The organism is Streptomyces barkulensis (genome assembly GCF_002843305.1).
GTDB lineage: Bacteria > Actinomycetota > Actinomycetes > Streptomycetales > Streptomycetaceae > Streptomyces > Streptomyces barkulensis.
Genome location: NZ_PGSG01000028.1, coordinates 56,524 through 106,077, shown reverse-complemented (window position 1 = coordinate 106,077; position 49,554 = coordinate 56,524). Strand labels below are relative to the sequence as shown.

At 74.7% G+C, this 49,554-nt stretch carries 16 protein-coding genes (1 of these 16 only partly in view); 2 read left to right on the top strand and 14 right to left on the bottom strand.

Features of this window, described 5'->3' with window-relative positions; translation table 11 throughout:
* The 6 genes from CUT83_RS06735 to CUT83_RS06710 form a co-directional block, all read right to left on the bottom strand.
* A partial coding sequence (locus CUT83_RS06735) for a non-ribosomal peptide synthetase (RefSeq protein WP_143688503.1) occupies positions 1-7,679 on the bottom strand: 7,679 nt, incomplete at its 3' end.
* A complete protein-coding gene (locus tag CUT83_RS06730) occupies positions 7,679-14,119 on the bottom strand; it encodes a non-ribosomal peptide synthetase (protein ID WP_101254959.1) in 6,441 nt (2,146 codons plus the stop codon). The genes CUT83_RS06730 and CUT83_RS06735, both read right to left, overlap by 1 nt.
* Positions 14,116-33,117: a non-ribosomal peptide synthetase gene (locus CUT83_RS06725; protein WP_101254958.1), complete on the bottom strand. Its 19,002-nt coding sequence runs from the start codon at positions 33,115-33,117 to the stop codon at positions 14,116-14,118. Before CUT83_RS06725 ends, CUT83_RS06730 begins: the two co-directional genes overlap by 4 nt.
* A 110-nt stretch (positions 33,118-33,227) precedes the next feature.
* Entirely contained in the window at positions 33,228-33,488 is a 261-nt protein-coding gene (locus CUT83_RS06720; protein ID WP_101254957.1) for an acyl carrier protein, read from the bottom strand.
* A gap of 164 nt (positions 33,489-33,652) precedes the next feature.
* Positions 33,653-35,455, bottom strand: coding sequence for a fatty acyl-AMP ligase (locus CUT83_RS06715; RefSeq protein WP_158238976.1), 1,803 nt, complete (start codon positions 35,453-35,455; stop codon positions 33,653-33,655).
* Between the two features lie 1,124 nt (positions 35,456-36,579).
* Positions 36,580-37,224 (bottom strand): dihydrofolate reductase family protein, encoded by a 645-nt coding sequence (locus CUT83_RS06710; protein WP_101254955.1) that lies wholly within the window; start codon positions 37,222-37,224, stop codon positions 36,580-36,582.
* Positions 37,225-37,465: 241 nt separating this feature from the next.
* Between CUT83_RS06710 and CUT83_RS06705 the strand changes: the two genes are divergently transcribed.
* A complete protein-coding gene (locus CUT83_RS06705; protein ID WP_101254954.1) occupies positions 37,466-37,996 on the top strand; it encodes a pyridoxamine 5'-phosphate oxidase family protein in 531 nt (176 codons plus the stop codon).
* A 105-nt stretch (positions 37,997-38,101) separates the two neighbouring features.
* Here the strand turns inward: CUT83_RS06705 and CUT83_RS06700 are convergent, their stop codons facing one another.
* The 8 genes from CUT83_RS06700 to CUT83_RS06665 all read right to left on the bottom strand — a co-directional run bounded on the left by CUT83_RS06700 (position 38,102) and on the right by CUT83_RS06665 (position 49,380).
* Positions 38,102-39,325 carry an NAD(P)/FAD-dependent oxidoreductase gene (locus CUT83_RS06700; protein ID WP_101254953.1) on the bottom strand — a complete coding sequence of 408 codons (1,224 nt, stop codon included), beginning with the start codon at positions 39,323-39,325 and terminating at the stop codon, positions 38,102-38,104.
* A 153-nt stretch (positions 39,326-39,478) separates the two neighbouring features.
* Complete coding sequence (locus CUT83_RS06695; RefSeq protein ID WP_101254952.1) at positions 39,479-40,423, bottom strand: RNA polymerase sigma-70 factor; 945 nt, start codon at positions 40,421-40,423, stop codon at positions 39,479-39,481.
* Positions 40,424-40,495: 72 nt separating this feature from the next.
* Positions 40,496-41,869, bottom strand: a complete 1,374-nt coding sequence (locus CUT83_RS06690; RefSeq protein WP_101254951.1) for an LAETG motif-containing sortase-dependent surface protein — start codon at positions 41,867-41,869, stop codon at positions 40,496-40,498.
* Positions 41,870-41,995: 126 nt separating this feature from the next.
* Positions 41,996-43,717 carry a sigma-70 family RNA polymerase sigma factor gene (locus tag CUT83_RS06685; protein ID WP_158238975.1) on the bottom strand — a complete coding sequence of 574 codons (1,722 nt, stop codon included), beginning with the start codon at positions 43,715-43,717 and terminating at the stop codon, positions 41,996-41,998.
* A gap of 73 nt (positions 43,718-43,790) precedes the next feature.
* A complete protein-coding gene (locus tag CUT83_RS06680; protein ID WP_101254949.1) occupies positions 43,791-44,825 on the bottom strand; it encodes an oligopeptide/dipeptide ABC transporter ATP-binding protein in 1,035 nt (344 codons plus the stop codon).
* On the bottom strand, positions 44,822-46,798 hold the full coding sequence (locus tag CUT83_RS06675; protein ID WP_101254948.1) for a dipeptide/oligopeptide/nickel ABC transporter permease/ATP-binding protein: 1,977 nt from the start codon (positions 46,796-46,798) through the stop codon (positions 44,822-44,824). The genes CUT83_RS06680 and CUT83_RS06675 overlap by 4 nt, the downstream gene beginning before the upstream one ends.
* Entirely contained in the window at positions 46,798-47,748 is a 951-nt protein-coding gene (locus CUT83_RS06670; protein WP_101254947.1) for an ABC transporter permease, read from the bottom strand. The genes CUT83_RS06675 and CUT83_RS06670 overlap by 1 nt, the downstream gene beginning before the upstream one ends.
* A 78-nt stretch (positions 47,749-47,826) precedes the next feature.
* Positions 47,827-49,380, bottom strand: coding sequence for an ABC transporter substrate-binding protein (locus CUT83_RS06665; RefSeq protein ID WP_101254965.1), 1,554 nt, complete (start codon positions 49,378-49,380; stop codon positions 47,827-47,829).
* A gap of 164 nt (positions 49,381-49,544) precedes the next feature.
* Between CUT83_RS06665 and CUT83_RS06660 the strand changes: the two genes are divergently transcribed.
* On the top strand, positions 49,545-49,554 hold the 5' portion of the coding sequence (locus CUT83_RS06660; protein WP_420882387.1) for a FadR/GntR family transcriptional regulator. 761 nt of this gene lie beyond the right edge of the window; only the first 10 of its 771 coding nucleotides appear in the window; the start codon lies at positions 49,545-49,547; the stop codon falls past the right edge of the window.

The window sequence follows — 49,554 nt, the reverse complement described above, 5'->3', positions numbered from 1 at the left end:
GCCAGCAGGGAGTGTCCGCCCAGGGCGAAGAAGTCGTCGTCCACACCGACCTCGGGCACCCCGAGCACCTCGGCGAACAGCCCGCACAGAATCTCCTCGCGCGGCCCCCGCGGCGCCCGCCCCGGCCCCCGCCCCACCGTGAACTCCGGCACCGGCAGCGCCGCCCGGTCCAGCTTGCCGTTGGCCGTCAACGGCAAGCCCTCCAGCACCACCAGGGCGGAAGGCACCATGTACTCCGGCAGCACCCCCGCCACCGCCGCCGACACCGCACCCCGGTCCAGCTCCCCCACCCCGGCCGCCGGCACCACATAACCGACCAGACGCTGGTCACCCGGCTGGTCCTCGCGCAGCACCACCGCGGCCCTGGCGACCGCGGGGTGGCCCTCCAGGGCTCGGGCGACCTCCGCGGTCTCGATGCGGAAGCCGCGCAGCTTGACCTGGTCGTCGGTCCGGCCGACGTACTCCAGGTTTCCGTCGGGCCGCCAGCGGGCCAGGTCGCCGGTGCGGTACATCCGCTCCCCCGGCCCCCCGAACGGACAGGCCACGAACCGCTCCGCGGTCAGGCCGTACTGCCCCAGATAGCCGCGGGCCACGCCCGCGCCCGACACGTACAGTTCGCCGACGGTCCCGGCGGGGACCGGGAGCAGGCCGGAGCCGAGCACGTAGGCGCGCACACCGGCGAACGGACGTCCGATGGGCACCGGTCCGTCGCCGACCGGCTCCCCCTGCGGCAGCGGGTACTCGGTGCAGTTGACCGTGAGTTCCGTCGGTCCGTAGGCGTTGACGACCCGCGCGGCGGGGTGCCGTTCGAGCCACGGGCGCAGTTGCCCGCCGGTCAGCGCCTCGCCACCGAGGATCAGGGTGCCCCCCTCCGGCAGGATCCCGGGCAGTTCCCGCAGCATGGGCAGGTGCGAGGGCGTCGCCTTGACCAGGGTGGCCCCGGCCTCCTGGGCGGATTCGTCCAGCTCGCCCAGCCGTACGGCGCCCCCCGCGGCGAGCGGGGTGAGCAGGGTGGTGACGGTGAGGTCGAAGGCGAGCGACGTGTGGGCCAGCGAGGTCCCGGCCGCGTCGAGGTGGCGTACGCGGGCACCGGCGACGTACGCGCCCAGGGCGCCGTGGTCGATCACCACGCCCTTGGGCCGGCCGGTGGAGCCGGAGGTGTAGATGGCGTACGCGGCGCCGCGGGGCGTCAGGGGACGCACCCGCTCGGCGTCGGTCGGTGCGGCCGCCCCACGGGAGGCGAGGGCGGCCGGGTCCACGGTGAGCACCTCTGCCCCGGCCTTTCCCGCTCCGTCGGTCCGGCTGCCGGCGGGGGCCACCACGAACGCGGGGCGGCAGTCCTCCAGTACCCCGCGGGTGCGTTCGGCCGGCCAGGCCTCGTCCAGCGGGACGTAGGCGGCGCCCGACTTCAGAACACCGAGCAGGACGGCGAGTACCTCCGGCCGGCGCGGGGCCAGCACGCCCACGTAGACCTCGGCGCCGCCGGCGTCCGCGGTGCGTTCGGCCAGCCACCGGGCGACGCCGTTCGCCTGCCGGTCCAGTTCGGCGTAGGTCAGCGTGCCGGCGGACGAGGTGACCGCCGTGGCGTGCGGGGTCCGGGCGGCCTGCTCCTCGAACATCTCCACGTAGCCGCGCCGGGCGGCCTGCGGCCCCGCACCGGTACCCCAGTCGTCCAGCAGCCGGGTCCGCTCCTCGGCGCCGAGCAGGTCCAGGGTGCCGACCGGGGCGGCGGGGCGGTGGGCGGCCTCGGCCAGCGCGGTGACGACCCTCAGGCCCAGGGAGCGGGCCCAGTCCTCGCCGAAGAGGTCGGGGCGGTAGTCGATGCGGACGGTCAGCTCGGTCCCGCGCATCGAGCCGACCAGGGTGGCCGGGTAGTGGTTGCGGCTGTAGCTGGCCGTGCCCGAGGCGCGGAAGGGCGTCTCCCGCGCGGTGATCTCCGCCGGGTAGTTCTCGAACACCATGGTGGTGTCGAAGAGTTCGGGCAGCCCGCTCCAGCGGTGCAGGGTGGTCAGCGGGACGTGCTGGTGCTCCAGCAGTTCGAGCTGTTCCTTCTCCAGCCGCCGGACCAGTTCCAGCAGTGGTTCGGCGGGGCGGAGCCGGACGCGCAGCGGGATCTTGTTGACCAGCATGCCGACCAGGTTCTCGGCGCCCGGGAGTTCGGCGGGGCGGCCGGAGACGGTGATGCCGAAGGTGACGTCGTCGCGGCCGGTCTCCTGTGCGACGACGATCGCCCAGACGGCCTGCACGACGGAGTTGAGGGTGACGCCGGCTTCCCGGGCCCGCGTCCGCAGCAGTGCGGAGACGTCCTCGGGGAGGTTCAGCCGCACCGACTCGGGGATCTCCCCGATTCGTGGGGCGCCGGGAGCGACCAGGGTGGGCCCGTCCACGCCGTCCAGCGCGCGTGTCCACGCCTCCTCGGCCGCCCGGAGGTCGCGGTCGGCGAGCCAGTCGGCGTACACGCGGTGGCCGGGGGCGTCCGGCAGCGGGGTGCCGCCGTAGAGCGCGAGCAGTTCGCGCAGCAGGATGGGAACGGACCAGCCGTCCACGACCGTGTGGTGGGTGGTGATCACGAACTGGTACCGCTCGGAGGCGGTGCGGACCAGGAGGAAGCGGATGAGCGGCGGGCGGCCGAGGTCGAACCGCTCCGTGCGCTCGGCCGCGATCAGCTCCTCCAGCCGCCTCCCGGACCCGGCGTCCCCGGGTGTGTCCCGCGGGGTGCGCAGGTCGTACGAGCGCCACGGCAGCTCCACCGCGGCGGCCACGGTCTGCACCCACTGGCCCGACTCCCGCTGGTGGAAGCCCGTCCGCAGGCTGGTGTGGCGGGCGATCAGCTCCGCCGCGGCCGCCCGCAGCGCGCGTTCGTCGACCTCGCCGTCCAGGCGGAAGGCGAGCTGTCCGACGTAGACGTCCAGCGAGCGCCGGTCGTACACGCTGTGGAAGAGCAGGCCCTCCTGGAGCGGGGCCACCGGCAGCACGTCCTCCAGCCCGGTGCCGCAGCGCCGCTCGAGCTGCTCGATCTCGGCCTGGCCGAGACCGGGGGCGGCCACGTCGGAGGGGGTCAGGCCGCCGGCTCCGGCGCCGGTGGCGTGGCCGGCGATCGCGTGCAGCGCCAGCGTCCAGGAGTCCGCGAGCCGGCGCGTCTCCTCCTCGGTCAGCAGGCCGGTGGCGTAGGTCCACCGGGTGACCAGCCGCGGCCCGTCCGGGCCCTCCACCGCGACGGCGTTCACCTCGACCTCGTGGCCGAGCGGGGTGTCCGGGTGCTGTCCCGCCGGACCGCTGCCGAGCAGCCGCCAGCCGTCCTCGCCGCCGCTCTGCTCGGCGGCGAACCGGCCGAGGTAGTTGAAGCCGAAGCGTGCCCGGGCGCGGTCCGCCAGGCGGCGGGACGTCCGGGGGTTCAGGTGGCGCAGCAGGCCGTATCCCAGCCCTTCGTCGGGGACCGCCCGCAGCTGCTCCTTGACCCGCTTGATCGCGTCGCCGACGGCCGGGGTGTGCCCGGTGAGGTCGGCGGCCGTGACCGGTCCGGCGGCCAGCCGCACCGGGTACACGCTGGTGAACCAGCCGACCGTACGGGACAGGTCGGCTCCCTCGACCGCCTCCTCCGTCCGGCCGTGGCTCTCCAGGTCCACCAGGACCGGCGCGCCCTCCCCGCCCCGCCAGTGGTCGACGGCCAGGGCGAAGGCGGTCAGCAGCAGGTCGTTGACCCCGGCATGGAAGGCGGCCGGGGCCGGACCGAGCAGTGCGGCGGTGACGGACTCCGGCAGTTCGCCGCTGAGGACGGCGGAGGTGGCCACGGTGTCCCGGGTGCGGTCCAGCGGGCGGCGGCCCGCCTCGGGCCCGGCGTCGGCGAGTGTGGCCGTCCAGTGGTCGAGTTGGCCGGTGAGGGCCGGGTCGGCGGCCAGAGCGGTGAGCTGTGCGGCCCAGGCGCGCAGCGAGGTGCCCGTACGGGGCAGCTCCGGGCGGCGGCCCTCTTGCAGTGCCCGCCACGCCTCGCGGAGGTCGCCCAGCAGAATGCGCCAGGAGACGCCGTCGACGGCGAGGTGGTGGATCACCAGCACCAGCCGGCCCGGCTGCCCGCCCCGGTCGAGCCAGACGGCCCTGACGAGCGTCCCGGCGAGGGGGTCGAGGGCCTCCCGGGCCGCGACGGCCTCGGCGGCCACCGCCCGCGCCAGTTCCTCCTCGGTCATGCCGGCCGCGTCGACCCGGCGCAGGCACCGTTCCGCCGTGACCGTGCCCGCCTCCTCCACCCTCAGGTGCCAGGGGCGGCCGGGGTCCGTCGCCGGGGACGCGTGGATCCGCAGCGCGTCGTGCCGGTCCAGCAGCGCCTGGAGCGCGTCGCGCAGGTCGCCGGGTGCGGCGTCCGGCGGTGAGGCGAGGACGACCGACTGGTTGTACCCGCCGACCGGCCCGCCGGCCTCCAGGGTCTCGGCGACCACGGGCAGCGGCGGAAGCGGCCCGACGGCGGCGCCGGGGTCCTCCCGGCGGTCCGCCCCGGCCCGGCGTGCCACGGTGGCCAGACCCGCGGGGGTCCGCAGTTCGAAGACCTGCCGGACCCTGAACTCCAGGCCTGCCCGGCGGGCACTGCCGACCAGCTGGATGGAGAGGATGCTGTCGCCGCCCCGGACGAAGAAGTCGTCGTCGATGCCGACGCTCCCGGTGCCCAGGACGTCCGCGAACAGCGCGCACAGGTCCCGTTCCAGGTCGTTGCGCGGCTGCCGGCCGGCGGGGAAGGCCGCGGGGTCGGGCGCCGGCAGCGCGCCGCGGTCCAGTTTGCCGTTGGCGTTGACGGGCAGCTCGTCGAGGCGTACGAGCGCGGACGGCACCAGATGGCCGGGCAGCCGGTCACGCAGGCGGGCCAGCGCCTCGGCGGGGCGGAGCGGTTCGGGGTCGGCGCCGTCGGCTCCGACGACGTACCCCACCAGCCTGCGCGTCCCCGGGGTGTCCTCGCGGACGGCCACGGCGGCCTGTGCGACGCCATCCAGTGCCCGCAGGGCGGCCTCCACCTCGCCGGGCTCGATCCGGAAGCCGCGGATCTTGACCTGCTCGTCCCCGCGCCCGGCGTAGACCAGGTTGCCGTCGTCGAGCCACCGCGCCAGATCGCCGGTGCGGTACATCCGCTCCCCCGGCTCCCCGAACGGGCAGGCCACGAACCGCTCGGCGGTCAGGCCGTGCTGCCCCAGGTAGCCGCGGGCCACTCCGGGCCCGGCCAGGTACAGCTCGCCCAGCACGCCGGGCGGGACCGGTCGCAGCCCGGCGTCGAGCACGTAGGCCCGCCACCGCGGTACGGGCCGCCCGATGGTGTCCCGCGGCAGGTCCCCCAGTTCGGTCACCACCGCGTCGACGGCCGTCTCGGTGGGGCCGTAGGTGTTCATGGCCCTCACTCGGGGGGCTGCGGCACGCAGCCGTTCCCACAGATCGCCGTCCATCGCCTCGCCGCCCAGGGCGATCAGCGACGGGCGGTGGCCGGGTTCCTGGAGCAGTCCGGCGTCGAGCAGCCTGCGGAAGTAGGTGGGGGTGAGGTCGACGTAGTCGATGCGGTGGTCCCGGAAGTAGGCGACCACGCCCGGCGGGTCGAACCGCAGGTCCTCGTCGATCATGTGCAGTTCGTGTCCGGCCGCCATCGCGAGCAGCGGGTCCCAGGAGGCGTCGAAGGAGAAGGACGAGACGTGGGCGGCGCGGGCGGGCCCCGGCCCGGAGGGGCGGACGCGGGAGAAGGTGACCCGGCGGTGCGCGTCGAGCAGACCCGCCAGGGCGCGGTGGTCGACCACGACTCCCTTGGGCCGGCCGGTGGAGCCCGAGGTGTGGATGACGTACGCCGCGTTGCCGGGCCGAAGGGGCGCCGTGCGGTCGGCGTCGGTGACCGGGGCCGCGTCCTGTGCCTCGGTCTCGGCCTCCGTCCCCGGGTCGTCCAGGATCAGTGCCGGGCTCCGGAGACGGGCGGCCACCGCCTCGGTGTCCCGTTCGGCGAGCACCAGGAGGGGGGCGACATCGCGCTCGACGGCGGCCAGCCGCTCGGCCGGGGAGTGCGGGTCCAGCGGCACGTAGGCGGCACCGCTCCGCAGCACCGCCAGTACGGCCTGCGGCCACAGGGCGCTCCGGCCCAGGCAGACGGCCACCCGGGTCTCGGGGCCGGCTCCGCGCGAGATCAGCAGCCGGGCCAGGCGGGAGATCCGGGCGTCTGCCTCGGCGAAGGTGAGCGCGGTGTCGCCGCCGACGACCGCCAGGGCCTCCGGTGTGGCGGCGGCCTGCCGCGCGAAGGCCTCGCAGACCGGTTCCGGGCTCTCGCCCGTCCCGTCGGCGCCGGGCGCCGTCGTGGCGAACTCCGTCAGCAGGCGCCGCCGTTCCCCGGCGGAGAGCAGGTCCACGGAGAGCAGGCGCGTGCCGGGGGCGTGCGCCGCGGTCTTAAGGAAGCGGACGAGGCGCTCCCCGATCCCGCGGACGGTGTCGGCGTCGAAGACGTCGGTGGAGTACTCGATGGTGCCGGCGATGCCGTCCGGGCGGCCGTCGGGAGTGTACCGCTCCAGGAGGTCGAAGGACAGGTCGAACTTGGCCGCCCGCCAGCCCGTGTCCAGCGCAGCGATCTCCAGACCGGCCAGGCCGGCCTCCTGCGCGGTGGCGTGCTGGAGGCTCAGGCTCACCTGGAACAGCGGGTGGCGGGACAGGGAGCGTTCCGGGGCGAGCACCTCCACCAGCCGTTCGAACGGCACGTCCTGATGGGCGTAGGCGTCCAGGGATGTCTCGCGGGCTCTGGCGACCAGTTCCTCGAAGGTCGGGTTGCCCGAGGTGTCGGTGCGCAGCACCAGGGTGTTGACGAAGAAGCCGATGAGTCCTTCGAGCGCCTCGTCGGTGCGTCCGGCCACCGGCGTGCCCAGTGGGATGTCCGTCCCCGCGCCGAGCCGGGAGAGCAGGCCGGCCAGCGCCGCCTGCACCACCATGAACGTGCTCGCGCCGTGGCGGCGGGCCACCGCGAGGACGCGCTCGTGCAGCCGTGGCGACAGGCTGATCGGCACGGTGTCGCCACGGTGGCCGGCGATCGGCGGGCGGGGGCGGTCGAGGGGGAGCTCGACGGCCTCCGGCAGGCCGTCGAGTCTCCGCTGCCAGTAGGCCGTCTGGCGGCTGAGCAGGCTCTCGGGGTCCTCCTCGGAGCCGAGCAGTTCCCGCTGCCAGAGGGTGTAGTCGGTGTACTGGACGGGGAGTTCCTCCCACTGCGGCGCGCGGCCCTCGCTGCGGGCGGCGTAGGCGGTGGTGAGGTCGCGGGCGAGCGGAGCCCGCGACCAGCCGTCGCCCGCTATGTGGTGGAGCACCAGGCACAGCACGTGTTCCCGCTCGCCGAGCGCGAGGAGCCGTGCCCTCAGAGGTGCCTCGCGGGCCAGGTCGAAGGCGTGGCCGGCCTCCTCGGCCAGAGCGGCCGGCAGCCCGGCCCGGGGGGTCGCGGTGACTCTCAGCTCCACCGCGGCCTCGTCCACCGGCAGGACGTGCTGCCGGGCGCCGTCCCCGGTGTCGGGGAAGACGGTGCGGAGCGTCTCGTGGCGCTGCACGACGTCGTGCAGCGCCTCGCGCAGCGCGGCGACGTTCAGCGCGCCGGTCATCCGCAGGGCCGTGGGGATGTTGTACGTGGCGCTGGGCCCTTCCATCTGCTGGAGGAACCACAGGCGCTGCTGGGCAAGGGAAAGAGGAAACATCACGAGTTCTCCGACCGCGACATCCGTCGCAACGCGGGGCGGGCGTTAGTACGGCTGGTCCGCAGCCGGGCTGCCAGGGCGGCGACCGTACGCGCCTCGAACACGGCCCGTACGTCCAGCTCGTCGGCGAATTCCGACCTGATCCGGTTGACCAGCCGGGTGGCGAGCAGCGAGTGGCCGCCCAGCGCGAAGAAGTCGTCCTCGACACCGACCTCGGGCACGCCGAGCACCTCGGCGTAGATCCGGCACAGGGTCCGCTCGCGCTCGTCGCGCGGCGGCCGGCCGCCGCCCCGGGAGCGGTGCTCGGGAGCGGGCAGCGCGCGCCGGTCCAGCTTGCCGTGCGGTGTGGTGGGCAGCTCGTCGAGGACGACCACGGCCGAGGGCACCATGTACTCGGGCAGCACCGCCGCCACCGCGCGCCTCAGCTCGTCCTCCCGCGGGAGGGCCCCCGCGGCCGGGACCACGTAGCCGGTCAGCCGCCGGTCCCCGGGGCGGTCCTCCCGGACGACGGCGACCGCCCGGGCGACCGGCTCCGCCGCGGCCAGGGCCTGCGCCACCTCGGCGAGTTCGATCCGGAAGCCGCGCAGCTTCACCTGTTCGTCCGCGCGGCCGGCGTACTCCAGCCCGCCGTCCGGCAGGCGGCGGGCCAGGTCGCCGGTGCGGTACATCCGCTCCCCCGGCTCCCCGAACGGGCAGGCCACGAACCGCTCCGCGGTCAGGCCGTACTGCCCCAGGTAGCCGCGGGCCAGACCCGGCCCGGCGACGTACAGTTCCCCGGCCACGCCGGGGGGCACGGGGGAGAGCCCCTCGTCCAGCACCATCGCGCGCACCCCGGCGAACGGGCGGCCGATCGGCACCGGTCCCCCGGGCAGGGGCGCTCCGGGAGGCAGGCGGTGCTCGGCGCAGTTGACGGTGAGTTCCGTGGGGCCGTAGGCGTTGACGATCGTGGTGTGCGGGTGGGCGGCCCGCCAGTCGCGCAGGGCACGCCCGTCGAGCGCCTCACCGCCCAGCACCAGGGTGCCGGACCGTGCCGGCAGGCCCGGGTGCCTCTCCAGCAGCGGCAGGTGGGAGGGCGTCGCCTTGACGAACGTCGCCCCGCTCCCCTCCGCCTCACGGTCCATCTCCCCCAGTACCACACAGCCTCCCGCGGCCAGGGGGGTGAACAGGGCGGTACCGCTGAGGTCGAAGGTCAGCGGTGAGTGCAGCAGGGCCGTCCCCGCCGCGTCCGGGTAGCGGCGGACGGCTCCTTCCACGTAGTCGGCCAGCGCCCCGCGCTCCACCGCGACGCCCTTGGGGCGGCCGGTGGATCCCGAGGTGTGGATGACGTAGGCGAGCGCGCGCGGGTGGGTCCGCACCGCCGGGAGGGCGGAGCCGTCGGCGGCCTCGAACGCCGGGTCCGCCAGGCCGAGCACCTCCGTGCCCGCTGCGGCGGGCGGGGCGAAGGCCGCCCGGGCGTCGCCGGTGCTCCCCGGGGCCAGCAGCAGGCGTACCCCGGCGTCCGCCGTCACCCGCTGCCGCCGCTCGGCCGGCCAGGCCTCGTCCACCGGCAGGTAGGCGGCGCCGGACTTGAGCACTCCCAGCAGCGCGGCCACCACTTCCGGGCGGCGCGGGGCGACCACCGCGACCACGTGCTCGGGGCCGATGCCGCGCCCGAGGAGCACCCGGGCCACCGCGTTCGCCCTCCGGTCCAGCTCGGCGTAGGTGAGCCGGCCGCCGTCCCACCGCAGCGCCGGGGCGCCGGGGTCGGCCGCCACCCGTTTCCCGAAGCGGGCGAGCGGTTCGTCGGCGGTTCCCGTGGCTCGGGGGCCGCGCCCGTGCTCCAGGGCCTGCCCCGCCTCGCCGGGGAGGAGCACGCTCACCTTCCTCACCGGGGTGGCGGGGGACGCGAGCACCTCCTCCAGCACCCGCAGCAGCCGGTCCACCAGCCCCCGTGCGGTCCCGCGGTCGAAGAGGTCGGTGCTGTAGGTGAGCACGCCGGGCATGCCGCCGTTCCCGGGACCGCCCGGGGAGATCACGAAGGACAGGTCGAACTTGGCGCTGCCTCCTCCCGTGCGGACGGCCTCGGCGGTCAGTCCGGGCAGGTCGCCCACCGGTGGCGACGCTTCGTCGAGGTTCTGCAGGGCGAGGGAGACCTGGAACAGCGGATGGCGGGCCAGGGACCGCTCGGGGGCGAGCACCTCCACCAGCCGTTCGAACGGCACGTCCTGGTGGGCGTAGGCGTCCAGGGCCGTCCTGCGCACGCGGTCCAGGACCTGTGCGAAGGTGGGCGTCCGGCTCAGGTCGGTGCGCAGGACCAGGGTGTTGACGAAGAGTCCGACGATGTCCTCCACCGCGCCGTCCGTGCGTCCGGCGACCGGGGTGCCCACGGGGATGTCCGTCCCCGCGCCCATCCGGTACAGCAGGACCGCCAGCGCGGCCTGGAGGACCATGAAGGGCGTGGTGCCGGTGGTCCCCGCCAGCGCCCGGATGCGCGCGGCCGTCGCGGCGGGAACGGTGAAGTCCGTCTCCTCGCCGCGGTGCGAGGGGACGGCCGGGCGCGGCCGGTCGGTGGGCAGTGCGAGTTCCTCCGGCAGTGCGGCGAGCTGCCGCCGCCAGTAGGCGAGCTGCTCGCCGAGCGGGCCGTCCTCCGCGTCGGGGCCGCCGAGCACCCGGTGCTGCCACAGGGTGTGGTCGACGTAGTCGACGGGTGGCGCCGCGGGCGCGAACCGTTCGCCGCCCACGCGGGCGGCGTACGCGGCGGCCAGGTCGCGCGCGATGATCCGCAGCGACCATCCGTCGGCCGCGATGTGGTGCGCCACCAGGAGCAGCAGGTGCTCTCCCGGTCCCCCGCCCGTGTGCGGGTCCGCCGGGTCGCGCGGCGGTCCGGTCCGGGTGAACAGCCTGCATCGCAGGGGGAGGCCGTCCGTCAGGTCGAAGGGTTCGGCCACCGCCTCGTCCGCCGCGCGGAGCGGGTCGCCGACCTGTTCCGGGACCAGCGTGAGCAGGCCGGCCGCCTCCGAGGTGTCCCGGACGACCTGGTGGGGGCCTTCGGCGTCCTCGTGGAACGAGGTGCGCAGGCTTCCGTGCCCCGCCATCACGTCGGTGACGGCGCCGCGCAGCGCGGCCGTGTCGAGGTGTCCGGTGAGGCGGAGCGCGAGCGGGATGTGGTACGCGGCGCTGCCGCCCTGCAGCCGGTGCAGGAACCACAGCCGCCGCTGGGCGAGCGACAGCGGGATGCGGGCGGGCCGCTCCTGGGCCCGGGAGACCGGCGGCCGGGCCGTCCCGGCCCGTGCGATCCCGGCGCCCAGCGCCGCCACCGTGGGGAGCTCGAAGAGGTCCCGCACCCTCAGCTCGGCACCGAGGGTGGTGCGCACCCTGCTGACCAGCCGGGTGGCGAGCAGCGAGTGGCCGCCCAGCGCGAAGAAGTCGTCGTCGATGCCGGCCGGCTGCACCCCGAGCACCTCGGCGAACAGGGAGAGCAGGACCGCCTCGTGCGGACCGCGGGGAGCGCGCGAGCGCGTCGCGTCGCTCCGGTCCGGCGGGGGCGGCAGCGCCGCCCGGTCCAGCTTGCCGTTGGCCGTCAGCGGCAGTTCGTCCAGCACCACCAGGGCGGAGGGCACCATGTACGAGGGCACCTTCGTCCGCAGGTGCTCGAGTACCGCGCCGGTGCCGGGCACCGTGTCGCCGGGCACCGCGTAGCCCACCAGACGCGGGCCGGCGGGACCTCCGTCGTGCACGGCGGCCGCCGCCTGCCGGACGTCCGGATGGGAGGCGAGCGCGGCCTCCACCTCGCCCAGCTCCACGCGGTGGCCGCGCACCTTCACCTGGCCGTCGGCCCTGCCGACCACGTCGATCTCCCCGCCGGGAAGCAGGCGTCCGAGGTCGCCGGTGCGGTACATCCGCCCGCCCGGAGCGCCGAAGGGGTCCGCGACGTAGCGCTCGGCCGTCGTCGCCGGGCGCCTCCAGTAGCCGCGGGTGACGAAGTCCCCGGCGATGTGGAGTTCGCCGACCACCCCCTCGGGCACCGGGCGGAGCCAGGGGTCGAGTACGTGGATCCGCGCCCCGGGCAGCGGCCGGCCGATGGACGGTGCGCCGTCCTCGGCGCCGTCCAGGAACTTGGCGGCCACGAACACGGTCGTCTCGGTCGGGCCGTAGAGGTTGCCGATCCGGGCCCCCGGGCAGGCGGCGCGCAGGGATTCGGCCAGGGAGGCGGGGAAGCGCTCGCCGGCGCACAGGACGGTGTCGACGGCGAGCGGGACGCCGCGTTCCAGCAGCGCCTGCATCGCCGAGGGGACGGCGTTCAGCAGGGAGGGTTCGCCGCCGTCCCGGTCGGCGACGGCCAGCGTGTTCTCCACGATCTCGATGCGGCCGCCCACGAGCAGCGGGACGAGGGTGTCGAAGACCGACACGTCGAAGCTCTCCGAAGTGGCGGCCACGGTGCGGCGCAGCCGGTCGGGGCCGATGCCGGTGACGGCCCAGGACAGCAGTGCGGCCACCTGAGCGTGCTCGACGGCCACCGCCTTGGGCAGGCCGCTGGAGCCGGACGTGTGGATGACGTAGGCGGTGTGGCCCGGCAGCAGCGGCCCGGCCCGCTCGGCGTCGGTCAGCGCGGCCGGATCGTACCGTTCGAGCAGTTCTTTGGTCAGGACGACGCGGTCGACGCCGTCCCGGGCGGCTTCCCGCGGATCCCGCGGGCCGGTGGCACCGGGCCGGGCGGCCGCGGCCCTGGGGTCGGTGAGCAGGCAGATTGGTGCGGTGTCCCGGAGCATGAACGCGGCGCGTTCCTCCGGCAGCGAGGCGTTCACGGGCACGTAACAGCCGCCCGCCTTGAGGATGCCGAGGACGGCGACGGGCAGCCACTCGTTCCGGGAGACGGTGAGGGCGACCCGGCTCTCGGGGCCGACCCCGCGTTCGCGCAACAGCCGCGCCAGCCGGTTCGCCCGGGCGTCGAGTTCGGCGTAGGTGAGTTCCCGGCCACCGGCCAGGACGGCCGGGGCGCGGGGCGCCCTGGCCACCTGCGCCTCGAACTCCTCCACGATCGTGGCCGGAGGAGTCGGGGGAGTCGGGGGAGTCGGGGGAGCCGGGGAGACCTCCGGGAGGGCGCCGGCGCCGTGCTCCCGCGGTCGCGGTGCCGGCCGCGGGGCGAGGGCGACCGCGGCGGTCGCGGTGGAGGGCGTCCCGTGGACGGCGGCCAGGGCGTGTTCCAGCAGGTCAGCCGCGCGCCGTGCGGTGTCGCGGTCCACCGCGTCGGGCCGGTGGTCCAGCCGCAGGCGGAGCGCCGGTCCGGGCAGCGCGTAGAGGGAGAGGGGGAAGTGGGTTGTGGTGATTCCGGATCCCCCCTCGACGCGCAGGCCGGTGTGGCCGAAGGAGCCGGCGGCGGCGAGGTCGTCGACGGGGTAGTTCTCGAAGGCCATGGTGGTGTCGAAGAGTTCGGCGTGCCCCGACCAGCGCTGGACGTCGGAGAGCCTGACGTGCTGGTGCTCCAGCAGGGCGGTCTGCTCGCGCTGGACGCGGACGACGAGGTCGCCGACCGGCTCGTGCGGCCGCAGCCGCACGCGCAGCGGCACCGTGTTGATGAAGAACCCGACCATGTCCTCGGCCCCGGGCAGCTCCGCCGGCCGGCCCGACACGGTCGTCCCGAAGACGACGTCGTCTCGGCCCGTGAGGCGGCCGAGCACCGTCGCCCAGGCGGCCTGCACGGCCGAGTTCACCGTCACGCCGCGGGCGCGCGCCCACTCGGTGAGCGCCCGGGTGTCCCGTTCGGTCAGCCGCGTCCACACCTGCTGCGGCGGTGGGCCGTTGCGTTCCGCGCCCGGTGCCGTCAGCGTGGGCCCGGGCAGCCCCGCCAGGGCCTGCCGCCAGGCCCCCGCGCTCCGCTCGGGCGGGCGCCGGGCCAGCCAGTCGAGGTGGTCGCGGTGCGGGCGGGCCGGCGGAAGCCCGAGGGGATCGCCCCCGCTGCCGTACAGCGCGGCCAGGTCCCTCATCAGGATGGGCATCGACCAGCCGTCGAGGATGATGTGGTGGTAGGTCACCGCCAGCCGGTGGCTGTCCTTCCCGGTCCTGGCGAGCAGGAAGCGCAGCAGGGGCGGCCGGCCGAGGTCGAACCCGGTCCGGTGACGCTCGTCCAGGAGCGCCTCCAGGTGTTTGTCCGCCTCCCCCGGGCCGCCGGTGGACCGCAGGTCCAGCTCCTCCCAGGACAGCGCGGGGCGGGAGACGACGAGTTGGAACCACTCCCCCGAACGCCGCTGCCGGAAGGCGGAGCGCAGCGCCGGATGCCTTCCCACCAGTGCCCGGGCGGCTTTCCTCATCCGGTCGGCGTCCAGGTCGCCGGAGAGTGCGAGAACCAGCCGGCTGACGTAGGCGTCGGGGGCCTCCTCGTCGAAGACGGCGTGGAAGAGCAGCCCCTCCTGGAGGGGTGTGACCGGCAGAACCTCCTCGACCATGTGCTTGGGTCCGCTCACTGGGTCTCCTCCCACTCCGTGCCGAACTCCTCCTCCAGTTCCGCGAGTTCCTCGGCGCTGATGGGCCGTGCGCCGGGCTCGGCTCCGTCGTGCTCCGGGGTGTCCCGCTCCTGCTCCCTGCCCTCCGGCTCCCTGCCCTCCAGCGCTCTCGCCAGTGCCGCCACGGTGTGGTGCTCGAAGACGTCACGGGTGGTCAGCGGCAGCCCCTGCTCGCGTGCGCGGCCGACGAGCCGGACGGAGAGGATGCTGTCGCCGCCCAGGCCGAAGAAGCTGTCCTCGGTGCCCACCCTGCTCAGCCCCAGCAGTTCGGCGAAGAGCCGGCAGAGCAGTTCCTCCCGGGGTGTCTCCGGAGGCCGGTTCCCGGCCGCGCCGGCCGGATCGGGGTCGGGCAGCGCGGCCCGGTCCACCTTCCCGTTGGCGGTCAGCGGGAAGGCGTCGAGGACGACGACGGCCGAGGGCACCATGTAGTCCGGCAGCCGTCCGGCCAGGTGCTCGCGCAGTTCGGCGGCCAGTTCCCGGTCGCGCTGCGGGGCCGACGGGTCGTTCGTCCGCGGCCGGTCCGGATCCGGCTCGTACGGCCACAGCTCGGCCGGTGGTGCCACCCGCGCGGCGCCGCTTCCGGCGGGGACGTCCCCGTCCGGCGGGGCCAGCACCAGGTCCACGGTGTCCGCGGGCCCCGCGGCCGACCAGTGCACCCACGCGGTGCGTCCGGCCTCCGCCGCCACCTCGTACAGGTCCTCCGGGTCCATGCCGTCGGCGGGTCCGTCCAGCAGCCGCTGCGCCGCGGTGACCGGCCGCCCGTCCTCCAGTGCGGCCAGGGCGGCCGTCTCGCGCCGTACGCGGGCGTTGGGGATCCCGGTGACGCGCAGCGCGCCGCGGTGCGCCGCGCAGAGCCCGGCCAGCCACGCGCGGTCACCGGCCTCCGCCCAGGGCACCTCGGTGGCCGGGGCCCGGCCGGCGGGCCCGGGACCGGCCGCGGGCCCGGCCGGCTTCACCAGCAGGACGTCGTAGCGGTACCGCGTCAGCTCGTTGCGCGGCCGCCCCCGCCGGACCCGTACGTCCAGGACGAGCGGTTCGCCGGCCTCCCGGCGCAGCCGTGCGAAGTAACCCGGGTCCACGGCGAGTTCCTTCTCCGCGGCCGTCCTGTGATCGGCGGACGCCAGCACCCGGCCCGGTGTGTCGCCCGCGGCGGCGTTGCCGATCTCCACCGAGGCGCGGAAGGTCCGCAGCAGCGCCAGGCTGCGCACATCTCCGACGAAGAGCCGTCCGCCGGGCCCCAGCAGTTCGAGCGCGCCGCGCAGCACCCGGGAGAGGTAGTCGGCGCCGGGGAAGTACTGGATGACGGAGTTGAGCACGACGGTGTCGTAGAAGCCCCGCCGCAGGCCGGTGAAGTCGTGCGCCGGGCGGACGTGCAGTTCCGTCCTGTCCCTCAGCGCGGGTTCGGCCCCGACCTGCTCGCGCAGGGTTTCGATCGCCTGCGCGGACAGGTCGGTCCCGTGGTAGGCGACGCATTCCGGCGCCAGCTCCGACAGCAGCAGGCCGGTGCCCACCCCGATCTCCAGCAGCCGCGCGGGCCGCAGTGCCCGGATGCGGTCCACCGTGGCCGCCCGCCACTGGAGCATCTCCTCCAGCGGGATGGGCTCCCCGGTGTGGCTGCTCCGCCAGATCCCGAAGTCCTGGCCCAGGGGGACCGGTCCGGATCCGCCGTAGAGGGTGTCGTACGCCTCCTGCCACTCGTCGAGCCGGTTCTGCTCCCGGTCCGTGTCGCGCTCGGCCCGGTGGGGCTCGGGGACCACGTAGGCCACGAGCCGCCGGTGCGGGCCGGCGGCGGCGCCGTCCGGCACGGAGGGGGCGCGGGCGACCACGACCGCTCCGAAGACGTCCCGGTGCGCACCGAGGGCCGCCTCGATCTCACCCGGCTCGATGCGGAAACCCCGCACCTTGATCTGGTGGTCGGTGCGCCCGAGGAACTCCAGCTCCCCGTCCCTGCGTCTGCGCACGAGATCTCCCGTGCGGTACATCCGGCCGCCGGGTCCGTCGAAGGGGTCGGCGACGAATCGCTCCGCGGTCAGACCGCCGCGGCCCAGATAGCCGCGGGCCACGCCGGCGCCGGCCAGGTAGAGCTCGCCGGGGACGCCGTCGGGGACCGGGCCGAGCCACTCGTCCAGGACGTAGGCCCGGGTGTTGCGCAGCGCCCTGCCGATCGGCGGAGCCCCCTGGGCGGCACGGTCGAGGCGGGCGGCGGTGGACCAGATGGTGGTCTCGGTGGGCCCGTAGACGTTGACCAGTTCGCCGTCCGGTTCGCGCAGCCGGGACGCCAGGGAGGCGGGGAGCGCCTCGCCGCCCACCAGCTTGCGCAGCCCGCGCAGTGCGCCGGGCGCGGTCTCGACCAGCATCTGCCAGGTGCTCGGGGTGGCCTGGAGGGTGGTGGCGCCGCTTCGGGTGAGCAGTTCCGCCAGCGCCCGCGGGTCCCGTGCGGTGCCGCGGTCGGCCAGTACCAGTTCGGCGCCGCTGGTCAGAGGCAGGAACAGCTCCAGGGCCGCGATGTCGAAGCCGACCGTGGTGACGGCCACCAGCCGGTCCCCGGCGGCGAAGCGCAGCCGTTCCCGCATGTCGGCCAGCAGGTTGGCGAGGTTGCCGCGGCTGACGACCACGCCCTTGGGGCGGCCCGTCGAGCCCGAGGTGTGCAGCACGTAAGCGGCCTGGTCCGGCAGCGGCGCGGGAACCGCGGGCGGGGGCTCGGCGGTGGCCCGTACGGCGTCGGCCGCCAGGAGGGTGGCGGCGCCGCACGCGGCCGCGGCCGCGGTGATCGCGGGGCGGCGGTCCGCCGTGGTGAGCAGCGCCACCGGACGGGTGTCGGCCAGGACCGCGGCGATGCGCTCGTCCGGGTACTCCGGGTCCAGCGGCACGTAGGCGGCACCGGTCCGCAGGACGCCGAGCAGGCAGGCCACCAGGTCGGCGGTGCGCGGAAGGCACACCGCGACCCGCTGCTCGGGGCCGGCGCCGCGGGCGGCCAGCGCCCCCGCCACCCGGTGGGCCCGCTCGTCGAGTTCGGAGTATGTGAGGCTCTCCTCGGCGCAGCGGACCGCCACCGCGTCCGGTGTCGCCGCGGCGCGGGCGAGAAAGAGTCCGGCCGGGTCCTCGGCCGGGTCCGCGGCGGTGGCGCCCCACTCGGCCGCCAGCGCGCCGCGTTCGGCCCCGCTCAGCACCGGGACGCGGCTGAGCGGCGTCCCGGGTTCCTCGGCGACCGCCAGCAGCAGGTCGCGGTAGCGCTCGGTCAGCCGCGCGACGGTGTCGGCGTCGAAGAGGTCGGTGGCGTACTCGACGGCGCCCTCGACGACGGTCGCGCCGGCCGGGTCTCGGGACTCGACCAGATTCACGAAGAGGTCGTACTTGGCCGCCGCCTTGGCGGGGCGCTCCGCGGTGACCTCCAGGCCCGGCATGACGGCCTCGCCGCGCTCGTTGTTCTGAAGGGCCAGCAGCACCTGGAAGACGGGGTGCCGGGAGAGGGAGCGGGTGGGGTTGAGCGCCTCCACCAGTTGCTCGAACGGTATGTCCTGGTGGGCGAAGGCGGACAGGTCGGCCTCCCGCACCCGGTCCAGCAGCTGCTCGAAGGTGGGGTCGCCGCTGAGGTCGGTGCGCAGCGCCAGGGTGTTGACGAAGAAGCCGACGAGGTCGTCGACCGCCTCGTCGCCGCGGCCGGCCACCGGTGTGCCCAGGACGATGTCCCGGCCGGCCCCCAGTCTGGCGAACAGCGCCGCGAGACCCGCCTGCAGCACCATGAACAAGGTCGCCTGCCGGGAGTGCGCCAGCGTGCGCAGCCGGTTCCGCAGCCGGGCCGGCAGGGTGAAGCGGTGGATCGCGCCGCGGTGGCTCTCCATCGCGGGACGCGGCCGGTCGGTGGGCAGCTCGATCTGCTCCGGTGCCCCCTCCAGCGCGTCGCGCCAGAAGGCGAGCTGGCGTGCGAAGAGGCTGTCGGGATCGTCCGCGTCGCCGAGCAGCCGCTCCTTCCACAGGGTGAAGTCGGCGTACTGCACCGGCAGCGGCCGCCACTGCGGGGCGCGTCCTTCGAGCCGCGCGGCGTAGGCGGTGCTCAGGTCGCGGGCGAGCGGCGCGAGCGACCAGCCGTCGCCGGCGATGTGGTGCAGCACCAGGGAGAGCACATGGTCGCCGGGTCCGGTGCGCAGCAGCACCGCGCGCAGCGGCAGGTCCTCGGTCAGCGTGAACGCGTGGTCGCACGCCTCGGCGAGGGCGGCCGGCAGGTCCTCCTCGGCGACGTCCACGACGGCCGGCTCGGGCGCGGCCTCACCTGGCTCGACCACATGCTGGTGGGGGACGCCGTTCTCGGCCGGGAAGACCGTGCGCAGGGCTTCGTGCCGGGCCACCACGTCCGCCAGCGCGGCGCGCAGGGCCCCGACGTCCAGGGTGCCGCGCAGCCGCAGGGTGAGCGGGATGTTGTAGGTCGCGCCGGGTCCCTCCAGCTCTCCGAGGAACCACAGCCGCCGCTGGGCGGAGGAGAGCGGGACACGGCGCGGTCGTCGCTGCGGCACCAGGCGGGGCCGTCCGGTCCCGGCGGTGTCCAGCCGCCGGGCCAGCGCGGCGGGCGTGGGCGCCTCGAAGAGCGCGCGGATGCCGATCTCCACCCCCAGCACCGACCGGATCCGGCTGATGAGCCGGACCGCCGACAGGGAGTGCCCGCCCAGGGCGAAGAAGTCGGCGTCCCGGCCGACCTCCTCCAGGTGGAGGACGTCGGAGAAGGCCGCGCAGAGGGCCTCCTCCCGTGGACCGGACGGCGCGCCGCCGCCTGCGAGCGCCGTCCGGTCCGGGGCGGGCAGCGCCCCGCGGTCCAGCTTGCCGTTCGGGGTCAGCGGCAGTGCGGGCAGCGTCACCACGGCGGCGGGGACCATGTAACCGGGCAGCGCGCCGGCCAGGTGGGCGCGTATCTCGTGCGGCTCGGGTCCGGTGTCCTTGTCCGGCACCGTGTAGCAGACCAGGTACCGGTCGTCCGGCCCGTCCCCGTGGACCGCCGCGGCGGCCTGGCCGACGCCCGGGTGGCGCCGCGCCGCCGCCTCGATCTCCCCCAGCTCGATGCGGTAACCGCGCAGTTTGACCTGGGCGTCGGACCGGCCGACGTAGTGCAGGCCGCCGCCCGGGTCACGTCTGACCAGATCACCGGTCCGGTACATCCGCCCGCCGGTCTCGAACGGGTCGGCGACGAAGCGGGTGGCCGTCAGCCCGGGGCGCTGCCGGTAGCCGCGGGCCAGGCCGGGGCCGGCGACGTACAGCTCGCCGACGACGCCCGACGGCACGGGCCGCAGCCGCTCGTCGAGCACGTGCGCGCACAGGTCGTCCAGGGGGAGGCCGATGGGGCTGCCGCCGCCTTCCAGCGCGGCGCCGTCCAGCTCCAGGTGGGTGACGTGCACGGTCGTCTCGGTGATTCCGTACATGTTCACCAGGCGGACCGGCCGGTCCCGCCAGGGGGCGAGCTGGGCGGTGTCCAGTGCCTCGCCGCCGAAGACCACGTACCGCAGCGCGGCGGTGGCCTCCGCCGGGACGCTCTGCTCGGTCTCCGCCCGCAGGAGCTGGAGGAAGGCGGAGGGCGTCTGGCTGAGCACCGTGACGCGTTCGCGGCGCAGCAGTCGCAGGAAGTCCCCGGGGGACCGGGCCACGTCGTGCGGCACGACGACCAGCCGGCCGCCGTACGCCAGGGCGCCCCATATCTCCCACACGGAGAAGTCGAAGGCGCTGGAGTGGAAGAGCGTCCAGACGTCCTCCTGCCCGAAGTCCATGGCCGAACGGCAGGCTCCCAGCAGCCGCGCGACGTTGGCGTGGCTGACGACCACGGCCTTGGGCCGTCCGGTCGAGCCCGAGGTGTAGATGGTGTAGGCGGGGTGGTCGGGGAGCAGGGGCGCACGGCGGTCGGCGTCGGTGACCGGCGCCGCCGACAGCCCGGCCGCCGCGGCCTCGGTCCCGGGCGAGTCGAGCAGCAGCCAGGGCGCCTCGCCGGCCGACCCGCCGAGCGCGTCGTGCAGGGCGGCCCGGCCCGCACGGGTGGAGAGCACCGCGACCGGCCGGCTGTCGCGGAGGATGTAGGAGGTGCGCTCGGCCGGGTGGTCGGGGTCGATCGCGAGGTAGGCGGCGCCCGACTTCAGCACGGCGAGCATGGCCGGCACCAGGTCCGCCGAGCGGGGTACGGCCAGGGCCACGAAGTCCTCCGGCCCCGCGCCGAGTTCCAGCAGCATGCGGGCCAGGCGGTTGGACCGGTCGTCCAGCTCCGCGTAGTCCATGGTCGTCCCGCCCGCGGTGAGGGCGGGGGCGAAGGGGGTTCGTCCGGCCTGGGCGGCGAACAGCGCGGGCAGGTCGGTGACGGCGGATCCGGTCCTTGCCCGCCCGGCGGCGGCTTGGGCCTCCGCCAGCAGCCGGCGTTCCTCCCCGGTGATGACGTCGAGCTGTCCCAGCCGCAGGCCGGGCTCGTGCGTCACCGCGCGCAGCACCGCCACGAGCCGCTCCGTCAGGGCCTTCGCGGTCGCGCGGTCGAACAGGTCGGGGCGGTACCGCAGGGTTCCGTCGAGTCCCGTTCCACCCGTGGGCGGGGCACCGCCGGGCTCGGTGAAGGTCAGGTCGAGGTCGGTGTGCGCGGTGCCCTCGGCGGTCGGCAGCGGCTCCACGCGCAGGCCCGGCAGGTCCAGGAGGTGGTCCAGCGCTCCCCGGGCCGCGTTGTCGAGGGTGAGCATCGTCTGCACGAGGGGATGCCTGCCGGGCGAGCGGGCGGGGTTGAGCGCCTCCACCAGCCGTTCGAACGGCACGTCCTGGTGGGTGTACGCCTTCAGGTCGGTCTCGCGCACCCGCTCCAGCAGTTCCTCGAACGTCGGGTCGCCCGAGGTGTCCGTGCGCAGGACCAGGGTGTTGACCAGGAAGCCGACGAGGTCGGCGGTCTCGGGCCGGTCGCGACCGGCCGACGGGGTGCCCACGGGGATGTCGGTGCCGGCTCCGAGCCTGGTCAGCAGGGCGGCCAGGGCGGCGTGCAGGACCATGAACCCGGTGGCCCGGCCGCGGGCGGCCAGCGCCAGGATCCCCCGGTGCAGTGCGGCGTCGATCCGGAAGTCGATCCGTTCGGCGTGTGCGGGGGGCGCCGTCGGCCGCGGCCGGTCGTAGGGGAGCGGAAGCTCGTCGGGCAGGCCGCGCAACTCCTCGGTCCAGTGGGCGAGCCGGCGGGCCGCCGGGTCGTCCGCGCCGTCCCCGGAGTCCGGCGCGCGGTGCTGCCGGAGCACGTGGTCGGTGTGGCTCGCGGCCGGTGTCGCCCACCGGGGTTCGCCACCGGCCGCGCGGGCCCGGTAGGCGGCGGCCAGGTCCCGGGCCAGCGGCCCCATCGACCAGCCGTCGGCGGCGATGTGGTGGATGACCAGGAGCAGCACGTGCTCGCCGCCCGGGAGCGCGAACAGGACGTGCCGCATCGGAACGTCCTCGGCGAGGTCGAAGGGCAGGCGGACGGCTTCGCGCACCAGGCCGTCGAGTTCCTCCGCGGAGGCGGGGACGGCGGCCGGCGCGGAGGGGGGCCTCGCGGGCAGGACGATCTGGTAGGGCCCCTCCTCGTCCTCGCGGAAGACCGTGCGCAGGCTCTCGTGCCGGGCGGCCAGGTCGCCCAGTGCGGCGTGCAGGGCGCCGGTGTCGAGGTCTCCGGTCAGCCGCAGCGCGACGCTGATGTGGTAGCCGCCGGCCTCCTTGTCGTAGCGGTTGAGGAACCACAGCCTGCGCTGGGCGTGGGACAGGGGCAGACGCTCCGGCGCCGGCCGGGCACCGCGGCCGGCGGGCCCCGCGGCCGGGGATTCCCGGTACGGCTCGGGCTCCGCCGGTCCCGCCGGTCCCACCGGTCCCACCGGTTCCGCCAGTTCCGCCGGTTCCGCCGGTTCCGCCGGTTCCCCGCCGTCCGTCAGCTGCGCGGCGATCTGCGGGTCGGCCAGGAGGTCCGCGACGGTGCGGTGGTCGAAGATCGTGCGGATGTCCAGCCGCAGACCGAGCTCGGCCCGGATGCGGCCCGCGAGGCGGACGGCCAGCAGCGAGTGGCCGCCCAGGGCGAAGAAGTCGTCGTCCACAGTGGTCCCGGGCACGCCCAGGACCTCCGCGAACAGCGTGCACAGGGCTCTCTCGGCGGCGGTGCGCGGCGCCCGTCCGGCGGATCCGGCGCCGTACGCGGGCGCGGGCAGCGCCCTGCGGTCCAGCTTGCCGTTCTCGGTGCGCGGCAACTCCGCCAGGACCACGATCGCGGCCGGAACCATGTACTCCGGCAGTTCCGAGGCGAGGTCGCGCAGCGCGGCGGCCGTGTCGAAGTCCGCCTCCGCCCCTTCCTCGGGCACCACGTACCCCGTCAGCCTCCTGTCCCCCGGCTCGTCCTCGCGCACGACGACGGTGGCCCGGGCGACGCCGGCGCGGCCGGCGAGAGCGGCCTCCACCTCGCCCAGTTCCACCCGGAAGCCGCGCACCTTGACCTGGTCGTCGGTACGGCCCAGGCACTCCATGATCCCGTCGGGCCGCCAGCGGCCCAGGTCCCCGGTGCGGTACATCCGCTCACCCGGCGCGTCGAACGGGCAGGGCAGGAAGCGCTCGGCGGTCAGGCCCGGCCTCCCGTGGTAGCCGCGGGCCACGCCGACGCCGGAGACGTATATCTCGCCGACGACGCCGGCCGGCACGGGCCGGAGCAGGTGGTCGAGCACGAACATGTGGTTGCCGGGCAGCGGCCGGCCGATCGGCAGCAGGCCGGCCGGCACCTCCTCGCCGGGCCCGAGGTACAGGTCGGAGCAGTTGACGCTGGTCTCCGACGGCCCGTAGTCGTTGAAGACCGCGGCCTGCCGGTGGCGGGCGCGCCAGCGCTCCAGCATCTCGCCGGTGAGCGGCTCGCCGCCGAGCACGAGCGTGCCGGGGCGCTCGCCGGCGGTGCCGAGGACACCGGGCAGCTCGTCCAGGAGCGCGACGTGGGAGGGCGTGCCCTTCACGAAGGTGACGCCGGCTTCCTGCGCGTGTTCGTCGAGTTCCGCCAGCAGCAGGGTCCCGCCGGAGATCAGCGTGGTGAACAGGGCCGTCACCGTGAGGTCGAACGCCACCGGTGAGTGCAGCAGCGACACCCCGGCGGCGTCCGGGTAGCGGTCGCGGGACCGGACCGCGTGCGCGGCCAGCGAACCGCGGCCGATCGCCACCCCTTTGGGACGGCCGGTGGAGCCGGATGTGTAGAGGACGTAGGCGAGGGTGTCGTGTCCGACCGGGCGCGGGCGCTCCCGGTCCGTCACCGGCCCGCCCGGGGTCCGGGCCAGTTCGTCCGCGGTCGCGGGCAGGTCGACGCAGAGGATCTGCCGCCCCGGCACCCTGGGCACCAGGTGGGCGTGGGCGGAGGTGGTCAGCACGAGGGCGGGTGCGCCGTCGGACAGGAGCAGCCCGATCCGTTCGGCCGGGTAGTCCACGTCCACCGGCAGATACGCCGCACCGGCCTTGAGCGCCCCCCACAGCCCGGTGAGCAGGTCGGCGCCGCGCGGGAAGACCAGGCCGACCAGGTCCTCGGCCCCGATCCCGCGGGCGATGAGGAAACGCGCCATGCGGTTGGCGCGCGCGTCGAAGTCGGCGTAGGTCAGACGGAGTCCTCCCGCACCGCCCTCGACCAGCGCGAGGGCGTCCGGGGTGCGGGCGGCCTGTTCCTCGAAGAGGGCGACGGGGCACTCCCGCCCGCTCGCCGCCTCCCCGCGCGCCCAGTCGCCCAGCAGTGTGGCGTGCTCGTGCGGGAGCAGCACGTCCAGCCGTCCCGCCGGGGTGGCGCCGGACGTCGCCATGGTGTCGAGCACCTGCTCGAACCGCGCCGCCAGGTCGTCGACCCACTCCCGGGTGAACAGGTCGGGGCGGTAGGTGAAGCGGAGCCGGAAGCCGGGGGCGGGGCCGACGGTGACGCTGAGCGGGTAGTGGTTGCTGTCGTGGCCGCGTACGTCGCGCAGTGCGAGCCCGTCGCCTCCCTCACCGCCGAGGAGGCCGGCGGCGGGGTCCAGCGGATAGTTCTCGAAGACGAGCGTGGTGTCGAAGAGGTCGCCCGTCCCCAGCCGGCGCTGCACCTCCGCCAGCGGGACGAACTGGTGGTCCAGCAGTCCGGCCTGCTCCCGCTGCACGCGCCGCACCAGTGCCTCCAGCGGCTCGCCGGGGTCCAGGACGACGCGCACCGGCACGGTGTTCATCAGCAGGCCGACGACCTCCGCGGAGCCGGGCAGGTCGGTGGGCCGGCCGGAGACCGCGATGCCGAAGCTCACGTCGTCCCGGCCGGTGAGGCGGCCCAGCACAAGGGCCCAGGCCGTCTCGATCGCCGAGTTGAGCGTGACGCCGTGCCGCCTGGCCCAGCCGGTGAGGCGGGAGACGACCTCCGGGTTCATGGCGCGGTGGTGCGGGAGGGGCGCCGCGCCGCCGCGCGGGGCGTTCGGGGCGATCAGCGAGGGTTCGAGCCCGGCGAGCGCCCGTGCCCACACCTCCCGGGCCGCTTCGCGGTCCTGTCCGCCGAGCCAGGCCAGGTAGTCGCGGTACGGCCGTGCGCCGGGCAGGCGGACGCCGCCGTCCGCCCCGTACAGCGCCATGAGGTCGCGCACCACCAGCGGCAGCGACCAGCCGTCCAGCACCAGGTGATGGTTGGTCAGGGCCAGGACGTGCCGGTCCGCCGCGGTCCGCACGAGCAGGAACCGCACGAGCGGCGGCCTGGAGAGATCGAACCGGCGGGCGCGCTGCTCGACGAGCAGGTCCTCCAGCCGCCGCTGCCGCTCCTCCCCGTCCGGGCCCGTCAGGTCGTGCTCCTCCCAGTCGGCGGGCACCCGTGCGGCGACCGCCTGCACCCACTCGCCGGAGCGGCGCTGGAGGAAGGCCGAGCGCAGCGCCTGGTGCCGGTCGACGACCCGCTGGGCGGCGTCCCGCAGGCGGGTGGCCGACAGCTCTCCGTCGATCTCCAGAACCAGCTGGCCGACGTAGACGTCCTCCGCCTGGTCGTCGAAGGTGCTGTGGAAGAGCAGGCCCTCCTGGGCGGGTCCGAGTCCGAGCAGGTCGGCCACCCGGAAGTCCGCCGCCGCCTCGCACTCCTCGATCTCGTGCTGTTCCAGAACGCCGATGCCGGTCTCCGAGGGGATCAGGCCGCCGCCCCGGGGGGTGCCGGACAGTGCCACGAGCTCGTGCAGCGCCGCCTCCCACTCCCGCGCCAGCTCGGTCAGCCGCGCCTCGGACATCGAACGGGCGGAGGCGTTCCAGCGCGCCGCCAGTACGGGCCCCCCGGGGCCGTCCTCCAGAAGGACGGTCAGTTCCACCTCGTGCGCCAGCGGAAGCTCCGGTGGCTGCGGGGCGACGCTGTGGCCCGCGACGGTCCACGCCCCGCCGTCGCCGGCGCCGTCCGCGGCGGAGGCAACGGCGGAGGCAACGGCCACCCGCCCGAGGTAGTTGAAGCCGAACTGGGGGCGGGGCAGTGCGGGGCCGTCCTCACCGGGGGACGGTCCCGCGCCGCCGTGACGGAGCAGGTCGTGGCCCAGCCCGGCGTCCGGCACGGTGCGCAGCCGCTCCTTGGTGTCCTTCAGCAGCCGCGCGGCCCCGGCACCGGGCCGCAGCCGCACCGGGTGGACGGAGGTGAACCAGCCGACGGTGCGGGACAGGTCCACTTCCGGCAAAAGCGCGTCCTGCCGGCCGTGGCTCTCGGTCTCCACGACGAACACGGGCCGGCCGCCCAGCACCCGGGAGGCGGCCAGCGCGTAACCGGCCAGCAGCAGTTCCCCGGTCTCCGCGCGGAGCGCCGCCGCGGCGGTGCGGACGAGCGCGTCGGTCAGGCCGGCCGGCAGTCTGTGCTCGGTCTCGCGCGCCGAGCCGTGGGTGTCGACGTCGGGGTCGAGCCGCACCTCCAGGGCGACCACCTCGCCGTCCGGGTCCTCCAGGCCCGCCAGGGTCTCCCGCCAGTGGGGGAGGCGGCCGGTCACGGCGGGCCCGGCGGCCGAGGCGGCGGCACGGGTGGCCCACTCCCGCAGGGAGGTGCCCTCCGGCAGCGGGGACGTCCGCGCGGCGGGGGTGGCGGACGTGTCCCAGAGGTGACGGATGTCGTCCAGCAGGATCCGCCAGGAGACGCCGTCCACACAGAGGTGGTGGGCCACCAGCACCAGCAGGCCGCTTCGCCGCGGACCGCGGTCCAGCCATGCGGCCCGCAGCACGGCGCCCGCGCCCGGGTCGAGACCGTCCCGGGCGCGCCGGGCCTCCTGCTCCACCGCTTCCCGCAGCGCCGTCTCCGGCAGGTTCGCGGCGTCGCGGTGCCACAGCAGGTCCGCTGCCGCCACGGAACCCGGCTCGCCCACCACCAGGCCGTCCGGCGGGCCGCTCCGGTCCGCGGCGGCCCGCAGCCGCAGCGCTCCGTGGTGGTCGATCAGCGTCTGCAGCACGCGCCGGACGTCGTCCGGGCCGGCCGCCGCGGGAGTGGTGAGGACCATCGACTGGTTGAACCGGTCGGCGCCGCGGGCGCGGAGCGACCCGGTCCTGGCGACGAGCCGCGCGGCGGCGGGGACGTACGGCAGCGGCCCGCTGGGGGCGAGCCGCTCCGGCTCGGGCCGGGCGCCCTCGTCCCCGGCCGGGCCGGCGGACCGGGCCACGGTCGCCAGCTCGGCGACCGTGGGGTGTTCGAAGACGTCGCGCACGGTGAAGCGCAGTCCGGCCCTGCGTGCGCGGCCGACGAGCTGGATGCTGACGATGCTGTCGCCGCCGAGCGCGAAGAAGCCGTCCTCCGGTCCGGCCCCGGGCAGCCCGAGCACCTCGGCGAAGAGCGCGCACAGCAGCTCCTCCCGCGGTCCGCGCGGCGCCCGGCGCTCCGGGTGACGGCCGAAGTCGGGCGCCGGCAGAGCCCGGTGGTCCAGTTTGCCGTTGGGGGTGAGCGGCAGGCGGTCCAGTTCCACGAGTGTGGCGGGCACCATGTACCCGGGCAGCCGGGAGCGCAGCCGCTCCAGGAGAGCGGCCGGGTCGGGCCCTCCGCCGACCGTGTAGCCGACCAGGCGGGCGGGGGCGGCGGGGGTGTCCGCGGCCCCGGGGCCGCCGCCCGTGCCCCCGGTGAGGACCACGGCCGCCTCGCGCACGCCGGGCAGCTCCAGCAGCGCGGCCTCCACCTCGCCCGGCTCCACCCGGAAGCCGCGCACCTTGACCTGGGCGTCGGCCCGGCCCTCGTAGACCAGTTCGCCGTCCGCGGTCCACCGCATCAGGTCGCCGGTGCGGTACATCCGCTCCCCCGGCTCCCCGGACGGGCAGGCCACGAACCGCTCCGCGGTGGCCGCCGCCCTGCCGCGGTACCCGCGGGCGACCCCGGGCCCGCAGACGTACAGCTCGCCCGTCACGCCCGGGGCGACCGGGCGGAGGCGGTCGTCGAGCAGGTGCACCCGGGCGCCCGCCACCGGGCGGCCGACCGGCACGGGCCCCGGACCCGCCTCCGTACCCGGGGCGACCCTGAACTCCAGGCAGTTGACGGTGGTCTCCGTCGGCCCGTAGCTGTTGAAGACGGTGGTGCCCGGGCGGCTGCCCCGCCAGCGGTCCAGCCGCGCGCCCAGCAGCGGCTCGCCCGCCAGGACGACCGTCCCGGGGGCCGCGGGGCCGCCGAACTCCTCCAGCAGCGCCAGGTGGGAGGGCGTGGCCTTGAGGAAGTCCGGACACTCCTCCTCCCACCGCGCGATCCCGGCCTCGTCGAGTTCTCCCACCCGTATCCGCCCGCCCGCGGCCAGCGGCCCGTAGACAGTGGCGACCGTGAGGTCGAAGGCGACCGGTGAATGCAGCAGACAGGTGCCTCGCAGCGCCTCCCCGTAGGTCTCGACGGTGCGCTCGACGAACGCGTCCAGCGAGTCCCGCTGTACGACGACGGCCTTGGGGCGGCCGGTCGAGCCCGAGGTGTAGATCGTGTAGGCGGCGTTCTTCCCGGTCACCGGCCGGGCGAGGTCCGTCGCGTCCGGCACGGTGGGGTCGTGACCGGCGAGTTCGGCCTCGGTGTCCTCCTCCCCCAGCACCAGCACGGCGTGTCCGGTCCCCGCGGGGAGTGCGCCCAGGTGCGCGCCGTCGGTCACGGCCGCCGCCGGAGCGGAGTCCGAGACGGCCCACCGGTTGCGGTCGGCCGGGTGCCCGGTGTCGAGCGGGAGGTAGGCGGCGCCGGCCCGCAGCACCCCGAGCAGGGTGGCGACCAGATCCGCTCCGCGCGGCAGAAGCACGGCGACGAGGTCCTCGGCCCCCACGCCCCGGGCGGCCAGGGCCCGCGCCAGCCGGTTGGCACGGGCGTCGAGTTCGGCGTACGTCCACACCCGGCCGGGCTCGGCCACCGCGGTGGCCTCCGGAACGAGGGCGGCCCGGGCGGCGATTCTCTCCGCCACCGGCCCGGCGCGGTGGCCGCGGGCCTTCGCCGTGCCCCACTCGCGCACCGTGCGGTGTTCGGCGGCGCTGAGGACGTCGATGGCCCCGATCGGCCGGTCGGGGCCGTCGGCCATCGCGGTCAGCACGCCGAGCAGCCGCTCGGTGAGCCGGTGCGCGGTGGCGGCGTCGAACATGTCGGCCGCGTACACCAGCGCTCCTTCCAGCGCCTGCCCCCGCTCGTCCCGGTGCGTGAAGTGCCAGGAGAGGTCGAACTTCGTCTCGCCGGACTCCACCGCCCCGATCCGGGTGTCCAGCCCGGGGAACCGGGCCCGTCCCCGGCGCTGCTCCGTGCCGTTGAGGACCAGCATGACCTGGAAGAGGGGGTGTCGTGCGGAGGAGCGCACGGGGTTGACCGCGTCCACGACCCGGTCGAACGGCACGTCCTGGTGGGCGAGGGCCGCGAGGTCGCCGTCCCGCGTCCGTGCCAGCAGTTCGGCGACGGTCGGGGTTCCCGAGACGTCGGTGCGCAGGACCACGGTGTTGACGAAGCAGCCGACGACATCGTCGAGCGCCTCGTCGCCGCGGCCGGCCACCGGTGTGCCCAGCGGGATGTCCGAGCCGGCCCCCATGCGGCTCAGCAGGAGGGCGACCGCGGTCTGCAGCACCATGAAGGGAGTGGCCCGTACGCTCCCGGCCAGCTCTGCCAGCCGGGCGTAGAGCTCGGGCGGCACCTCGAACCGCGCCGCCGCGCCCCGGCGGAGCGGTTCCCGCGACCGGGGCCGGTCGGCGGGAAGCCGTATGCGGTCCGGCAGCCCGGCCAGGGCCCGGCGCCAGTGGTCGATTCCCTCGGCCTGCGCGGTGGCGCGCTCCTCGTTCTCGTGCTCCCACAGGGCGAAGTCGGCGTATGTCACCTCCGGCTCCGGGAGGTCGGGGGCCCGCCCGGCGAGCCTGGCCGCGTAGGCCGCGGCCAGGTCCCCGACCAGCGGTCCCATCGACGCCCCGTCGGCGGCGATGTGGTGGACGAGCAGCAGCAGTACGTGTTCGCGCTCACCGGTCCGGTAGAGCCGGGCGCGTAGCGGCAGGTCCTCGGCGAGGTCGAAGACGTGGCCCGCGGCCGCGCGCAGTTCCCCGGCGAGTTCCTCGGGCGCGATGTCGCGCACCGGCAGCCCCGGGCGGTGGCCGCCGGGGGGCGCGATGTGCTGTTCGGGCACGGCCTCCGCGCCGGCGGCGCCTTCCGCGGCGGTCCGGACGGTGGTCCGCAGCGCCTCGTGCCGGTCCACCACGTCGCCGAGCGCGGCGTGCAGCGCGGGGACGTCCAGCGGTCCGTCGAAGCGCAGGGTGGTCGGGATGTTGTAGGCGGCCGAGGCTCCCTGGAGTTCGTCGATGAACCACAGCCGGCGTTGCGCGGACGACAGCGGTACCCGGTCCGGCCTCGGGCGGACCGGGCGGACGCGGCTGCCCGTCGCCGCCCCGCCGCCGAGTTCCTCCGCCAGCCGGGCGACGGTCGGGGCCCGGAAGACCTCCCGTACCGTGACCGCCCCGCCCAGCCTGTCGCGGATACGGCTCGCCAGCCGGGCGGCCAGCAGGGAGTCGCCGCCCAGCGCGAAGAAGTCGTGGTCGGCGCCGACCCGTTCGACGCCCAGCACCTGCGCGAACAGCTCGCACAGGGCCTCCTCGCGGGCGTCGCGCGGTTCCCGTCCCGCGGGCAGGTGCGCGGCGCCGGGGGCGGGCAGCGCCGTGCGGTCCACCTTGCCGTTGGCCGTGCGCGGGATCTCCGCCAGCGCCACCAGTGCCGAGGGGACCAGATGGGCGGGGAGCCGGGCGGCGATCAGCTTGCGCCACCGTTCCACGTCGGGCTCTTCCGCGGGACGGTCCGGGCCGGCGGGTTCGGGCACCAGGTAGGCGACGAGCCTGCGGTCGCCCGGCCGCTCCTCGCGCACGGTCACCAGCGCCTGCGCGACCCCGTCGAGTTCGGTGAGGGCCGCCTCGACCTCGCCCGGCTCCACCCGGAAGCCCCGTATCTTCACCTGGTCGTCCGCCCGGCCGGCGAACTCCAGCACGGCACGGTCCTCTCCCCGCACCCGGCGCACCAGGTCCCCGGTGCGGTACATCCTCTCGCCCGCCCCGCCGTAGGGGTCGGCGACGAAGCGGGCGGCGGTGAGGCCGGGGCGGCGCAGATAGCCGCGTGCCAGTCCCGCACCACGCAGGTACAGCTCTCCCGTCACCCCGTCGGGCACGGGTCTGAGCGCGGCGTCCAGGACGTAGGCGTCCACACCGGCCTCGGTGTTCCCGATGTCCGGCACCCGGTCGCCGCCCGCCGCGCAGCGTCCGGAGGTGGCCTGGACGGTCGCCTCGGTGGGCCCGTAGACGTTGAACATCAAACGACCGGGCGCCCATCGGGCGATCAGCGCGGGCGGAGGCTGTTCACCGCCGGTGACCAGGACGGCCAGGTCGGGGAAATCGCCGGGCGGCACCGTGGCCAGCACGGTGGGCGGTGCGAGGGCCGTCGTGACGCGCCGGGTGCGCAGGAACCCGGCCAGTTCCTCGCCGGCGAGTCCGTGCGGCGGGAGGACGAGGCAGCTCCCCGACGTCAGCGCCATCGCGAGTTCGGCGACGGCGACGTCGAACCCGAGGGCCGCGAGCTGCGCCACCCTGGAACCGGGGCCCAGCCCGTAGCGGTCGGTCTGCTCGGCCGCCAGTGCGGCGATGCCGGCGTGAGTGACCACGACTCCCTTGGGGCGCCCGGTCGAGCCGGAGGTGTAGACGACGTACGCGGGCAGGTCCGCCGGAAGGTCTCCGGCCAGGGGCGCTTCCGCCTCCTCGTGCCACGCTCCGTCGCCGAGGAGGTCGCCGCTCGACACCCATGGGCAGCCGGTGTCCGAAAGCCCCGTCCCGGCCTCGCCGACCACCAGGGCGGGACGGGCGTCGCGCAGCAGGAACCCGATGCGCTCCGCCGGGTACTCCGGGTCGACGGGGAGGTAGGCGCCCCCGGCCCGCTGGACTCCGAGCACCAGTGCCGCCAGTTCCACCCCCCGCGGCACCGCGAGGGCGACGATGCTCTCGGGCCCCACGCCCCGGGCGGCCAGCCGCCGGGCCACCCGGTCGGCGCGCGCGTCGAGCCGGGCGTACGTCCAGACCTCCCGGTCCGATTCGACCGCCGGGGCGCCGGGGGTGCGGGCGGCCTGCCGGGCGAAGAGTTCGGGCAGGGTCCGGGCGGGAAGGTCCCGTCTCGGGCTCCGCCCGGAGGCCAGGGCCCTGGCCTCCTCCGGCGCGTCGAGCAGGCGCGCTCGGCCGATCGGAGCGTCGGCGTTCTCGCCCGTGCGCGTCAGGAAATCCGCCAGCCGCCCGGCCAGCGACGCCACCGCCTCCTTCGAGTGGAGCCGGGGGTTGGCGGTGACGGTGATCGTCAGCCGCCGTCCGTCCCCCGGAGCGCCGAGCAGGTTGACCGCCAGGTCCTCGACCGGTCCGGCCGACAGTTCGTGCACCGGCGACAGGCAGTCGCCGAAGTCGAGCACCGGGGCGAAGGCCATGACGTTGACCAGCGTCGGAGTCAGCGAGGCGGTGTGCGGGGAGAGCCCGAGCGCACGGCTGATGTCCTCGGTGCGGTGACGTTGATGCCGCAGCACGGTGCCGATCTCGGCCGCGGTCTGCTCCAGCAGCGAGGCGAACGGCATCCCCTGCCTCACCCTGAGCCGGAGCGGCACGACGTTCGCCAGCATCCCGGGGGTGCGCACCGCGGCGGGCGTGGCCCTGGCGGCGACCGGGAACCCGAGGACGAGGTCCTCCCCGGGCGCGTGGCGGCTCAGGAAGGCGGCCACCGCCGCCGTGGCGAACACCGACCAGGTACTGCCGCTCTTCTCCACCCTCAGGCCCAGTGCGGCGGTGTCGGCGGCGCAGATGTGCACCGAGCGCCGCAGCGCGTCGGACGCGGCGTACGCACCGGGCGTACCGGGTGAACCGGGCGTGGTGGACGTACCGGGCGTGGCGGGGCCGGCGACGCTCGTGGGGGACGGGAGGTCGCCGAGCCGCCTCCGCCAGTGGTCGGCGTCCGCGCGGTGGCGGGCGGAGTGCCGGTAGTCGCGGTCCTCCTCGGCGAGGCGGGCCAGCGACGCGAAGTGGCAGGGGGGCGGCTCCTGGCCGGCGCGCAGCGTGCGGTACACCGTCGCGAGTCTGTCCAGGTAGAGCGCGGCGCCGAACCCGTCGAGGGCGAGGTGGTGGTAGCGCAGGTGCAGGATGCCGCGGTGGTCGCCGAGGAGTATCAGGGTGTGCCGGCAGGTGTCGCCGGCGGCGAGGTCCCACGGCTCCGCCTGTCGGCGGTCCATCCAGTCCAGGGCCTCGGAGCGCGGGTGGCCGCGGCCGCGGAGATCCAGCCGGGACAGCCCTGTCTGCGTGCTCGGCGGCCGGGTGAGCACGAGCTGCTCCAGTGCTCCGTCCCCGTCCTCCCGGAAGGCGGTGCGCAGCGCCTCGGTGTCGGCGACCGCCCGGCGGACCGCCTCGCCCAGTACCTCCTCCACCACGTGGTCGAGTTCGAGGTAGAGGCCGCAGGTGTAGAGTCCGTCGTCCGACCGCAGACGCTGCGCGGTCCAGATCCCGGACTGGGCCGAGGTGGCGGCCACGCGGTCTGCCGGGGGCTCCAGCATGCTTCTCCTGCCCTAGGTCTGAAAGTCTGTCGGCGCGCCCGGTCGCGCAGCGGCGCTCGCACGCACGGGTGCTCGGCGCGTGCGTACGCGTGCTGTGACGGGGCCGGGCGTCAGCGCGCGGCGCGTGAGGCCAGCCGGGAGGTGATGGCGTCGATCGTCTGCTCCTGCCAGAGCAGACCCAGGTCGCACTCGACGTCCAGGTGATCCTCGACCATGCCGCACAGGGCGGTCCCGGTGACGGAGGTCATGCCGTAATCGGTGAGGGGGATGTCGGTGGCGAGGGATTCCGGGGGAACGCCGAGGCAGTCCGCACACTGCTCGCGCAGCCACTGCCGCAGGTGCTCGGGGGACGGGGACGGGGACGGGGACATGAGGTTTACGACCTTCGTCTTCGGTGTGAGGGACGACCGTCGGCCGTCGGGGAGGCGGTCCGGACGGCCGGCGCGCTGTTCCGGGGCCGGTGCTCCCGGGTTCCCCGGGGTCCGGGGTCCGGGGAGCTTCCCGACGCGGTGAGCGGATCAGAACGATGGCGTCGTCATGCGGTGGGAGCGGAGGCGTCACGGAGGGGATCGCCTTCCCGGAACGCCGCCATGAGCCGTTGCGCGCCGGGGTCGGCGTGGACGCGGAGGAGTTCACCGGCCCGGAAGAGCCGGGCGGCCAGGCGGCGCTGCACCTTGCCGCTGCTGGTACGCGGGGTGCCGCCGCGGCGCACCAGCACCACGCCCGCCGGGGCCAGGCCGAACTCGCGCGCGAGCGTCGCCCGCATCGCCGTCACCAGTTCGGAGCAGCGGTCGCCCTGGGCGGACGGGGCCACCTCGTGCGTGACCACGACGGCCTCGCCCTCTTCCGCGGGGACGGTGAAGACCGCGCCGATCGTGCCGAGTTCGCCGTGGTGGGCGCGCAACCCGTGCTCGACGTCGTGCGGGTAGATGTTGCGGCCGTGCACGATGAGGAGTTCCTTGGTACGGCCGGTCACGTACAGCTCGCCCTCGTACAGGATGCCGAGGTCACCGGTGCGCAGCCACGGCCCCGAGCCGTCCCCGGCCACGGCGAACGTCTCGGCGGTCGCCTCCGGTTTCCGCCAGTAGCCGGCGGCCACACTCGCGCCCCTCACCCGGATCTCGCCGACCGCGTCGCCCGAGACGGGCTCCCCGGTCACGGGATCGACCACGGAGACCTCCAGTGCCGGGGGCCGGCCGCAGGAGACGACCTCGCGCGCCGGGTGTCCCGCCGCCGCCTCGACGAAGCGGTGGTTCTCCAGTTCCGCGGCGTCCACCCGCCGGGTGCGCGGCTCGCCCGTGGACAGGGACACCAGCAAGGTGGCCTCGGCCAGTCCGTAGCAGGGTGTCATGGCGTCAGGGGGCAGCCCCGCGGGGGCGAACTCCTTGGTGAAGGCGCGGAGTGTCCCGGCCCGGATCGGCTCCGAGCCGTTGGCGGCCCAGCGCCAGCGCGACAGGTCGAGGCGGTCGATCTGCTCGGGCTTCACCCGCTGCACGCAGTAGTTGTAGGCGAAGTCGGGTGCGGCGGAGAAGACCAGGCCGAAGCGGTCGATCAGTACGAGCCACAGGTGCGGCCGGCGCAGGAAGGCGCCACCGCTCATCAGCACGGCGGCACCGCCGCTGAACAGCGCCGGGCTCAGCAGCCCGAACAGCCCCATGTCGTGGTACATCGGCAGCCAGCCGCCCAGCCGGGGGGCGGCCCCCAGGCCGAAGCCGGAGAGCAGGCTCCGCACGTTGTCGGCGAGCGCGCCGTGGGTGACGACGACGCCCTTGGGGTCGCCGGTCGAGCCGGAGGTGTACTGGAGCACCGCCACGGTGTCGGCCCGGATCTCGGGTCTTCGCCACTGCTCCGGCTCGGCGTCGTCGGGCAGTTCGTCGACGGACAGCAGCGGCAGATCGTCCAGCCCGGCCCCGGCCGCCCACTGCCTGACCTCGGCCTCGGTGTCGGAGACGGTGAGGACGGCGCCCGCGTCGGCGTCCCGGGCGATGCCCGCAACGCGCGTAGTCTCCAGGGAGGTTCCCGTGGGCAGCGGCGCGGGGACCGCGACCATGCCCCCGTAGAGGCATCCGGCGTAGGCCGCGGCGAACTCCGCGGACTGCGGGAAAAGTAACAGCACCCGTGATCCCGCACCCAGACCCGCCCTGCGGAGAAGGACGGCGATGCGGCGGGCCCTGCCATCGAGCCAGGAGTAGCTCCGCAGCGCCTCCTCCCCCTCGTGCTCGGGGTCCCGTACCAGGCCGACCGCCTTGCGCTCGGGGTCGGACTCGGCCGTCGCCGAGATCGCGGCCACCAGATGAGGGCCCGCCAGCACGTTCTCCGCGGCCCCCGCTCCGTTCACAGGCTCCACTGTCCCCCCTCACCATCCGGGTGGGTGTCCGCTCCACCAGGGTGCGGGCCGGCGCTCCTCCGGGTTCCCGGTGCCACGGAGGCGTCGCCGCGCCCCGTCCGGGTCCGGAAGAGCTCTTCCGACGGCCTTCTGCATGTCGATCGAGCGCCTGCGCGCCGCAGGCCTTCCTGGTTGTGCATCCTTTGCCGACCTTCCCCATAGGAAGTTCTTCCACAGGTCGCGCACGCACTTTGCCCTCTTGACAAGAGCTCCCAGCCCTATACACCCACACAGAAAGGGGGCCGATGGCAGCAAGCATACAGACCCGAACCCGTTTTGATTAGAGCCCGCAACCGAACAGACTGGGATCCGATCCTTCCCGCAAGCCTTCGCGTCAAATATTTACAATTCGCCAGCGGCTGCGCTGTAAACCACGATAAAGCCCCTTTGTCCGTTTCCGATTTCGGTGGCCGCAGTGGTGTTCGAATAACTGCCCATGCACATCTTCGAGGCCGTTTCAAGAGGGCATCGGGCGAAGTGGGTCTTGACAAGGCGATCAGAACGCCCTTACGGGCCCGGTTTTCTTCGCGGCGGCTATCGGGCCGGAACTCCCGGGCTGCCTGAACTCCCGGGCCGCCGGGGCGGTCATGGAGTGGACACGGCGGGCCGGGGAGCGGCCACCCGCCCCGCGCACCCGGTCTCGGACGCACCGGTCCCGGCGGACAGACGACTCGGCGGCCCCGGCGCAAACCGGCCGAACACAGAAAGCCCGCGGGAAGCGGCCTCCGGACACGCCCGAAGGGAATTTCCTCATGTCCAGGCCACTGAAATCACCGAGGAAGGAAGCGAATTATCCGGTCAAAATGTCACCGCTCTTCCGCGGAACCCTTTTCCGTGAAGCACGAGGGATAACAGAGTGACGTACAGGTGGCGCACACGAGTCTCCCGGCCGCGGGAATCGACACGCCACACGTACCGGAATCAGCGATACCGCCCGGGCGGCGTCCAGGCGCGATTCCGGTCCCCGATCATGTCCTGCGCACTCAAAGCTGCGCCTGTCGCGCTGCCACCCACACGAATCCTCCGGCGGCCGACACCGACGCCGATGTGCGTCCGGCGACCCGCCCCGAGCCCCGTCACTTCCGCCAGAACAGGTGATGCGCCACACCGCTCGGGCTGGGAACGACCTCCAGGTGGAACCGGTCGAGCAGTTCGTCGGGGGACTCCCAGAGCCGCAGCCCGGATCCGAACCTCACCGGTGAGACCGCAACGTGCATGGTGTCGACGAGGTCGGCGTCGAGGAACTGCCGGATGGTGGTGACCCCGCCGCCGAGCCGGACGTCCCCGCCCCGCGCCGCCTCCCGCGCCTGTCTCAGGATCTCGGCCGGAGAGCCGTCGACGAAGTGGAACGTGGTGTCGGAGAGCGTGAACGAAGGACGCTCGTGGTGGGTCATGACGAACACCGGGGTGTGGAACGGGGGCTCCTCCCCCCACCAGCCGCGCCACTGATGGTCCTGCCAGGGCCCGCGCTGGGGGCCGAACTTGTTGCGGCCCATGATCTCGGCGCCGATGTTGTGGGCGTAGTCCCGCGTGAAGTAGTCGTCCAGGCCCCGGCTCCCCCCGGGATCGGTGCGTCCGGGCCAGCTCGCCGTGGCGCCGGCCCAGGCGAACAGGCTCTCGGCTCCGGCGAGCCCGAACGGACTCCCGAGGCTCTGGTCCTCTCCGGCGCCGATGCCGTCGCTGGAGACGTTGAAGTTCTGGACCCTCAGCAGTTGGGTCATGCGTTCCTCCCGTGGTGTCGGACGGTGGTTTGACTCTCCGGGCCGGAGAAACTCATCGCCACCCGCCCCGCCGGTCGCCGCCCGGTTCCGGCGGAGGCGGGTGACGAGTGGGTGGCGAGTGGCGGGTGATGGAGCCGGTAAAACCAGACAGAAGATGTCGGGTTTCGGGTCGATCATGACCTCACCGGCCGGCGTCGACGGTGGACGCGGGCCGAAGTCCCACCAGCAGACAAGGATCCCCATGCGCGAAACACCGGAAGAGCTCGAAGAGCTCCAGGCTCTTCTCGACTCCTCGCTCTCCCGCTCCACCCCGCACCTCCGCTCGATCATCAACACCGAGCGCACACTGACCGCAAAGCGGCTCACCCAGGTCCTCACCGGCATGTGCACCCTCTCCCTGGCCACCGTGACGGCGAAGTGCGAGCCGCGCATCAGCGGCGCGGACGGGCACTTCCTGCACGGGAAGTGGCACTTCGGCACGGCACGCGGCGCAGCCAAGGCCCGTCACCTCGCCGCGCGGCCCGCCGTCAGCGCCGCGCACATGCGGGGCGAGGACCTGGGGGTGTTCGCCCACGGCACGGTGGAGATCCTCAACCCCCACGGCGGCGAACCGGCCGCGGACTGGCCGGACCTGCTCTCGTACTTCAAGGACTTCTACGGCGAGGACGCCTTCGACTGGGACGAGGAGGTGGTCTACTACCGGCTGCGTCCGCACTGGATGACCGTCTACGCGCCCGACGACTCGAAGCTCGCCCCGGCGGTTCCGTCCTGACCTGGGGCACGGGCCGCGCCCGGCCTCTCGGGCGGGGGTGAGGGGGCCCCGTACCGGCGGTGGGGCGGGCGCCCGCGACACGGGGCGCCCGCCCCACCGTGCCGGTCAGGCCGACGCCCGGGCGGCCGGGCCCGTCCGGGCCGCCTCCCCTGCGACACGGCGGCGGCGCACCGGCAGGCCGAGGGTCGGGTTGGCGACGGCCCAGGCCGCGCCCTTGCAGACCACCTCCTTGTAGACGGCGGCGAGCCGGCCGGTCAGGGCCGCGCCGGTGGCCCGGTCGTCGGCGGTGACGTACTGGATCAGACCTTCCCGGCGGCCCAGCGAGACGCACTGGTTGAAGTAGCGGATCGGGATCCTCGGGAGCTTCCCGCCGGTCAGGCGCGCGGCGATGGTGTCGGCGGCCTGCCACGCGGTGGGAGTGCCCGAGGCGCACGACATCCGCAGCGGCTTCTCCCCGGGACCCATCGCCATGGCGGCGTCGCCGACGGCGTACACCTCGGGGTGCGAGACCGAGCGCATGGTCGCGTCGACCACGATCCGGCCCGTGCCGGTGGTCTCCAGGGTGGTGGCCCGTGCGACGGGGTGGACCGCGAAGCCGGTGGCCCACACGGTGACCGCGGCCGGGATGGTCTCGCCGCCGGCGGTGGTGACGCGGTCGGCCTCGACTCCTGTGACGGCCGTGTGCTCGTGCACGGTGATGCCGAGCCCGCCGAGGACCTTCCGCAGATGGCCGCGCCCCTTGTCCGAGAGGTGGTCGCCGAGCCCGCCGCGGACGGCGAGGGCGACCGCGAGGTCCGGGCGGGCCTCGGCGATCTCGGTCGCGGCCTCCAGACCGGTGAGGCCGCCGCCGACGACGACCACGGGCTGCCCGGCGGCCAGGCCGGCCAGGCGCTCGCGCAGCCGGAGCGCTCCGGGCCGGCTCGCGACCTCGCAGGCGTGCTCGGCGGCGCCGGGGACGTCCTGGTCGTTCCAGCCGCTGCCGAGGGCGTACACCAGGGTGTCGTACTCCAGTTCCCGGGCGTCCGCGCCCTCGCCGGTACCGGCGCCGGTACCGGCGCCGACGACGGTCACGGCCTTGCGGTCGGCGTCGACGCCGGTGACCTTCGCCGTCACCAGCTCGACGCCGGTGCCCGCGAACATCTCGTCGAGCGGCCGGGACCTGAGGTCCTGGCCGGCCGCGAGCTGGTGCAGCCGGACGCGTTCGACGAAGTCGGGGTCGGCGTTGACGAGGGTGATGGCGACGTCGTCACGGTGCAGCCGCCTGGCGAGGCGGCCGGCCGCGGAGGCTCCGGTGTACCCGGCTCCGAGGACGATGATGCGGTGCTTCATTTCCCTGGCTCCCGTCTGCAGAGTTCGGTCTCTTGCGCGGTTTCGCCCCTTGAACCGGGCAGCGAGCCGTTTCCTGACAGGAACGGGGAGTGATACAGATCACAGTCGAGCCGGAAGGCCCCCGGCTCCGGCGCCGGGGGCCTCACCTCGCGGTCAGAAGGCGTGGAACAGGGGCTCCGCGTGATCGGTGGCCGCCCACACCCGTGTCGCGCGTCCGAGCTTGTCGGGGTTGGCCTGACTGCGGATCGCGGTGATGCCCTCGGCGGTGACCTCCAGGCACACGACGCCGACGACCCGGCCGTCCACGACCGCCACGACGGCGGGTCCGCCGTTGGCGGTCGTGACGTGGAGACCGGGCGAGCCCCCGACCAGGGCACGCTTGGCCCGTGCGGGCTTGAACAGCCCCCGCATGAACTTCGCGACCGCGAGAGCGCCCTCGACCGGCCTGAGGCGGGCCGGGACCTTCCCGCCGCCGTCGCCGACCGAGACGGCGTCGGCGGTGAGCAGCCGCACCAGCGGCTCGGTCCCCCCGTCGGCGGCGGCCGCCAGGAACTCCTCGACGACCCGCCGGGCGGCGGCCTCGTCGACCTCGGTACGGGCCCTGCCGTCCGCGATGTGCTTCCTGGCGCGGTGGAGGATCTGCTGGCTGGCCGCCTCGCTGACACCGAGGATCCCGGCGATCTCCCGGTGCGGGTAGTCGAAGGCCTCCCGCAGCACGTACACCGCCCGCTCGTGGGAGGACAGCCGCTCCATGAGGGCGAGGACCGCGTACGAGACCGACTCGCGCTGCTCGGCGGTGTCGGCCGGGCCGAGCATCGGGTCGCCCTCGAGCAGTGGCTCGGGGAGCCACTGGCCCACGTAGGTCTCGCGCCGCGCGCGGGCCGAGGTGAGCTGGTTGAGGCACAGGTTGGTGAGCACCTTCGTCAGCCAGGCCTCGGGAACCTCGATGCGCCCGACGTCGGCGGCCTGCCAGCGCAGAAAGGTCTCCTGCACGGCGTCCTCGGCCTCGCTCGCGGAGCCGAGGAGGCGGTAGGCGATGGCCTCCAGACGGGGCCTGGCGGCCTCGAAGCGGTCCACGTCCTTCACGGTCAGCGGCATGGCCCGGATCCTAGTGCCGCGCCGGGCCGGGCCGGGCGACCGGTCGCCCGGCCCGGCCGTCGGGCGGGGGCGTCAGACGCGGTTGCGGCGGACGCGGAGGACGACCGCGGCTCCGAGCACGACGAGTGCGGCGCCGCCCGCGGCGACGAACGGCGTCGCGAAGTCGCCGCCGGTGTCGGCCAGGTTCTCCCCGTCCTGAGCGGCGGCCGCGGCGGCTCGGGTCCCGTCACCGCCACCGTTCCCGCCGCCGTTCCCGCCGGCGGAGTCTGCGGGGGCGTCGGCGTCGGTGCCGTCCTCCGAGACCGGCTCGCCCTCTCCGGAGCGCTGCTGCGGGGCCGGGGCCTCGGCGCCCTTTCCGGGGGCGGTGGCCGCGCCGGACGGAGCCGGGGCGCCGTTCAGGCTGACGGCCACCGTGGCGGACCCGCCGCCCGACGCCCTGACCTCCACGTCGATCCGGTGGGCGGTGTCGGTCAGCCGCGTGATGGCGTCGGTGTCGCCGCCGCCGTCCTCCTCGGTGGTGTCGATGAGGCGGGAGGCGGTGTAGGAGCCCTTGGGCACCCGGTAGGCGTGGACGCCCTCGACCTTGGCGTCGAGCGTGCCGTACCGGTTGGTGTAACTCGCGTCCTCGTGGCGGTACTCGATGACCAGGCGGTCCTCGCCCATCGGTATGTCGAGCGCGCGCACCCCCTCCTTCGTGCCGTGGAGCGGGGCCAGTTCGTAGGTGGCGGACTTCTCCACCGTGACCGCCTGGCCGTCGGGCAGCCATCCTCTGCTGATGAGCTCGGGCGCGGTGAAGCCGACGCCGGCGCCGCCTCCGCCCATCGGGGTCTTGCCGCTGGTTCCGCCGGTGGTGCAGTCGCCCAGGTCGCCGCCCGCGCACTTCTCGCGGAGGTGGTGGGCGAAGCCCTGGTTGTGGCCGAACTCGTGGACGAGCAGGTCCTCGCCGATCTCCTGGCCGACCAGGCTGACCCAGGTGTAGGGGCCGGGCATCGAACCGAGGCCGGACCAGTTGCAGTCGCTGCCCTTGCCCGGCTGGATGACGGAGAGGCTGTCGTAGTCCTCGCCCCTGACGTACCCGTCGGCTTCCAGGGCCTTCCGGGTCGCCGCGTTGACCCGGCCCGCGTCGCAGGGCTTCTGCGCGAGGTCGAGTTCGTACGGGCCGACGACCTTCTCCGGTACGGCCGGCACATAGGTGAAGGCGCCCTGCGAGACCTTGGCGAAGTAGCCGGCGAGGGACTTGCGCCCGCCGAAGTAGCTGCTCGCCGCGTACTCCTTGACCAGGTCGGTGTCCGGGAACTTCGCGTCCTGGAAGCCGACGACGACCACGAGGGTCCTGCGCTCGCCGGTGACCGGGTCCGCGGCGTGGGCGGTGCCGGTGGCGAGGGCGGTGGTCAGGGCGGCGCCGGTGGCAGCGGCGACGGCGGCGGCGCGGATGCGCGTGTGCATGGGGAGCCTTTCGGGTCCGGGGGAACTTCTCACTCCTGGGGAGTGGGCCGCCCCGGATCCGTCCCGCGACTTTGCCGATACTTTACCCGGGTGCCGTTCGGGCAGGTGAGAGCCTCGGCCGCCCGGTCATCCGTCCGCGAACCTCCCGTCGAAGAGGGCGCCGTCGTAGAGGAAGGCGAAGGAGGGCGAGCCGTAGTAGTGGTGGTTGGTGGCGATTTCGCCGGTGTGGGGCTTCCCGTCCGCGGCGTTCGCCCAGTCGTCCAGGCCCAGGTACATCGTGCCGCCGGCCTGGACGAACCGCGCCTCGCCCGACCCTTCCGGGGCGTAGAGGCCCCACAGCTGGCGGGTGTCGGAAGGATCGCAGACGGCCTGGGTGACCGGCGCGTCGTCGATCCGCGTGCCCTGGTTGGCCAGGCACATCCCGGTGCCGGTGTTGCGCAGCTGCACCCGGCCGTCGCCGCCCGGACGGAGCAGGTCCCACTGCTGGTGCTCCCCGCCGTCGCAGGCGGCCTCCCGGGCCTGGACGCCGGTGGCCGTGCTGCCGCCGGGTATCTCCATGCACCGTCCGGTGGACGCCGGACGCAGCCGGGTGCGGTCCTCGGCCGCCGGGCCCGGCGCCGCGGCCCCGGGCACCGACCGCGCGTCCGGTGTCGCTGATGCGCCGGCGCCGGACGGCGAGGGGGCCGCGGAGGCGCTCGGTGGCGCGGTGGACGGGGGGACGGGCTCCGGCACGGTGGCGCCGGGTGAGTCGGAGGGAGCGGAGGCGGCCGGGGCCGGCGCCGTCCTCGCGGGTTCGTCCCCGCCGGGAAGCAGCAGGAGGCCGCCTGCGACGGCGGCCGTCACGGCCACCGCCGCGGCCGTGGTGCCCCAGGGGGACGCGGCCGTGGCCGGCTGCGGTGCGGTGACGGGCTCGTGCGGGGCGCCGGAGCCGGAGGAGCCGGAAGGGCCGGAAGAGGGAGCCGCCCCCGTACCACCGGCCGCGGCGCCTTCGGCGAGCCGGGCGGTGAGATGGGCGGGCGCGCCCCACAGCAGCAGCGCGGCGGGCAGCACGGCCCGCAGCCGCTGGTCGATGTCGGTGAGTTCGGCCAGCGCCCGCCGGCAGCCGTCGCAGTCGTCGAGGTGCCGCCGCAGATGCCGGGGCATGCGGCGGCCGGGTCGGCGTACGGCGGATCCCAGGAGCGTGCCGTAGCGGCGGCACTCCCGGCTGCGCCCTGCCGACTCGGCGTGCGCGCTGAGGAACGCCTCCCGCAGCCCCTCGCGGGCGCGGGCGGTGAGGGAGGCCACACCGCTGGGGCTCACCCCGAGGAGCGTTCCGGTCCTCGCCGCGGGCTCGCCCTCGACGACGCTGTGCCACAGCACCGCCTGCCAGCGCTCCGGCAGGGAGCGGAAGCCGCGCAGCACCATGCTGCCGTCCTCTTGGCGGATCATCCGCTCCTCGGCGCTCTGGACGTACGCGCCCTGTGCTCCGTGGAGTTCGTCGAGCCGGCGGTCGAGGTCGGCGGAGAGTTCCGTGCGGCGGGCCGAGGCGGCCCAGTCCCCGGCGGTGTGGCGTACCACGCCCAGGAGATACGGGCGCCATGCCTGCGTCGGGCCGTGGCCGGACCGGACGGCCTGGATGGTCCGGGTGAACGCCTCGGACGCCAGATCCTCCGCGGTGTGCGCGTCGCGGACGAAGGTACGGGCGTAGGCCAGCACCGCGGAGCGGTGGCGGCGGTACAGCTCGGCCAGGGCGCTCTCGCCGCCCGTCCGCCGTACCGCCGCGGTGAGTTCCGCGTCGGAGGGCTCGGCCGGCGCTCCCGCGGGCTCCGCCGGTGCGCCGGAGCCGCCGTTCGCCGCCGTCGATGTCACGCGCGGACCGTACACGGCCACCTGCCCGGACGGCCCGGGCCGGATCCCGCGGCCGCCCCGGCCGGGGCCCCGGTCAGCCACCGTGCGCGGCCGCCCCCGACAGGGGCGGCGCGGTGTCCGCGCCCGGCTGGGGGTGTACGCAGTGCCAGCGGTGTCCGCCGGGGCCGTCCGCCGCCGCCGGGAAGGCGGTGGCGCACGCGTCGTCCGCCTTCCAGCAGCGGGTGCGGAACGGGCACCCGGAGGGCGGGTTGGTGGCCGACGGCACCGGTCCGTGCAGCACGATCCGCTCGGGGCGCTCCAGCAGGCTCGGGGTGGCCGAGAGCAGGGCCTCGGTGTACGGGTGCCGGGAGTCGCCGGTGACCTGCGCGGCCCCGCCCTCCTCGACGACGCGGCCGAGGTACAGCACGGCGATGCGGTCGGACAGGTAGCGCACGGTCTGCACGTCGTGCGAGATGAACACCATGCCGAGGCCGAGCCGGGCCCGCAGGTCCACCAGGAGGTTGAGGATCTGGGCGCGCACCGAGACGTCCAGGGCGCTGGTGGGTTCGTCGGCGACGATCAGCTCCGGTTCCAGGGCGAGGGCGCGGGCGATGGCCACGCGCTGGCGCTGGCCGCCGGAGAGCTGGCCGGGCAGTGCCTGAAGGGTGTGGCCGGGCAGGCCGACCAGGTCGAGGAGTTCCTCGACGCGCCGCTCGCGCTCGTCCCGCGTCCCCCGGGCGTGCACGTCCAGCGGGTCGCGCAGGATCCGGTGCACCGGCAGCCGCGGGTTCAGCGCGGTGGAGGGGTCCTGGAAGACCACGCCGACCGAGGTACCGAAGCGGGTGCGGCGTTCGGCGGCGGGCATCCGCCACAGGTCCTGGCCCTTGAAGTACACATGGCCCTCCGTCGGGCGCTGCAGTCCGGTGACCACCCGGGCCAGGGTGGACTTGCCGCAGCCCGACTCGCCGACCAGGCCGAGGATCTCGCCGGGCCGGACCTCCAGGCAGGCGTCGGTCAGGGCGTGCACCGCGTCCCGGCGCAGGATGCCGCCGCTGCGCGCCCTGTGCCGTACGTGGACGTGGTCGAGCCGGACGAGCGGTTCCATCGTGGTGTCCTTCGGTGCGGTCATCGGGCGCTCTCCAGCCGCTCGGCCGGCCGGTTCACGGGCGCCGGGTGGTGGCAGGCGAACAGGTGGTCCCGCGCGGCCCCGCGGTCGGCCGGGGGCGGCGGGGTGGTGGCGCACAGGCCGGTGGCGGCGGCGCACCGGGAGGCGAAGCGGCAGCCTGGGCCGAACGCCTTCGGCGCGGGCACCACACCCCGGATCTGGTGCAGCCGGTTTGCGCCCGCCTCCAGCGAGACCACGGAGCCGAGCAGCCCCCGGCTGTAGTGGTGGGCGGGGTCGGTCAGCAGGGAACGGGTGTCGCCGGCCTCGGCGATCTGGCCCGCGTACATCACCGCGACCCGGTGGGCGAGATCGCCGACCAGGGCCAGGTCGTGCGAGACGAGGACCATCGCGAAGCCGAGTTCGTCGCGCAGTCTGACCAGCAGTTCGACGACCTGGGCCTGCACGGTGACGTCGAGCGCGGTGGTCGGCTCGTCGGCGATGAGCAGCCGCGGTTCGCGGGAGAGCGCCATGGCGATCAGCACGCGCTGCCGCTGGCCGCCGGAGAGTTCGTGGGGGTAGCTGCGCAGGGTGCGCTCGGGGGACAGGCCGACCAGTTCCAGCAGTTCGGCGGGGGTACGGGTGCCGCCGCGCGAGGTGAGCCGCTTCAGCTGGGTGCCGATCAGCACCGACGGGTTCAGCGACGACATGGCGTCCTGGTAGACCATCGCTATCTCGGGGCCCATGAGCGCCCGGCGTTCCCTGGGCGACAGCTTCAGCAGGTCGCGGCCCCGGTAGAGGATCTCGCCCCCGGCCTCGGCGTTGCGGGCCAGCAGGCCCATGATCGCGAGGCTGGTGATCGACTTGCCGCAGCCCGACTCGCCGACCAGGCCGAGGGTTTCGCCCTCGCGGACGGTGAAGGAGATGCCGTCGACGACGCGGATGTCGCCGTAGCGGTCGGGGAAGCGGATCGCCAGGTCGCGGACGACGAGCAGTTCGGGCGCCTCCTCGGGCAGCGGCGGCACCGCGGGCTCGGCCGCCTCCAGCCGGGTGGCGAGCTCGGCGAGGGCGGCGTCCACCGTGGCCCGGTCGGCGGCGGGCGCGGCGGTGACGGCGGCCTGCTCCTCGGGGCCGGCGCCGCCGGCGCGGGCCTTGTCCGGGGAGGCGGCGGCGTCCGTCATGCCCTCGGACAGCACGTTCAGGGCGAGCACCGTGATCAGCACGCACAGACCGGGGAAGAGGGTCGCCCACCAGCCGCCCGAGAGCAGGATCTGCCGGCCGTAGGCCAGGACGCTGCCCCAGCTGGGGTCGGGGTCCTGCACTCCGGCGCCGATGAAGGACAGGCTCGCCTCGAAGATGATGGAGTCGGCCACCATGACGGTCGCGAACACCAGGACCGGCGCGGCGCAGTTGACGGCGACGTGCCGGGCCACGATGTGGCCGCGGCGGGCGCCGATGACCTGCTCGGCGGCGACGTAGTCCTCGCCGTACTGCTCCAGCACGTTGGCCCGTACGACACGGGCGAGCGAGGGCGAGTAGACGAAGGCGATGGTGAGGATGATGACCGGGACGCTGGGACCGAACACGGCGACGAGGACGGCGGCCAGCGCGATCGGCGGGAACGACATCACGACGTCGAGCGTGCGCATCACCGACTCGTCGGCGAGTTTGCGCGAGGTGGCCGCCAGCGCTCCCAGGAGCGAGCCGAGGACCAGGGCGAGGAAGGTCGCGCCGAGGCCGATGACCAGGGAGTAGCGGGCGCCGTGCACGACTCGCGCGAAGATGTCGCGGCCGGCCCGGTCGGTGCCGAACCAGTGGTCGGAGCCCGGCGGCTGGGCGGGGGTGCCGGTGGCGAGCGGGTCCTGGGTGAGCAGCGGTGCGAGGACCGCGCCGAGGACGACGACGGCGAGGACCCCGAGGGCGACCTTGGAGGGTATGGGCAGACGGCGCAGGCGGGTGCCGGGCCGGAGCCTGCCGGCGAGGGAGCGTGGGGCGAACATCACACCGTCCTGATGCGCGGGTTGACGAGCAGGTAGAGCAGGTCGACGACGACGTTGACCACGAGGAAGGCGACCGCGATGGTGAGCACGGTGCCCTGGACGAGTGCGACGTCGCCTCCGGTGACGCCCTCGAGGATCAGCTTGCCCATGCCGGGCAGGTCGAAGATCGCCTCGATGACGACGGCGCCGCTGAGCATGTAGCCGACCTTGACGCCGAGCACGGTCAGCGGGGTGACCAGGGCGTTGCGCAGCACCGAGCGGATGATCAGGGACGGCGGCAGGCCGCTGCCCCGGGCGGTGCGCACGTAGTCGCGGTCGAGTTCGGCGACCATCGAGGTGCGCACCAGACGGGCCAGCGACGCGGCGACCGGCAGTGCGAGGGCCAGCGAGGGGAGCGCCATGCTCTCGAGCCAGCCGCCGAGGGAGTCGGCCGGGTTGACGTAGCCGCCGGTCGGGAAGAGCGGGATGTTCAGCGCGAACTGCTGGATGAGCAGGACGCCGAGCCAGAACGAGGGCAGGGCGATGCCGGCCATCGACAGCACCCGGAACACCTGGTCGGGCCAGCGGTCCCGGTGGACGGCGCTGGTGACGCCGAAGACCAGGGCCAGCACGACGGCCAGCGAGAGACCGAGCAGCGTCAGCTGCAGGGTCAGCGGGAACGCGGTGGCGATCCGGTCGGCGACGGGCTGGCTGGGCGGCACGGTGACGCCGAGGTCTCCCTGCACCAGATCGGCCAGGAAGGCGAAGTAGCGCACCGGCAACGGGTCGTCGAGACCGTGCGCCTCGGCGAACGCGGCACGTGCCTCGGGGCTCGCGCTGTCGCCGAGCGCGTTGTACGCGGGGTCGGCCGGCGAGAACTGCAGCACCACGAAGACCAGCAGCGCGATGCCGAGCACCATCACCGGCATCATCGCGACGCGGCGCAGCGCGAGCCGGAGGAATGCAACCATCGTGAGGTTCCTAGGAATCGGGGCGGGCCGCCGCTGCCTGCCGGGCAGCGGCGGTTGCCCGGGGACGGGCGTACGGGCTCAGGCGCGGCCGACGTCGATGAAGGACAGACCGGTGGTGGGCAGCGGCCTGAAGCCCGGCAGCGTCCCCTCCCGCCAGGCGGTGGGCAGCTTGCGGTGCAGCACCGGGTACAGGGCCGCCTCCTCGGCGACCAGGTCGGTGACCTGGCCCCACAGCTCCTTGCGCTTGTCCTCGTCGGCCTCCGAGGCGGCCCTGTCGAGCAGCGACCTGGTCTTCCTGTAGGCGTCGGAGCCGGCCCAGCCGTAGCGCTTCTCGGGCCAGAAGCCGTAGTAGAACCAGCGCAGCAGCAGGTCGGCGTCGTTGCCGAAGACCGACGGGTCGCCCGGCGCCGCCAGCGCGTCGAAGTCACCCTTGTCGATCTTGGAGTACTGGGCGGGGGACTGGGCGATGTCCAGCCTGGCGTCGATGCCGGCCGCCGCCCAGCTCTCCTTGATCAGCGGTGCGATGTCCTTGACCCAGCCGGTGTCGGTGAGCAGCAGGGTGAAGGAGAGTTTGTCCACGCCCGCCTCCTTCAGCAGCTTCCTCGCCTTGGCCGGGTCGTGGCCGTAGACGGTGGCGGCCTTGCGGTAGTCGGGGTGCGTGGCCGGCACGTATCCGGTGGCGGGCTCGGCGTTGCCCAGCAGCGCGGTGGAGATGATCTTCTCGGTGTCGAGCGCGTAGTGCAGGGCCTGGCGTACCCGCTTGTCGGCGAAGCGCTCGTCCTTGCAGTTGAACATCAGGAAGAGCAGGCCGAAGGACTGGACGGACTCCACCTCGTCCTTGCCGGTGAGGCCCTCGACGTCGATGTAGGGCACGTCCTCGATGGCCTGGACCCGGCCGGACTTGAGCGCGCTGACCCGGGCGGACGGGTCGGACATCAGGTACCAGACCATCTTCTCGGCCTTGGCCGGGTGGGGCCCGTTGTACTTGTCGTACGCCTCCATGACGATCTTGTCCTCGCGGACCGCCGACACGAAGCGGTACGGGCCCGAGCCGACCGGCTCGGCGTCGAAGGCCTTGGGGTCGGCGCCGGCGATCTTCTTGGGCACGATGCGCACCACGGATATGCGTGACGGGAAGAGCGCGAAGGGGTGCTTGAGCTTGAACTCGACCGTCGCGGTGTCGACCGCCTTCACCCGGTCGATGAAGGGCACGAACTGCGCCATCAGCGAGGCGTTCTCCGGGTCGAGGACGCGCTCGAAGCTGAACACCACGTCGTCCGCGGTGACCGGCGAACCGTCGTGGAAGGTGGCGCCCTCGCGCAGGGTGGCCCGGTAGGTGGTCGCGTTGATCTTCTTGGGCATCTCGGTGGCCAGCGTCGGGCGGGCGACGAGCGTGGCCGGGTCGAGGTCCACCAGGCCCTCGAAGATGTGCATGTTGGCGGCGTACGGGGTGGCGCCGGAGGTGATCATGGGGTCGAAGCCCGTGGAGAGGGGGTAGGAGAGCCCCGCTTCGATGGTCTCGGTGCCGCTGCCGGACCCGCCGGACCCGCTTCCGGTGCTGCCGGGGCCGCCGCAGGCGGACAGGCTCGCGGTGATCGCGGTCGCCACACCGATGGCGCTGGTGTATCTCATGAAGGTGCGGCGGTCGACGCCGGCTGCACTGCGCGCGGACAAGGGTTCCTCCAGGCGGGAGACATGATGGGCGTTATGGGAAGAGGTGGGCGTGAACGTACCTCACCGAGATGCATCAGACGTCTGATGTCTGATGCTTGATAGCGTGGGAACGTAGCCCGGCAATGGAGAGGG

Coding starts and splice junctions, on each gene's coding strand:
- CUT83_RS06725 (WP_101254958.1), bottom strand. CDS start 33,117: ATGCTGGAGCCCCCGGCAGACCGCGTGGCCGCCACCTCGGCCCAGTCC.
- CUT83_RS06720 (WP_101254957.1), bottom strand. CDS start 33,488: ATGTCCCCGTCCCCGTCCCCGTCCCCCGAGCACCTGCGGCAGTGGCTG.
- CUT83_RS06710 (WP_101254955.1), bottom strand. CDS start 37,224: ATGACCCAACTGCTGAGGGTCCAGAACTTCAACGTCTCCAGCGACGGC.
- CUT83_RS06705 (WP_101254954.1), top strand. CDS start 37,466: ATGCGCGAAACACCGGAAGAGCTCGAAGAGCTCCAGGCTCTTCTCGAC.
- CUT83_RS06700 (WP_101254953.1), bottom strand. CDS start 39,325: ATGAAGCACCGCATCATCGTCCTCGGAGCCGGGTACACCGGAGCCTCC.
- CUT83_RS06695 (WP_101254952.1), bottom strand. CDS start 40,423: ATGCCGCTGACCGTGAAGGACGTGGACCGCTTCGAGGCCGCCAGGCCC.
- CUT83_RS06690 (WP_101254951.1), bottom strand. CDS start 41,869: ATGCACACGCGCATCCGCGCCGCCGCCGTCGCCGCTGCCACCGGCGCC.
- CUT83_RS06680 (WP_101254949.1), bottom strand. CDS start 44,825: ATGACCGCACCGAAGGACACCACGATGGAACCGCTCGTCCGGCTCGAC.
- CUT83_RS06675 (WP_101254948.1), bottom strand. CDS start 46,798: ATGTTCGCCCCACGCTCCCTCGCCGGCAGGCTCCGGCCCGGCACCCGC.
- CUT83_RS06670 (WP_101254947.1), bottom strand. CDS start 47,748: ATGGTTGCATTCCTCCGGCTCGCGCTGCGCCGCGTCGCGATGATGCCG.
- CUT83_RS06665 (WP_101254965.1), bottom strand. CDS start 49,380: ATGAGATACACCAGCGCCATCGGTGTGGCGACCGCGATCACCGCGAGC.